The organism is Isoptericola sp. NPDC057653, from assembly GCF_042799955.1.
In the GTDB taxonomy this organism is placed as follows: Bacteria; Actinomycetota; Actinomycetes; order Actinomycetales; family Cellulomonadaceae; genus Isoptericola.
Map to the genome: position 1 here is coordinate 75,909 of NZ_JBHVHP010000004.1, position 54,692 is coordinate 130,600.

The following is a 54,692-nucleotide window of genomic DNA, read 5'->3' on the forward strand; positions in this document are numbered from 1 at the left end:
CGGGCGCCCGGCCCGGGCCCCCGCCTGGGGCCCGGGGCCCCCCCCCCGGCCCGCCCCCCCCCCCCCCCCGCCCGGCCCCCCCCCCCCCCCCCCCCCCCCCCCGGGGGGGGGGGGGGGGGGCCGGCCCCCCCCCCCCCCCCCCCACGACGGGGGCGGCAGGGTCATGCGTCGCGGCGCCTGAGCGTGATCGCCGCGGCCACCAGCAGCACCACGGTGTACCCCGCGAGGACGGCGTAGCCGACCCACGGGTCCAGCAGGACGTCCGTCGGGGCGCCGCGGGAGATGACCCGCTCGCCGGCGACGCTCGGCAGCAGCTTGTTGACCCAGTCGGTCCACGCCGCGTCGGAGGCCTGGACCACGATGTTGAAGATCAGCGGCACCACGAAGAAGATCGCGACGATCGTGAAGATGGCGCCCGCGCTGTGCCGCATGAGGGTGCCGACGGCCAGGGAGAACGCCGCCACGGTGGCGAGGTAGAGCACGCAGCCGGCCAGCGCCCGTACCTGCTCGCCGTCGGACAGGTCCACGCTCATCCCGGCGTCCTCGAGCAGCGGCGCCGTGGAGAAGTACGCGATCGCGAGGGCGACGGTCACCACGACGGCGGTGGTGAGCACGATGACGACCAGCTTGGCCCACAGCACGGGAAGGCGGCGCGGCACGGCCGCGAACGTGGACCGCACGGTGCCCGTGGAGTACTCGCTGGTGACGATGAGCGTGGCCAGCACGCCCACGGCGAGGGCGCCGAACGAGTAGCCGAACGTCACGATCGTCGTGCCGGTGAGCCCGATCGCCTGCAGGCCCGGGTCCTGGGACATCCCCTCCGACATCTCGGGCGTCTGGGCCGCCACGCGCATGATCGCGGCCATCATCAGCGCGAGCCCCACCATGACGACGGCGGTGACCACCACGGTCCACACCGTGGAGCGCAGCGTGCGGAACTTGATCCACTCGCCGCGCAGCACGCGGCCGAACGTGACGCGGTGGACGACGACGGCGGGCGCGGTGTCGCGGGCCGGCGCGGTGGCGGTGCTCATCGGGGCGCTCCGTCCGAGGTCGGGGGACCGCCCGGGGACTCCGTCTGGTACTCGACCGAGTCGGCGGTCAGCTCGAGGTAGGCCTCCTCGAGCGTGGAGGACACCGGCGTCAGCTCGTGCAGCACGACGCCGCCCGCGGCGGCCAGCTCGCCCACCCGGGCGGCGTCGAGGCCGGAGACCTCGAAGGCACCGTCGTCGCCCGGCGCGACGTCGCCGCCCTCGCGCCGCAGCGCGTCGGCGAGGTCGGCGGCCCGCGGGGAGCGGACGCGCACCGTGCGGCGGGACGCGCCGTCGACGAGGTCCTGCACCGGGGTGTCCGCGAGGATGCGGCCCTTGCCGATGACGATCACGTGGTCGGCCGTCAGCGCCACCTCGCTCATGAGGTGGCTGGACAGGAAGACCGTGCGGCCCTCCGACGCCAGGTACCGGGCCAGGTTGCGCACCCACAGCACGCCCTCGGGGTCGAGGCCGTTCACCGGCTCGTCGAGGATCAGGGTGCGCGGGTCGCCGAGCAGCGCGACGGCGATGCCGAGGCGCTGGCCCATGCCGAGCGAGAAACCGCCCACGCGCTTGCGGGCCACCGTCGTGAGGCCGGTGAGCTCGATGACCTCGTCCACCCGCGCCGGGCCGATCCCGTGCGTGGCGGCCAGGGCCAGCAGGTGCTGGCGCGCCGTCCGGCCCGGGTGCGCGGCCTTGGCCTCCAGCAGCGCGCCCACCTCGGCCAGCGGCTCGGCGTGCTGCGCGTACGGGCGGCCGTTGACGGTGACCGTCCCCGCGGTGGGCCGGTCGAGGCCCATGATCATGCGCATCGTGGTGGACTTGCCGGCGCCGTTCGGCCCGAGGAAGCCCGTCACGGTGCCCGGCTGCACGGTGAACGTCACGTCGTCCACCGCGAGCTTGGGTCCGTATCGCTTGGTCAGGCCGTGTGCCTCGATCATGTCGCCCCTGGATCGTCGTCTCGGGTGCCGTCGTCGTGGGTCACGGGTCCTTCCCGAGCCTACGTGCCGGTCACGGCCGCGGCACGGGCAGGGAGCGGGTGATTCGGGCGGGTGCGGCATGATGCGGCCGTGCCTCCCGGACCGCGCCCCAGCCCGCCGTCGGACGACCTCGACCTGGCTCTGCGGGCGGCGCTCTCCGGCGCCGACCTGGGGCTCCGGTACTTCGCGCACGTGCAGGAGCTCGCGCGCGAGCACAAGCTCGACGGGTCCGTCGTGACCGAGGCCGACCTCGCGGTCGAGGAGCAGGTGCGCGGCGTGCTGCTCGCGGCGCGGCCCGACGACGCCTTCCTCGGCGAGGAGACGGGGGAGCTCGGCGGCGGGCGGCGCCGGTGGATCCTCGACGGCATCGACGGGACCCTCGTGGGCGACGACCGGTGGCAGACCCTGATCGCGCTCGAGGAGGACGGGGAGGTGACCGTCGGCGTCGCGATCGTGCCCGCGCAGGGACAGGTCTGGTACGCGGCACGGGGTCGGGGGGCGTACGTCGCGGACGTCGTCGAGGGCGGCGTCACCGGCGCGCGGCCCCTGCGGGTCGGTCCGCCGCCGGCGTCCGACCGCGCGTCCCGGACCGCGGTGCTGCCCCCGGTCGCGATGGTGCCGGAGCGGTTCCGGCCCGAGGTGGACCGGCTGGTCGCGGCGGTCGAGCCCGTGGACTGGCGCGTGCACGGGGCCCTGCTCGTCGCGGCGGGCGAGCTCGACCTCGCGGTCCAGGTGGGCGGCAAGGTGTGGGACTACGCGCCGCTGTCGCTGATCGTCGCCGAGGCGGGCGGCGTCTTCGGGGGCGACCACGGGCAGCCGCACCCCGTGACGGGAACCGGGGTGTTCGGCTGCGACGAGGCGACCGCCGAGGCCGCGCGGGGCGTCCTCGGACAGGGTCGCTGACCCGGGAACGTCTCGGCGACGCCGCGCGTTGCCTACGATGAGTCGCACGGCCAGCGACCCGGCACTGCGCGCGCGACGACCCGTCGTCGGGCACCCGGCAGCCGCGACCAGGAGGAGTTCATGAGCAACCCCGTCTTCTCGAACAGCGACGTCTTCGGCGAGCCCCGCCGCAACGGCGCGCGCCAGGGGGCCCGGCCCGGGGGCACCGCGACGGCCCAGCCGCAGTACGGGCAGGTCGCCTACGGTGCCGGTTCCGCGGGCACGACCGGTGCGCAGGCCGCTGACGCGGCGTCGCTCGAGAACATGTACCAGGCGCCCTCGGCGACGACGGCCGACACCAAGCGTCTCACCTACGACGACGTCGTGATCAAGACGGGCGGGCTGCTCGCGCTGCTCGTCGTCGTCGCGGCAGCCACCTGGACGCTGAACCCGAACCTGTGGCCTGTCGGCATGGTCGTCGGTCTCGTGCTCGGCCTGGTGAACGCGTTCAAGCGCAACCCCAGCCCCGTGCTGATCATGCTGTACACGGTGGCGCAGGGCGTGTTCCTCGGTGGCATCTCGGCCTACTACGAGTCGTTCTACGACGGCGTGGTCGGTCAGGCCGTGCTCGCCACGATCTGCACCTTCGGTGCTGCTCTCCTGCTGTTCCGCTCCGGCAAGGTCCGCGTCACGCCGAAGTTCACGCGCTGGCTCCTCATCGCGATGGTGGGCTACCTGGTCTTCTCGCTCGTCAACGTGGTGCTCGTCTGGACGGGCGTCCTGGATGGCTGGGGCATGCGGGGCGGCACGCTGGGAATCATCATCGGCCTCGTCGCGGTCGGCCTCGCCGCCGCGTCGCTGATCGTCGACTTCGACTCGATCAAGCGCGGCGTGGAGCAGGGTGTCCCGGCCAAGTTCGCGTGGTCCGCAGCGTTCGGCCTGCTGGTCACGCTGATCTGGCTGTACCTGGAGTTCCTGCGCCTGCTGGCGATCTTCCAGAGCGGCGACTGACGCTCGACCCGTCACGGCGACGGCCGGCCACCCCGCGGGGGTGGCCGGCCGTCGCCGTTCGTCGCCGTTCGCCGCCGCCCCGATCAGTCGCGGGCGGCCAGGCGGTGCGCGGCCCAGGCGACGAGGCCCAGGCCGACGGCCATGAGCGCGCCGTGCCCGACGCGCACGGCGGGGGTGCCGAAGAACTGGGGCAGGTAGAGCACCAGGCCGCCGGCGAGGACCACCCCCGACCAGCGCGGGGCCGCGCCGCCGCGCCACAGGGCGACGGCGGCGAGCACGCCGCCCGCGGCGACCAGGGCCAGGCCGAGGCCGAAGAGGGTCATGGCGGCGGGCTGCTCCCGCAGCACGTCGACGTCGGCGAGGAGGGCGGTGTCGCCCGTCCGCAGCGCGGCCTGGGCGAGGGTGCGGATGCCGAAGATCTCGGCGCCGAAGTACAGGGCGCTGAGCCCGGCGCCGGCCCACGCGGTCACGACCGCGGCCGTGGCCGCCCGGGCGCCGGGCCGCCCGCGCAGCAGCGACCGCACCCCGAGGAGCGTCGGCGCGAGCAGCCCGAGCCCGGCGATCCCGCACAGGTGGGCGACCACCCAGCGGTCGGACGCGAAGCCGGCGGCGAGGGCGAGGGTCGGCACGGACTCGTCCGGCCAGGGCCGCAGGGCGGGGAAGAGCAGCAGGAGCGCGCCCGCGGCGACCGCGCCGGCCACGGTCCAGCGCGCCACCGCGGGGGACAGCGCGGCGTCGGGCGGCGTGGACGGAGTGGACGGCGCGGACGGAGTGGACGGCGTGGTGCGGGCGGGGGCCGGGTGCGGTGCGGCGGTCATGGCTGCTCCTTCGGGGCGGCCGACGGCGGCGCGTCGGCGAGGGCGGTGACGCCGGCGACGAGCATGTCGACGACGGCGTCGAAGCTGCGGTCGAGGTCCTCCGGGAGGCGGAACCCGCCGCCCAGCTCGAGGGTGATGAAGCCGTGCACTCCCGCGCGCACGGCGCGCACCGCGTCGATGGTGCGGTCGTCGGGGAGCCCGAAGCCGTGCAGCACCGCCCCGACGAGGGCGACGACGCGGGTCGCCGCGGCGCGGTGCTCGGCGTCCTCGGCGACGTCGGGGTCGGGGTCCGGCGCGAGCTGGGTGGCCGCGTACCGGCCCGGGTGCGCGAGGGCGTAGCCGCGCCAGGCCCGGGCGAGGGAGCGCAGGGCGTCCGGGCCGGCGCGGCCGACGGTCGCGGCGGCGGAGGTCGTGGTCATCTCCTCCAGCGCGACGAGCGCCACGTGCCGGCGCAGCGCGGCCAGGGAGCCGACGTGCTTGTACAGGCTCGGGGTGGCGACCCCGGCGGACGCGGCGACCTTCGCGAGCGTGAGGTCGGCGAGCCCCGTCGGCCCGCCGGCGTCCACCTGCTCGAGCGCGATGCGCACGACGGCGTCGCGGGACAGGCCCGCCCTAGGCACGGGCACCCCGCTCGTCGGCGCCGTCGCGCTCGTCGTCGTGCCGGGCGGCGGGCAGGCCCGCGAGGAACTCGACGACGGCCGGGGTCACGACCTCGGGCGCCTGGTGCTGCGGGTAGTGGCCGACGCCGGGCACGAGGAGCTGGTCGCCGCCGAGCGCGTCACGCATGCGCCCGAGCTCGGCGCCGGCGTCCTTGTAGTCGGGGTCGAGCTCGCCGACGACGACGAGCGACGGCGCCTCGACCGAGGGGACCAGCGGCTCGATGACGGAGTGGTCGAGCGCGACGGCCAGGTCGCGGAAGGAGCGCAGGTGCGCCGGGTCGGACATGCTGCGGCGGATCCCCGCGACGTGCTCCGCGTGCCGGGGGGACTTGCGGCCCTTCGCGAACATCGAGGTGTACAGGGAGGCCCACGCCGCGGCGCCCCACGGGCGGACGAACAGCGCGCGGTACAGCAGGCGGTAGGTCCGGGCCTGGGCGGGCGAGGCGGTCTCGCGCAGGTGGGGGGCGAGGAGCACGAGCCCGCGCACCAGCTCGGGGCGCTGCGCCGCGGCCCAGACGGCGGCGGAGCCGCCCATCGAGCTGCCGACCAGCACCGCGGGCCCGGCGTCGAGGTGCTCGACGAGGGCCACGAGGTCGGTGCCGGTGGCGACGTCCCCGTGCGTGCGGAAGGTGGTGTCGGAGTCGCCGTGGCCGCGCAGGTCGGCGACGACGACACGGTGGCCGGCGGCGACGAGCGCGGGGACGAGGTCGTCGTACGTGGAGCGGAGGTCGCCCATGCCGGGCACCGCGACCACGAGCGGGCCGGTGCCCGCGTCCGTGTAGGCGATGCGCCCCTCGGGGCGGCCGAGGTACCGGAGCGACGCGGTCGGGTTGATGTCCATAGCCGCAAAGCTAATCCCATTAGCCGAACGGCGCAAGAGGTTCGTCGAAAAAAGTTCTGCGCCCGTGTCGATCCCGTCGTTCCCCGTTCGACCTGGGGATGAGAGGGTCGCCAGGAGGGTGGCCGCGATCACGACAGGGAGCACCACGATGGCCAAGTACATGCTGATCATGCGGGCCGACGACGCGTCGCAGCGCGCGTTCGAGGAGTCCGGCCTCAGCTTCGACGACATGCTCGAGCGGATGGGCCGCTACAACGACTCGCTGATCGACGCGGGTGTGCTGGTGGCCGCCGAGGGGCTCGACGCGCCGGAGAAGGGCGTCGTCGTCGACTACTCGGGCGACGAGGTGGTGGTGACCGACGGGCCGTACGGCGAGACCAAGGAGCTGTTCAACGGCTACTGGATCCTCCAGGTCGACACGATCGACGACGCCGTCGCCTGGGCGCGGAAGGCGCCGCTCGCCGGGCCGGGGGTGAAGGCCGAGATCCGCCGCGTCCCGTCGATCGACGAGTTCCCGCAGGACAACGAGTGGGTGCGCCGGGAGCGCGCCTGGCGCGAGCGCACCCACCAGCTCTGAGCCGGCGATCCGCCGACACCCCCCACGACCGAACGGAGTGATGACGATGCCGAAGTACATGCTGATCATGCGCGGGACCGACGAGGGCCAGGCTGCCTACGAGGAGCTCGACTTCACCGAGGTCATCGCGGCGATGGGCCGCTACAACGAGTCGATGATGGACGCGGGTGTGCTCGCCGCCGGCGAGGGCCTGGCCGACGCGTCGGAGGGCGCCGTCGTCGACTTCACCACCGACACGCCCGTCGTGACCGACGGCCCCTACGGCGAGACGAAGGAGCTGTTCAACGGCTTCTGGATCGTCGACGTCGCCTCCAAGGAGGAGGCGATCGAGTGGGCCAAGCGGGCGCCGCTGAGCGGTGCGGGCACCAAGCTCGAGGTGCGCCGCGTGAACGCGGTCGAGGACTTCCCGCAGGACAACGAGTGGATCGAGAAGGAGAAGGGCTGGCGCGAGCAGCAGGCCGAGCAGGCCCAGCAGGGCCGGTGACCTCGCCGGTGACCTCGCCGTCGACCTCGCCGTCGACCGGGGACGGGGGCCGCGCCGACGACGGCGCGGCCTCCCGTCGCGCCGTCGAGGCGGTGTGGCGCATCGAGTCCAGCAGGATCGTCGGCGCGCTCGCCCGGTACACGAACGACTTCGCGCTCGCCGAGGACGTCGCGTCCGAGGCGCTCGCGGAGGCGCTGGTGGCCTGGCCGCGGGACGGCGTGCCGCGAGACCCGACGGCGTGGTTGTTGGCCACCGGCCGCCGTCGCGCCATCGACGCCTTCCGCCGCCGGGCCGGGCGCGACGAGCGGTACGCGGCGCTCGCCCGCGACCTCGGGGAGGGTGGCGTGGTGACCGGCGGGTCCGGCACGGCGGTCGAGGTGGGCGACGACCTCCTGTGGGACCCGGACCGCATCGACGACGACCGGCTCGCTCTGCTGTTCGTCTCCTGCCACCCGGTGCTCGCCAAGGAGGCGCGCGTCGCGCTGACGCTGCGGGTCGTGGGCGGCCTGACCAGCGAGGAGATCGCCCGGGCGTTCCTGCTGCCGGTGCCGACCGTGCAGGCGCGCATCACGCGGGCGAAGAAGACGCTGGCCGCCGCGCGCGTGCCGTTCGAGGTGCCCACCGCCGCGGACCGGCCCGAGCGGCTCGGCTCGGTGCTCAACGTCCTCTACCTCATCTTCTCGGAGGGCTCGACGGCGTCCGCGGGCGACGACTGGATGCGCCCCGACCTGGCCTACGAGGCGGTGCGGCTGGCACGCGTGCTGACGCGCCTCGTCCCCGACGAGCCGGAGGCGCACGGGCTGCTCGCGCTCCTCGAGCTCACCGCGGCGCGGTTCCCCGCCCGGACCGGCCCCGACGGGGAGCCGGTGCTGCTGGAGGACCAGGATCGACGGCGGTGGGACCGGTCGGCGGTCGGCCGAGGGCGGGACGCGCTCGCGCGGGCGGTCGCCGTGGGGCGTGGCCTCGGCCCGTACGGGCTGCAGGCGGCGATCGCCGAGCAGCACGACACGGCCCGCTCCGTGGCGACCACCGACTGGGAGCGGATCGTGCTGCTCTACGAGGCGCTGGGCCGCGTGGCGCCGTCGCCCGTCGTCGAGCTCAACCGGGCGGTCGCGGTCGCGATGGCGTCCGGGCCGGCCGCGGGGCTCGCCATGGTCGACGACCTCGTGGCCCGCGAGGTGCTGTCCGGCTCCTACCTGATGCCGTCGGTGCGCGGGGAGCTGCTGGCGCGGCTGGGCCGCCGCGACGAGGCCCGCGAGGAGCTCGAGCTCGCCGCCCGCCTGTGCGGCAACGCCCGCGAGCGCGGCGTGCTGGAGCGCAAGGCCGCCGGCCTCTGACCGACGACCTGTCAGGTCGGGCTCGACCCCCGGGCCGCCCGGGCAGGTCGGCGGGGGAGGGTGGCGACGGCGACGCCGGCCAGCGCGAGCACGCCGCCCAGCAGGACGACGGGTGCGGGGACCTCGTCGAGCAGCGCCCACGACAGGAGCACCACGAGCGGCGGCACCGCGTAGGTGGAGGCGGCCGCCCGGCCGGCGCTCACGCGGGCGAGCGCGTAGGCCCAGGTGGTGAACGCGATCGCCGTCGGGAAGATCCCGAGGTAGACGACGCCGAGCAGGGACGACGTCGGCGCGGCCGCGGCCTGCGTGACGAGCGCCGGGAGGAACGGCAGCGCCGCGACCGTGCCCGCGAGGCACCCGAGCCAGGTCATGGTGAGCGCGTCGACCTGGGGGAGCAGGCGCTTCTGCAGCGTGGCGGCGCCCGCGTAGAGGACGGCGGAGGCGAGGCCGAGCACGACGCCCGCGACGTCGAAGCGGCCCGACGTCGTCGCGACGGCGATGACGACCACGCCGGTGAACGCGACGGCGATGCCGGCCAGCAGCCGCCGCGGGAAGCCCTCGCGCAGCAGCACCCCCGCCAGCACGGCGACCAGCATCGGCGCGATGTTGACCAGCAGCGCGGTGGTGCCGGCGTCGAGGTGCTGCTCGGCCGCGTTGAGCGTGAGGTTGTAGGCGCCGAACCACGCGACGCCCCACGCCAGCACGAGGACCAGCAGCCGGCCGCGGGGGAGGCGCACGGGGGTGCGGCGGCGCAGGCGCGCGACGCCGAGGATCACGGACAGCGCGGCGGTGCCGACGGCGACCCGGCCGAGCGTGAGCGCCCCGGCGTCGAGGTCGTGGCCGACGGCGCGCACGCCGACGAACGCGGACGCCCACAGCACCACGGTGACGGCCATCGCCGTCGCGGTGAGCGCGCCGAGCGGGGCCGGGCGGGCGGGGGCGGCGACGCGCGTGACGTCGGGGGTCCTCGTGGCCATGCGCCGATCCTGCCCTGCCACGACCCATCAGCACCAGTTCAGATATCTACCGAATACTTCAGTCTCGCTGTAGGGTCACGACATGCTCGACGTCCACCGCCTCCGCGTCTTCCGTTCCGTGGTCGCCAGCGGCTCCGTCGCCGCGGCGGCCGGCAACCTCGGCTACACGCCGTCGGCCGTGAGCCAGCACGTCGCCGCGCTGCAGCGCGAGACCGGCCTGCAGCTGCTCGCGCGCCACGGCCGGGGCGTCCGGCCCACGGCGGCGGGCCAGGCGCTCGCCGCCCAGGCCGACGGCCTGCTCGCCCGGCTGGGGGAGGTGGAGACGTTCGTGGCCGACCTGCGCTCCGGCCGGTCCGGCAGCCTGTCGATCGCGTACTTCGCGTCGGTCGGCTCCGCCTGGCTGCCCGCCGTCGTCAGCACGCTCACCGAGGGCTTCCCGGGCGTGCGGCTCGACCTCGAGCTCACCGAGGAGATCCCGTCCGACCCGTCCCGGCGCGCCGACGTGCAGCTCGCCGTCGCGCAGCCCGACTTCCGGCCCGCCGCGGGCACCACCGCCCACCACCTGCTCGACGACCCCTACGTCGCCGTCGTCCGCGACGACCACCCGCTGGCCGGCCGGGACGAGATCGAGCTGGCCGAGCTGGTCGGCGACCGGTGGATCGACAACGACTTCGCCCGCGGGTGGTGCCGCCGCAACCTGCTCGAGGCGTGCCGCGCGGCCGGGTTCAGCCCCGCCTTCGCCGTCGAGGCGCACGACTACCCGACGGCGCTCGCGTTCGTCGCCGCCGGCATCGGCATCACCGTGCTCCCCGCGCTCGGCTCCGCGAAGCCCGCCGCCGGCACCGTCGCCGTCCCCGTGGTGCGGCCCGTGCCGGTGCGGTCCATCTACGCGCTCGTCCAGGACGCCGTCGCCGACACCCCGCCGGTGCGGGCGGCGCTCGCGGCGCTGCACGACGCCGCCGGGTCGTCGATGGCGTCCGCGTCGTAGGCTGGACGACGCACTGCCGCGCGGGCCCCGCCCCGCGGCTCCCGGACGAAGACGAGGTACCCCTGTGACCACGCTCCCCACCGCCACCGGCGGCTTCGGCGACAAGCCCCAGATCACGTTCCCCGAGGGCGACGCGCCCGCCGGCCTGCAGGTGCAGGTGCTCACCGAGGGCGCCGGCCCGGTGGTCGACGCCGGCCGCACCATCGTCGTGAACTACCTCGGCCAGACCTGGGGCGGCGGGGTGTTCGACAACTCCTACGACCGCGGCCAGACCATCGACTTCCCGATCGGCGTCGGCGCCGTCATCGGCGGCTGGGACAAGGGCCTCGTCGGCCGCAACGTCGGCGACCGCGTCCTGCTGTCCATCCCGGCCGAGCACGGCTACGGCCAGCGCGGCGTGCCGCAGGCCGGCATCCCCGGCGGCGCGACGCTCGTCTTCGTCGTCGACGTCGTCGGCGTGCGCTGACCTCGCACCGCTCCTGACGAGGGGCCGTCACCCGTCCGGGTGGCGGCCCCTCGTCGTGCGGCGACCGCCGCCGGTCAGCCCTCGGCGGGCTCGACCAGCAGGGTCGTGTGCTGGTTCTCCAGGCCCTCGACCATCACGAGCGTGCAGGCCGTGACGCGGCCCCGCCAGGTCGCCGCGACCGGCAGGTCCGGGCGCGGGTCGAGGGGGTAGCGGTTCGGCGTGAAGCTGTTGCCTCCGTTGCCGCCGGCCGACGCGTGGACGTGGTTCATGTAGCGGATCCCGGTGTCGAGGTCGACCACCACGGGGTGCGACGACGGCTCCGCGCCCGCGAATCCCCGCCGCTTCTTCTCCGGCCGGGTGTCCGTGAACTCCGTGATCTCGACGGCGTGCCCGACGGCGATCGGCGCGGGGTAGTTGAGGGTGACGGTGCGCGGCATGGCCTCACCCTAGGGGCCGGGGTGCGGGCGTCAGCGGCGGCGGGACCGGGTGACGGTGAACTTCGGGTTCTGCTCGATGTGCACGGTGGGCCCGACGTCGCGGGTCAGTGCCTGGCGGTAGTGCAGGGCGGTGTTGAAGACGCACCACAGCTCGCCGCCCTGGCGCAGCGCGCGCCCGGCCGCGCGGAACATCCGGTGCGCGGCGTCGGTGCGCACGGCGGCGCGGTCGTGGAACGGCGGGTTGAGCAGGATCAGGTCGAGGCTCGCGGGCTCGAGGTCCTCGCCCGCGTCGTCGCGCAGCACGGCGACGCGCTCGCCGACGCCGTTGGCCGCCGCCGTGGCCCTCGTCGAGGCGACCGCCGCGGCGGAGCGGTCCGTCGCGAGCACCCGCGCCTCGGGGTAGCGGAGCGCGAGGACGGTGGCGAGCAGGCCGGTGCCGCTGCCCAGGTCGAGGGCGTCGTGCACGCGGTCCGCGGCGGGCCACTTCGCCGCCGTCGTGAGCAGGAAGCGGGTGCCCAGGTCGAGCGACGGGCCGGCGAACGTGCCGCCGTGCGAGGCGACGGTGATCCCGTCCGGCGCCGATCCCTCGGCGGAGGCGGCCGTGAGCAGCTCGGCGTCGCGCAGGACGGCGCGGACGGGGAAGCTGGGCTCGGCGTCGCGCGCCTCGGGCCGCACGCCCGACGCGACGAGCACCCGGGACTTCTGGCGCGCGAGGCTGGCGCGGACGTCGGCGAACGACGCGGCCAGCACGTCGTTCATCGAGCGGGACATGTGCTTGACCCGGCCGCCCGCGAGGACGGTGACGTCCTCGGCGGCGTGCCGGGCGATCGCCTCGGCGATCTCGGTGAGCTCCGCGAGCGACGGCGGGAGCTGCAGCAGCACCACGCGGGCGCCGCCCAGCAGGTGCTCGTCGACCCGGTCGCGGAGGTCGATCTCCACGGAGGGCCGGTCCCCGCGCACGAGGTCCAGGACGCCCGCGCCGGCCAGGTTCCGCTCCAGCGCCGCCTCGGCGGTGACGGTGTCCGTGCACGACCGTACGTCCGGGGCGCCCAGGGTCGCGGCGCCGAGGGTCAGCGCGCCGAACCGGTCGCCGAGGACCACCACGTCGCCGGGCCCGGCTTCCGCGAGCAGGGGCGCGGCCTCGTCGAGCAGCAGCCGGTCGGTGGCGTCGACGGCGACGGGGCCGTCGGCGCGGGAGCCGTCGTCGGGCCACGGGGTGAGGGACGCGAGGACGGTGGCGAGCCGCGAGGTCGGGTCGGTGGTGACGGGCGTGTCGTCGGGCGCGGGGGAGTGGTGCACCCGTCCAGTGTCCCCGACCGGACCTCGTCCTGCGGACCGGGCGGCCTGGGCGGCCCGGCGGCGCCCTACCCTGGCGCCATGAGCGAAGCCCCTGACGCGCCGGAGCCGACGTCGACCGCGCGGGTGTCGATCACCTACTGCACGCAGTGCCGGTGGCTGATGCGCGCGGCGTGGGTGGCGCAGGAGCTGCTGCAGACGTTCCGCACCCGCCTCGCGGAGGTGGCCATCGTGCCGGGCACGGGCGGGGTGTTCCGCGTCGAGCTCGAGCCGGGTGACGGTCGTCCCGTGGTGCTGCTGTGGGACCGCGCCGTCGAGGGCGGGTTCCCGGAGATCCCGCCGCTCAAGAAGGCGATCCGCGACGCCGTCGCGCCGGATCTCTCCCTGGGCCACACGGACCGGGTCCAGCCGGGCCGTTGAGCCGATCGGTTCGGCAGCTCGTCGATCGCGTCGGCACGTCCGCCTGCCGACGTGATCGACCGCCTGCCGAACCGAACCGATCGGGAGGGGAGCTCAGCGGGAGCGGCGCTCCGCGCGGGCGGCCTTCTCGGCCTTCTTGGCGGCCTCGGCCGCGACGCGGTCCTCCTCCTCGCGCACCTTCGCCGCGGTCTCGCGCTCGGAGACGAGCCAGGCCGGCGGGTCCTGCCGCAGCTCGTCGATCTGCTCGGTGGTCAGCGGCTCGGTGATGCCGCCGCGCGCGAGACCGGCGATCGAGACGCCGAGCCGCCCCGCGACGACGGGCCGCGGGTGCGGGCCCTGACGGCGCAGGTCGTCGAGCCACTGCGGGGGGTTCTTCTCGAGCTCCTCGAGCTCGGCGCGCGTGATGCCGTGCTCCTGGAACTCGGGCGGCGTGGCGGGCAGGTACACCCCGAGCTTCTTCGCCGCGTTCGTCGGCTTGAGGACCTGCTGGGAGAAGGGGGTTCCGGCCATGGCCCCAGCGTAGTCGCGGCGGACGGCACGGCACGCCCACGTAGCCTGGACCCGTGACCTCCCAGCCGGGCGATGCCCTCGACGACCCCGCGGACGACGCCCCCGGGGAGCAGCCCGACGACGGGCGCCCGACGTTCCGGCTCGGGTACGTGCCGGGCGCGACGCCGGGCCGCTGGGCCGGTACCTGGCGCGACCGGCTCCCCGACGTCCGCCTGGAGCTGGTGCAGGTCGGGGCCGCCGACGCGCCCGCCGCGCTGGCCGAGCGGCGCGTGGACGCCGCCGTCCTGCGCCTGCCGGTGGACGGCGACGTGCTGCACGCCATCCCCCTGTACACGGAGCTGCCCGTCGCGGTCGTGTCGCGCGACCACCTGCTCGCCGCCACCGAGGAGGAGGAGGTCGTGACGGCGGACGACCTCGCCGACGACGTGGTGTGGCTGGCCGCCGACGACGTCCTCTACCCGGGCGACGCCGCGACGCCCGGCCGCAGGCCGGAGCCGTACGACGACGGCGCGGGCGGCGTCGTCGAGCCGGAGCGGCCCGGCACCGCGGCGGACGTGATCGCCCTGGTGGCGACGGGCGTCGGCGTCACCGTCGTGCCGATGTCGCTGGCTCGCCTGCACCGGCGCAAGGACGTCACGTACCGGGTGCTCGACGGCGGCCCCGACGCCCCCGTGGGCCTCGCGTGGCTGGTCGACGGGCTGTCCGACGACGAGCGTGAGCTCGTCGAGGAGATGATCGGCATCGTGCGCGGCCGCACCGTGAACAGCTCGCGGGGGCGGGCCGGTCGCGAGCGCGCGGAGGCGGCCGAGCCGGCCCGCGACGCCGCGGACGCACGGCGTGCGGCCGGGCGGCGCGAGGGGGGTCGCGGCGACTCGCGCGGGGGCGGCCAGCCCGGGGCGCGACGCCCGCGCGGCGGGGGGAAGCCGGGCCGCGGACGTCCGCGTGGAGGCCGCGGGAAGCGCTGACGGCCGCCCGGTCGTCGTGGGCGACTCGTCCGGAAATTTCACCCTTCCCCGGGCAGATCGGACTCGCTAGCATTCCGGCGCGGCCGGAGGCCGCACCACCTGCTGATGCGGTCGATCCCGCCTGCCCCTGGAGTCTTCGTGCGCCTACCCGCCGTCCTCGGAGCATCGCTCCTCTTGCTCGCCTCTCTCGCGGTCGCCGGCCCGGCGTCGGCCTCGCCGCCGGGGCAGTGGCAGGGTCCGGGCGACTCGCGCACCGGCGCGCGCTGGGACGGCGGCTCGGCGGCGTACGACGGCAGGACGTACAGCTGGCCCGAGAGCACCCGCTCCTGGGACGGCGACGTCTGCCCGAACATGGACGAGCCGAAGAAGGACACGACCGGTGACCCGGAGACGGTGAAGCTCGTGGCCCCCGAGGGCAAGCTCATCTCGGCGTACTGCATCAAGTCGGGCTCGGCGAACCAGGGCGAGGGCCCGAAGATCGTCACCCTCGACATGCCGGTCGCCGAGCTGGTCATCGCCTACCCGACCACGAACCGGGGCGGGAAGAACATCTGCCGCGGCATCAGCCACTACGCCGTGGCGTACGTGGACGCGCCGAAGCCCGGGGAGACGACCCCGCCCACGGGCGAGGAGACGACGCCGCCGGAGAACCCTGGCACCCCGGAGGAGCCGGGCACGCCGGAGCAGCCGGAGAACCCGGGCACCCCGGAGGAGCCGGGCACGCCGGAGCAGCCGGAGAACCCCGGTACCCCGGAGGAGCCGGGCACGCCCGAGCAGCCCGGCACGCCGGTCGACGAGACCCCGGCCGAGCCCACGCCGTCGGACGAGCCGTCCACGCTCCCCAAGGCGCCGACCGACGGCTCGACCCCGGGCATGGGCGGCGCGGACTACGAGGACGCGGCGACCGTCGTGGACGAGGTGAGCACGGGCGACGGGACGGTCGGGAGCGCGCAGGAGCAGTCGGCGGCCGTCGCGGCGCCGGACTCGCTGCCCGTCACGGGCGCGCAGGTGCTCGGCTTCGCGATGGCCGCGGTCGCGCTGCTCGGCGCGGGCGCGGGCGCGCTGATCTGGGTCCGCCAGCGCCGCGCGAGCTGACGCCCGCCCGCCGACGACCGCCGGCTCAGCCGGCCGAGACCGCCGCCAGAGCGCGCACGGTGTCCACCGTGTCCGCCTCGGCGGCGGTCTTGTCGTCCCGGTAGCGGACGACGCGCGCGAACCGCAGGGCCATGCCGCCCGGGTAACGGGTGGAGCGCTGGACGCCGTCGAAGGCGATCTCCACCACCTGCTCGGGCCGCACCTGCACGACGTACTCCGACCCGTCGGCGGGAGACGTCGCGAGCTCGGTGAACCGCTCCGTCTGCCAGGCGAGCATCTGGTCGGTCATGCCCTTGAAGGTCTTGCCGAGCATGACGAAGCCGCCGGTGGCGGGGTCGCGGGCGCCGAGGTGGATGTTCGACAGCCAGCCCTTCCGGCGGCCGGAGCCCCACTCGACGGCGAGCACGACGAGGTCGAGGGTGTGCCGCGGCTTGACCTTGACCCAGCCGGCGCCGCGGCGCCCCGCCGCGTAGGGGGCGCCGAGGTCCTTGAGGACGAGGCCCTCCTGGCCGGCGGCGACGGTGTCGGCGAAGAACCGTTCGACCTCGCCGACGTCGGCGGACACCAGGCGCGGCACCACCACCTCGGGCGGCAGGACCCGGTCGAGGACGGCGAGCCGTTCGGCGGCGGGCGCGTCGATGAGGTCGGTGCCGTCGTGGTGCAGCACGTCGAAGAAGCGCACGCTGAGCGGCACGGCGGCGCTGCCGGCCTCGGCGTCGTGGCTGCCGGTGCGGGCCGCGGTCTCCTGGAACGGGCGCGGCCGGCCGGCGTCGTCGAGGGCGATGGCCTCGCCGTCGAGCACCACGGTCCGCACGTCGAGCGACCGCGCCACGGCCACGACCTCGGGCAGGCGCTCCGTGACGTCGTCGAGCGACCGGGTGAACACGACGACGTCGTCCCCGCGGCGGTGCACCTGCACGCGGATGCCGTCGAGCTTGGTGTCGGCGGCGACGGCGGCGCCCTCGAAGCGTTCCAGGGCGGCGGCGACGTCGGGCGCGGACGCCGCGAGCATCGGCCGCACCGGGCGGCCGGGCTCGAGGCGGAACGCCTGCAGGGCGGGGGCGCCGCCGTCGAGCGCGGCGCGGGCGATCGGCCCGGTGAGGGCGCTGAACATCGCGGCGCGCCGCACGTCCGGCAGCGGGACGTCGGCCGCGGCCGCGATCGCGTCGAGCAGCAGCGAGTCGAGCGCGCCCTGGCGCAGCTCGCCGACCACCAGGCGGCGGACGAAGTCCTGCTCGGCCTCGGTCGCGCGGCCGAACAGGTCGTCGACCGCGGCCCGGCGGGCGGCCTGCGAGCCGGCACCCGCCAGGTGCTCGAGGTGGTCGAGGGCGGCGTCGACGTCGAGGGGGCCGAGCGACGGCTCGGCCGCCGGCGACGGCAGGGAGGCCAGCGAACGCCAGCCCAGGCCGGTGCGGCGCTGCCGGGGTCGCCCCGAGAGGAACGCCGCGACGACCTCGACCTCGTCGCCCGCGTCGGCCGCGCGCAGCGCGTCCGCGAGGAGCTCGCGCTTGCGCAGCCGCGATCGCGTCGCGGCGACGGCGGAGTGCGTGGCGACCAGGTCGGCGAGCAGCACCCGACGATCGTCGCACCCGCATCCGACGCTGTCGCGGCGCCGGCGTCGCCGCGCAGCCCTGGGCGGCACCGCGTGCGCCGCCGCGCGCCGGCTGCGAGCGTGGGGCGATGCGGGCCGACGGGGACGAGGACCAGGGCGAGCTGGGCACGGTCGCGGTGCTCTCGGACGTGCACGGCGTGCTGCCCGTGCTGGAGGCGGTGCTTGCCGAGCCGGACGTGCGGGCGGCGGACGCCGTCGTCGTCACCGGCGACCACGCCGCCGGCCCGCAGCCCGCGGAGGTGCTCGACCGGCTGCGCGCCCTGGGCGACCGGGCCGTGCTGGTGCGGGGCAACGCCGACCGCGAGCTCGTGGCGCACGCCCGCGACGGGAGCGGGCCGGTGCCCGACGCCGTCACCCCGTGGGCGGCGGCGCAGCTGCGGCCCGCCGACGTCGACCTCCTGGCCGGGCTGCCGCACCCCGTCGAGCTGCGCGTGCGCGGGTTCGGCCGGGTGGTCGCGTGCCACGGGACGCCGCGGGACGACGAGGAGGTGGTGCTCGTCGACTCGTCGCTCGAGCGCTGGGCCGACGTGCTGGGCGGGCTCGACGGCGACGTCACCACCGTGCTGTGCGGGCACACGCACATGCCGTTCGTGCGGCTCGTGGACCGGCGGCTGGTGGTGAACCCGGGCAGCGTCGGGATGCCGTACGGCCGCGCGGGCGGGTCGTGGGCGCTGCTGCGCGACGGCCAGGTCGAGCTGCGGCACACGCAGGTGGACGTCGACGCAGCGGTGGAGGCCGTGGTCGCCGGGTCGGCCTTCCCCGGTGCCCGCGCGTGGGCGGACGAGTACCTGCGGTCGGCGGCGAGCGACGCCGACGCGCTGGCCGCGTTCGGCCCGCGGGACGGGCGCGCGGCCCGCCCCGCGGGGGAGGCTCAGAGCTCCTCGTAGACCGCCGGGTCCTGGTCGTTGGTGCGGCCGTCGGGGCGGCCGAGGCCGGTGATCCGGTCCATCTCGTCGGCGGTGAGCTCGAAGGAGAACAGGTCGAGGTTGTCGGCCTGGCGCTCCGGGCTCGACGCCTTGGGGATCGGCACGACGCCGAGCTGCACGTGCCAGCGCAGGATCGCGCGGGCGGGGGAGACGCCGTGCGCGGCCGCCACGGCGGTGACGACGGGGTCGTTCAGCAGCGCGTTCGCCCGCCCGATGGGGCTCCACGCCTCGGTGACGACGCCGCGCGCGGCGTCGGCGGCGCGCTGCTCGGCCTGCGGGAAGTACGGGTGCAGCTCGACCTGGTTCACGACCGGGGTCACGCCGGTGGCCTCGATGACGGCGTCGAGGTGCTCGGGCAGGAAGTTCGACACCCCGACGTGCCGGACCAGACCGCGCTCGCGGCAGTCGACGAGCGCCTGGTACGCCTCGACGTACTTCCCGACCCGCGGGTTGGGCCAGTGGATGAGGTACAGGTCGAGGTGGTCGAGGCCGGTGCGCAGCACGGACTCCTCGACGGTGGCGACGGCCTCGTCGTAGGCGTGCCGGCGGCCGGGCAGCTTGGAGGTGACGAGCAGCTCGTCGCGCGGGACGGACGCGGCGCGCACGGCGCGGCCCACGGCGCCCTCGTTCTCGTAGCTGAACGCGGAGTCGATCAGGCGGTAGCCCGCGTCGATCGCGCGGGCGATCGTGTCGGCGCCGGCCGAGCCCTTGAGCTTGTAGGTGCCGAAGCCGACTGCCGGGATCGTGGTGCCGTCGGCGGCCGTGCGGGTGGGGACCTCGGGCGGGGTGGGGTGGTCGCTCATGCCCCTATTCCACACCCGTCGCCCGGCGCGGCCCCTAGGGTGGCGGCGTGATCACGGTGCCGTCCTCGTTCCGCGCGATGCCGCGCTGGTGGCACGACGACGCCGGTCGCGACTGGCTGGACGACCTGCCCTCGCGGGTGGCCGCGCGGTGCGCGGCTTGGGGCCTCGCCGTCGACGGGGAGCCGGCGCACGGCTCGAACGCGCTGGTCGTGCCGGTGCGCCGGGGCGACGAGCGGCTGGCCCTGCGGCTCACACCGACGGGGGACGACGTCGCGGCGGAGGTGCGGGCGCTGCGGGTGTGGGCGGGCCGAGGCACGGTGCTGCTCGTCGACGCCGACGAGGAGGAGGGCGCGACGCTCCTGGAGCGGCTGGACGGCGGCCGGTCGCTGGCGGACGTGCCCCTGGACGCCGCGATCGAGGTGCTCGCGGGGCTCACGCGGACTCTCGCTGTGCCCGCCCCCGACGACGCGCCGTCGACGGCGGGGATCGCCGCAGGACTGACGGAGTCGTTCCCGCGGGAGTGGTCGGCGCTGGGCGAGCCGCTGCCGGCGCCGCAGCTCGACGTCGCGCTCGGCCTCGCCGGGGAGCGTGCCGCCGCGCCGGCGTCGGACCTCGCCGTCGACGGCGACCTGCACCACGAGCAGGTGCTGGCGGGCACGCGCGCGCCCTGGCTCGTCGTCGACCCCGTCCTCTGGCGCGGGGACCCGGAGGCCGACCTCGGCCGCGTGCTGTGGACGCGCCTCGACGAGCTGCCCACCGAGGCGGCAGTCGTCGCCGCCTTCGACGCGTTCGTCCGCGCCGCCGGGGTGCCGCGCGACCGGGCGCGCGCCTGGGTGGTGCTCCGCGCGACGTCCTACCTGCTGTGGGGGCTGGCGCGCGGGCTCACCGAGGACCCGGTGCGCTGCCGCCGCCTGCTCGACGTGTTCGCCTGACCGGCCGGGGACGCGGACGGCCCGCCCCCGGTGCGGGGGCGGGCCGTGCGGGCTGCCTGCGTCAGGCGGCGTCGGGGTAGGGGACGCCGGTGGTCGCGTGGCAGCGGTAGCCGTGCGGGTTCTTCGCGTCGGACAGGTACTCCTGGTGGTAGTCCTCCGCGTAATAGAACGGGCCGGCCTCGACGGCCGGGCGCAGCTCGGTGGTGATCGGGTCGTAGCCCTTGGCGGCGAGGACGGCGGAGTAGATCTCGGCGGTCTCGCGGACGGCCTTCTCCTGCTCCGGGGTGGTCCAGTAGACCGCCGAGCGGTACTGGGTGCCGACGTCGTTGCCCTGCCGGAAGCCCTGCGTCGGGTCGTGCCGCTCCCAGAAGATCTTGAGCAGCTCGGCCTCGGAAACCTTCGTCGGGTCGTAGGCGACGAGCGCGGTCTCGGCGTGCCCGGTGCGCGCCGTGCACACCTCCTCGTACGTCGGGTTGGGCGTGGTGCCGCCCATGTACCCGACGGCCGTGCTCACCACGCCGGGCACCTGCCAGTAGATCTCCTCGGCGCCCCAGAAACAGCCCATCGCCAGGTACAGCACGCGCGTGCCCTCGGGCCACGGGCCGACGATCGAGGTGCCGAGCACCGTGTGCGGGCGGGCGGCGGGCAGCACGGGCGACTCGCGCCCGGGCAGCGCGTCCTCCGGCGCCACCATCGTGCTCTTGCCGGAGCGGCCGAGCAGCTGGTCGAAGATCGAGTTCATCGCGTTACCTCCATTGACCTTCATTGCCCTTCAGGGTCGGGACGCAGAGGTCCCGGTAGGCGCAACGACGTCCGGGGGGCGAGTGTTCCCTCCGGCGCCGGCCGTGGGGGCGAGCCCGGCGACGAGCGCGTCGAGGCCGGCGGCGAACTCGCGGTCCGCCCCGATCGCGGCCACCTGCGCGCCCAGGCGGGCCAACCGGTCGGCGCCGGCCGGGAGGTCCTGGCCGGGCACGATCGCCGTGCGGTCGGGAGTGGCCTGCTCCTCGAGGGTCGCGCCGATGGTGTACCGGGAGACGGCGATGTACGCGAGGACGGCGTCGACGCCGGCGAAGCCGTGCCGCTCGAGCAGCTCCACCTGGGCGAGCGCGTTGGCGGGGTTGGGGGCGCGGGGCCCGGTCGACGCGACGAGCCGCGCGCCGTCGCGGACGGCGAGCATCGCCCGCCGCAGGCTGTGCGCGTTGCGGGCGAGGAAGGCCCGCCAGTCCTCGTCCGGTTCCGGGAGGCGCTCCGTGTGCCACCGGTCGAGCACCTCCGCGGCGGCGGCCGCGAGGACCTCCGCCTTGTTGCGGAAGTGGTGGTAGAGCGCGGGCTGCCGCACCCCGAGGCGGGCGGCCACCGCGTGCAGCGAGAGGCCGTCGAGGCCGCGCTCGTCGAGCACCTCGAGCGTCGCGGCGACGATGGCGCGGCGGTCGAGCAGGGGCGGTCGTGGGGGCACGGCGTCACCGTACCGCCCACCGGCGGGGCGGGCCCGGCAAACTTATCGGTGATAAGTTACGGGCTGACCACCGACACGAAGGAGAGGCCATGACGGACGACGGCTGGAGCGGCACGGTCCGCAAGAAGTCGCGCGGGCTGCTCGACGGGTCCAACCTCTACCGCCGCCTCGAGCTGGAGCTCGACGACGGCACGTCCACCACCGTCCGCGTGGGCAAGGACCTGTGGCGGCAGGTGGAGGTGGGCGACCGCCTGGTCAAGGACGCCGACGGCGACCCCCGCCCCGCCTGACGGGACGCGCGCGGCCGGGGGCGGCGAGCCGGGGCGGCCGCGACCCCCGGGGGCGGCAGGATGGGCGACGCCCGACCCGTCCCCGAGGAGACGAAGCGATGACCACGGACCGGCCCGCGGACCTGCCCGACCAGCTCCTGCTGCCAGACCCGGCCGGGTGGCGCGCGTGGCTCGACGAGCACGAGGGCTCCTGCCCCGACGGCGTGTGGCTGGTGCTCGCGAAGAAGGGCCGCCCGTCGCCCACGACGCTCACCCACGCCACCGCGCTGGAGGAGGCGCTGTGCAGCGGCTGGATCGACGCGCAGATGCGCAGCCTGGGCGCCGACTCGATGCTGCAGCGGTTCTGCCCGCGGCGGCCGCGCAGCCGGTGGTCGGTCCGCAACCAGGAGATCGTCGCCCGCCTCGCCGAGGAGGGGCGGATGCGTCCGCGCGGCCGGGCGGAGATCGACGCGGCGAAGGCGGACGGACGCTGGGAGGCTGCCTACCACGGCTCCGCGCGCGCCGAGGTGCCGGACGACCTCGGTGCGGCGATCGCGGCCAGCCCTGCGGCGGCGGCGATGTTCGAGGTGCTCACGGCGCAGAACCGGTACGCGATCCTGCACCGCCTGGGCGCCCTCAGGACGGCGGAGGCGCGCGAGCGCAACGTCGCGAAGTACGTCGCGATGCTCGAGCGCGGCGAGACCCTCTACCCGCAGAAGCGCCGCCCGAAGGCCTGACCTGTGGACGCGCTGTGAAGATCGAGGCCCGGGCCGGGGCCGTGCGGGGGCGCCCTCGCGCGACGGGCCCGCGCGCCACCTAGGGTTTGCCCGTGAGCTCGGAACGCACCTCCCCCTCCGGCGCGGACGCCGTCCCGCTGAGCATCCGTGCCGCGGCCTCGTGGTCGTGGCGCATCCTCCTGATCGCCGCCGCGGTCGCCGCCTTCCTGTGGCTGCTGGCGACGCTGAAGACGATCGTCGTGCCGGTCGCCATCGCCCTGCTCCTGACGATCCTGCTCGCCCCGGTGCGCCGGGCCCTCGAGCGGTGGGGGCTTCGCAGGGGGCTCGCGACGGCGATCTCGATCGTCGGCCTGATCGTGCTGGTCGGGGCCCTGATCACGCTGGCGGGGACGTCGATCGTCGGGGGGTTCCAGGATCTGGCCGACCAGGCGGTCGCCGGGTTCAAGCAGTTCACGACGTGGCTCGCCGAGGGCCCGCTGCAGCTCGACTCGAAGCAGCTGTCCGAGTACGGCCAGCAGCTGCAGAGCTCGATCGTCGAGAGCTCCGGCCTGGTCTCGGGCGCGCTCGGCGCCGCGACCACCGTGGGGCACGTCCTCGTGGGCGCGCTGATCGCCCTGTTCTGCACGATCTTCTTCCTGCTCGACGGGCGCACCATCTGGACGTGGCTGGTCAACCTGCTGCCGATGCGGGCCCGCGAGCCCGTGCACCAGGCCGGCCGCCGCGGCCTGGTCACCCTGTCCGCGTACGTGCGCACCCAGATCCTCGTGGCGTTCGTCGACGCCGTCGGCATCGGCATCGGGTCGGCGTTCTTCGTCCCGGCCCTCGCCCTGCCGATCGGCATCCTGGTCTTCATCGGCTCGTTCGTGCCGATCATCGGCGCGATCGTCACCGGCGCCATCGCCACCGCCGTGGTCCTGGTCGCCAACGGGTGGATCGCGGCGCTCATCATGCTCGGCATCGTGCTGCTGGTGCAGCAGGCCGAGAGCCACATCCTGCAGCCCTTCCTCATGGGCCACGCGGTGTCCCTGCACCCGGTGGCCGTGGTGCTCGTGGTGGCGGCCGGGAGCCTGGCCGCCGGCATCGTCGGCGCCCTGTTCGCCGTCCCGCTCGCGGCCGTGCTCAACACCGTGCTGCTCTACCTGCACGGGCACGACAAGTTCCCCGAGCTGGGCCACGAGGACCATGTGCCGTTGTTGCGTCGACGACCTCAGCTCCCCGGTACCCTGCTCTGGTCGGGACGGGGGTCGTCGCAGGAGGCGGCGGCCACGGGCGGCGCGTCGGACAGCACCATCGACCTGCCCGACGCTCCTGCCTCGCCCGCCTCCGACGCGGGCCCGGCAGGAGAGAACAGGTAAGTGGCAGCACACCCCCCGATCGACCGTGTGACCCTCGACGACGTCCGCACCGCCGCGGCGCTGCTCGACGGCGTCATCACCCGCACGCCGGTGCAGGCGTTCCGCGCGATGAGCGAGGCCGCGGGCGCGCCCGTCGTCCTCAAGTGCGAGAACCTGCAGCGGGCCGGCTCGTTCAAGATCCGCGGCGCGTACACGCGCCTGAGCCGGATGTCGGACGAGGAGAAGGCGCGCGGCGTCGTCGCGGCCAGCGCCGGCAACCACGCGCAGGGCGTCGCGCTCGCGGCCCAGATGCTCGGCATCCACGCCATCGTCTACATGCCCGTCGACGCGTCGGTGCCCAAGCTCGCCGCCACGCGCGGCTACGGCGCCGAGGTGCGCCAGGTCGGCGAGAGCGTCGACGAGGCGCTGGTAGCGGCGCGCGCGGAGGCGGCCCGGTCCGGCCGCACCCTCATCCACCCGTTCGACCACCTGGACGTCGTGACGGGCCAGGGCACGGTGGCCCTCGAGATCCTCGAGCAGGTGCCCGACGTCGGCACGGTCGTCGTGCCGCTGGGCGGCGGCGGCCTCGTGGCCGGTATCGCGACGGTGCTCGCGGAGGCCGCCCCGCACGTGAAGGTCGTGGGCGTGCAGGCCGAGACGGCCGCCGCCTACCCGGAGTCGCTCGCCGCGGGCCGCCCGGTGCCGCTGTCCCTCGGGGCGACGATGGCGGACGGCATCGCCATCGGCACGCCGGGCGACGTGCCCTTCGAGGTGCTGCAGCGCCTCGGCGTGGAGGTGCGCACCGTCTCCGAGGAGGAGATGTCGCGCGCGCTGCTGCTCGTGGCCGAGCGGGGCAAGCTGATCGTCGAGCCGTCCGGCGCCGCGGGCGTGGCGGCCGTCCTCGCCGCCGAGCCGGGCTCCCTGCCCGGCACCATCGTCCCCGTCCTCACGGGCGGCAACATCGACCCGCTGCTGCTGCTGCGCGTCGTCCAGCACGGCCTCGTGGCGGCCGGCCGGTACCTGCAGCTGCGCGTGTGCATCGACGACAGGCCGGGCTCCCTCGCGGGCCTGCTGGACGTCATCGCCGCCGCGGGCGCCAGCATCGTGCAGGTGGAGCACACCCGCACCGACACGTCGCTCACCGTGTCGCAGGTGCTCGTGAACGTGCAGCTCGAGACCAAGGGCCACGAGCACTGCGCCGCCGTCGTGGACCGGCTGCGCGCCGCGGGGTTCGAGGTCGCCTGAGCGTTGCGCGTGGACGCCCCGGGCCCGCTCAGCGCAGGGCGCGGCGGTAGTCGCCCGGAGCGCACCCGCAGATCTGGCGGAACGTGTCGTAGAAGCTGCTCTGCGACGTGAACCCTGCCGCGTGCCCGACCTCCACCGTCGTGGCGTCCGTCGTGATGAGCAGGCGCTGCGCCTCCGCCACCCGGCACCGCGCGATGTACGTGCCGAGGGTGGTGCCCACGACCCGCTTGAACAGCGTCATCGCGTGGCTCGGGCTCAGGTGCACGGCGCGTGCCACGTCGGAGGGCGAGATCGCGGAGCGGTAGTGCTCCGCGACGAACTGGGCCATCGCGGCGGCCCGGGCCGCCGGGCCGGAGTCCCCGGCGCCGTCCTGCGCGTCCGGCCCGCCGCCGGGGTGCGTCGCGGCGGCGTCGGAGCCCAGCAGGCGCCGGACGAACGCCTGGACCTCGAGCATCACGACGGTGGTGTCGCCGCCGGCCGTGACGTCCCGGCGCCAGGTGGCGAACATCGCGTCGACGTCGCGGGCGAGGTCCGCGGCCGGCACGACGACGGGCCGGGCCCGCAGCAGCACGGCGACGTGCTCGGTCGGCAGCGCCCAGCCCAGCACCTCCGTGAGGGGGACGTGCACCCACGACACCGCCGTCGGCACCTGCCCCGGGTCCACGAGCTGGTGCGGGGTGCCGCCCCAGAAGAGGGCGACCTCGCCGGCCCCGACCCGCAGCGTCGAGCCGCCGAAGAGGTACTCGAGCCGGCCCGAGTGGACGAGGTTGAGCTCCAGGTCGTCGTGCCGGTGCGGGTGCTCCATCACCGGCGGGGCGCCGTGCCGCACCCAGAGCGCGGCCTCCTCGAGGCGGACGTCGTCGGCGCGGAGTGTCACGGGGCGAGCCTAGGTCGATCGAAGGATCCCGGAAAACGGGGCGACCGATCCGGAGGATCGACCGCCATCCTCGGGCCTAGCGTCGCTGCATGGCTCATTCCCCGAAGATCACCATCGTCGGTGCCGGCGGCTTCGTCTTCCCGTTCCGCCTCATCGGAGACCTGCTCAGCTTCCCCGCCCTGCGCGACGCGACGCTGTGTCTCATGGACCTCGACGCGGGCCGTCTGGACCGCGTGGCGAGCGCCGCCCGCGAGCTCGTGGACCACCACGGCCTGGCGACCGACGTGCGGCAGACCACCGACCGCCGCGAGGCGCTCGACGGCGCGGACTTCGTCATCATCACGTTCCAGGTGGGCGGCGTGGAGTCCTACCGGCACGACGTCGAGATCCCGCGCCGCTACGGCGTCGACCAGACGGTGGGCGACACCGTGGGCCCCGGCGGGGTGTTCCGCTTCCTGCGCTCGGTGCGCGCCTACCAGGACATCGCGGCCGACGCGCTCGAGCTGTGCCCGGACGCCCTGTTCATCAACTACGCCAACCCGATGGCGATGGCGACGGGGTACCTCAACGCGCTCGGCCTGCGCACCGTGGGCCTGTGCCACAGCGTCCAGGGCACCACCCGGATGCTCGCCCGCACCCTGGGCGTCCCGTACGACGAGGTGTCCTACCGGTGCGCCGGCATCAACCACCAGGCGTGGGTGCTCGACTTCCGCCGCGGGGACGAGGACCTCTACCCGCGGCTGCGGGAGGTCATGGCCGACCGGCACCGCCGCGGCCGCGCCGCCGCCGACCTGCTGACCGACGACGGCGACCACTCCGACGAGGCGCTCGCCGCGAGCACCTACGAGGGCGGCAACGAGCAGGTCCGCACCACGCTGATGAACCACTTCGGCTACTTCGAGACGGAGTCCAGCCACCACGCGTCGGAGTACGTGCCGTGGTTCCGCAAGGACGCCGAGACGACCCTCGAGTACATCCCGGAGCGCTGGGACTACTACGAGATCTGCTCCGCGCACGACGAGCAGGGCGACGTGGACGACCAGCTCGAGCGGCTCAAGGCCGACCTCAGCCCGTCGGTCGAGTACGGGGCGTCGATCGTCAACGCCGTCGTGACCGGGGTGCCCGCCGTCGTCTACGGCAACGTGCCGAACGCGGGCCGGGTGATCACGAACCTGCCCGACGACGCCTGCGTCGAGGTGGCGTGCCTGGTGGACGCGAACGGGGTGCAGCCCACGTCCTTCGGCGAGCTGCCGCCGCAGCTCGCGGCGATCAACCGCACCAACGTCAACGTCCAGACGCTGGCCGTGCGCGCCGCGCTCACCGGCGACGTCGAGCACGTGCACCACGCCGTCGCGATGGACCCGCTGACGTCGGCGCACTGCACGCTGGAGCAGATCCGGGCCATGACGGGCGAGCTGCTGGAGGCGCACGCCGCGCTGCTCCCGGCCGCCCTGCGGCCCGCGGCGTCGCCGCCGGCGGGCGCGGTGGACCGGGACCCCGCCCTCGCGCTCTAGGCGCGCACGGTGCCCCGGGCGACGACGCCCGGGGCACCGCCGGCGGGGCCGCGCACCGCGCCGTCCCGACGTCTCGACGACCCTCGACGAAGAGGAGACGACATGCCGACCCCCGTGCGCGGGCTGTCGCGCCGGAGCTTCCTGGCGGTGGCCGGGATCAGCGTGGCGGGTGCGCTCGCCGCCTGCTCCGGCGCCCCCACCGGCACCAAGCACCTGCGCCTGTCCTCGTGGAACATCCCCCTGGACCTGGCGTCGTACCAGGCGATCGCCGACGAGTTCGTGGCGGCGCACCCCGGCACCAGCGTCGCGGTGGAGGTCACCACCGGCCAGTTCCACCAGTGGTTCATCACGCGCCTGGCGGCCGACCTCGCGCCCGACATCATCCGCATCACCCCGCAGCAGATCGGCCGGTACGCCGCCAACGGCAGCCTGGTCGACCTCACGGGCGTCGTGCCGGCGGAGTACGAGGACGACTACTCGACGCCGTTCTGGGCGATCGGCGCCAAGGCCGACGGCCTGTTCGGCGTCTTCCAGCACACGGACAACTTCATCACCTACTACGACAAGCGGGTGATCGAGCAGATCGGCGTGGACGTGCCGCAGACCCTCGACGAGGCGTGGCACTGGGACGAGTTCCTCGAGATCGCGCGCGAGGCGCAGCGGATCACCGGCCGCTACGGCTTCGGCTACGGCTGGAGCGGCCCCGAGACCGCCTACCGCTGGATGCCCGTCGTCTACCAGAACGGCGGCGCCTTCCTCGGGGAGGACGGCGCGACGCCGAGCATGGACACCGACGCCGCCGTCGGCGCCCTCGACTTCGGCCGGCGCTGGTACGCCGACGGCCTGATGTCGCCGGCGAACATGAGCAAGTCGGGCGGCGGCGCCGTCGGGCGCGACCTCTTCGCCACCGGCCAGGCGGGCCTGCTGCTCGACAACCCGGAGGCGATCGCGGCCCTCGACGAGGCGCGCCCCGACGAGTGGGGCACCACCTACATGATCCGCAACGGCGGCGAGGCGTCCGACCTCGGCGGCAACGCGCTGGCGGTGACGAGGTCCAGCAAGCACCCCGAGCTGGCCGCCGAGCTCGTCGCCTTCGTCACCAGCCGCACCAACGTCGCCGAGTTCTGCCGGCGCGGCAACTGGCTGCCCGCCCGGTCCTCGCTGGACGCGGCCGACATCGGCTACGAGCGGCACTCCGACACCATGCAGCAGTTCATCGACCAGGCCACGACCATCCCGCTGTCGATGGTGCGGGCCCAGTCCGGCCCGTACTTCAGCTCGCTCAACTCGGTGTTCGCGGACTACCTCGACCTGTGCTTCCTCGGCGAGCTCAGCCCCGCCGAGTGCGGCGCCCAGATGACGGAGGCGATGCGCAGTGTCACCACACGGTGAGACCCTCACGGCCGCCGGGCAGGCGGCAACCCGCCCAGCGACCGCCGGCCCGGCGCCGGACGACCCCGCGCCGGCCGACCCCGCGCGGGCGGGGTCGAGGACGGACGGGACCAGGTCCCGCCGTCGACGTCGCTGGGCGCCGTACCTGTTCGTCGGCCCGGCCGGGCTGCTGTTCCTCGCGTTCTCGCTGGTGCCCGTCGTCATCGCGGTCGCGCTGTCCTTCCAGGACACGGCCACGCTCGGCGACGGCGCCTGGGTGGGCGCGGACAACTACGCGACGATGCTCGGCGACCCGCTGCTGCGCACGGCGCTGCTCAACACCCTGGTCTTCACGGTCGGCACGGTGCCCACGGCCATGGCGATCGGGCTCGCGCTCGCCGTCGCGCTCAACCGGCCGCTGCCGGGCCGCGGCCTGCTGCGCGCCCTGTTCTTCGTGCCGATGGTCGCGGCCGGCGTCGTGGTCGGCGTGATCATGTCCTGGATCTTCAACCCCGACTACGGCGTGGCCAACAACGCGCTCCGTGCGGTCGGGCTCGACGGGCTGCCGTGGCTGACGTCGCCGCGCACCGCGATGGTCACGCTCGTCCTCGTGGTGGTGTGGACCCGCATCGGGTTCTGCATGATCATCTACCTCGGCGCGCTGCAGTCCGTCCCGTCGGAGCTGCGCGAGGCCGCCGCCATCGACGGCGCGAGCCGCTGGCAGCGGTTCCGGCGGCTCACCGTGCCCCTGCTCGCCCCCACCACGTCGATCCTGCTCATCCTCAACGTGGTGTTCTCGCTGCAGGCCTTCGACGTCATCTACGTGATGACCGGCGGCGGCCCCGGCTTCTCCACGACCGTCCTCATCCAGTACGTGTTCCGGTCGGCGTTCGCCGACGCCCGCATGGGCTATGCGGCGGCGCTCGGCCTCCTGCTCGTGCTGATCCTGCTGGTGTTCACGCTGCTGCGGCAGCGGGCGACGACGAAGGCCGAGGAGCTCCTGTGACCGTCGACGTGCACCCCACCCCCCTCCCCGCCGCCCCCGTGCGCGCCGGCCGGTCGACCCGGGAGCGCCGCTCGCTGCGCCGCCGCTGGCTGCTCACCGCGGGCCTCACCGCCGTCGCGATCCTCGTCGTCTTCCCGCTGTACTGGATGGTGGTCTCGGCCCTCACCCCGGGCGGCCAGTCGCAGAGCAGCGCGTTCTACCTCTGGCCCGACGCGCCGACGACGGCGAACTTCACCGAGGTCTTCGCGCAGCAGCCGGTCTGGCGCTGGCTGGGCAACTCGTTCCTCGTCGCGACCGTGGGCACCGCGCTGTCCGTGTGCGTGTCCCTCGGGGCCGGGTACGCGCTGGCGAAGTACCGCTTCCGCGGCCGCGGGCTGCTCTACGCCCTGTTCCTCGTGACGATCATGATCCCCATCCAGGTGACCCTGGTGCCCGCGTTCCTCGTCGTCGCGCGGCTCGGTCTCGTCGACTCCCCGTGGGCGGTGATCCTGCCGACGCTGTTCGACGTCGTCGGCATCTTCATCGCGCGCCAGTTCATGCTGGGCGTCCCCGACGCCCTCATCGAGGCGGCACGGCTCGACGGCGCCGGGGAGCTGCGGACCTTCTTCCGGGTGGTGCTGCCCACCTGCGGGCCGCTCGTGGGCGTGCTCGTCATCCTCGGCTTCATGAACCGGTGGAACGACTTCCTGTGGCCGTTGGTCGTGCTGCAGGGCAACGAGAGCCTCACCGTCCCGGTCGGCCTGTCGACCCTGACGAACAACCCGGCGTTCAGCTCGCCCTGGGGCGCCGTGATGGCCGTCGCCACCGTCGCCGTCGTGCCGCTGCTCGTCGTGTTCCTCGTCTTCCAGCGCACCTTCGTCCAGGGCATCGCGAGCACGGGCATCAAGTAGGGCGGAAGAATCTCGCGAAAGGTGTCTGTCCGGGCCCGCCCCGTTCGTCGTCCTGGTGACGCGGCCGACCGGCCGCGGGACGAGGAGGCGGAAGATGCGGTTCCTGGACACGATCCTGAGGGTGGATCCTGAGGCGCGTCGGTTCCGGTCGGACGCCCGGCGCACACGGTGGGTCGTCGGAGACGGCCTGCGGACCGTGGACGTCGCGTTCTACGGGCCGATGGTGTACTTCCACGGCCACGACGAGGAGGTCTGATGCGGTATCTCATGCTGGTGCTGTCCACGCCGGAGGACGCCGAGCTGCGTCCCGAGGACGCCGCGGGCGCCCCGCCCATCGAAGGGTGGGTGGAGAAGTACTACGGGAGCGGCACGGCGGTGCTCGGCGACCGGCTGCGCCCGCCCGCGGACGCGGTCGGGGTGCGGGTGCGCGCCGGGCGCACGCTGGTCACCGACGGCCCGTTCTCGGAGACCAAGGAGGCGATCGGGGGCTTCGACGTCATCGACGCGCCCGACCTGGACACGGCGATCGGCATCGCGTCCGAGCACCCCATGGCCCACGGCGGCGCCATCGAGCTGCGGCCGTTCTGGCCGCTGGACCTCGAGGGCGACGGCGCGACGGACGGGGGCGCGTGATGCGTTACCTGATGCTGGTCGTCGAGCCCGACGTGCCCGACCGGGGCCCCACCCCCGACATCGAGGACTGGGTGCGCCGGCACGACGCCGACGGCTCCCGGGTGCTGGGGGAGCGGCTGCGCCCCGCCGCCGACGTGCGGCGCGTGCGGGTGCGCGACGGACGCCCGGCGGTCACGGACGGACCGTTCACGGAGACGAAGGAGGTGATCGGCGGGTTCGACGTGATCGAGGCCCCCGATCTCGACACGGCCCTCGTCATCGCCGCCGAGCATCCCGGGTCCTGGGGCGGTGGCACCGTCGAGGTGCACCCGTTCTGGCCCACGGAGGGCGCGCCCGCGTGACCGCGTCCGCCGCCGTCGAGGACGCGTTCCGCAGCGAGTGGGGGCGCGTCCTCGGCGCGGTGGCGCGGGCCACCGGCGACCTGGACCTCGCCGAGGAGTCCGCGCAGGAGGCGTTCGCGTCGGCGTTGCGCACCTGGTCGCGCGACGGCGTGCCGGACCGGCCGGGGGCGTGGCTCACGACGACGGCGCGGCGGCACGCGCTGGACGTGCTGCGCCGTCGCGGGGTGGAGCGGGACCGGACGGCCGCGGCGGCGCGCCTCGAGGAGCGTCGTGTCGCGACGCCCGGCACGCCCGCCGGGCCGGGGGCCGGGACGGCGGCGGACGCCGTGCACGAGGAGGTCGAGCGGGGCCTGGACGACGAGCCGTGGGCCGTCGACGACCCCGACGGCGACCTGCTGCGGCTGCTGTTCACGTGCTGCCACCCGGCGCTGCCGGCCGAGGGGCGCGTGGCCCTCACGCTGCGCTCGCTCACCGGCATGACGACGGCGCAGGTGGCGCGGGCCTTCCTGGTCCCCGAGGCGACGATGTCGCAGCGGCTGGTGCGCACCAAGCGGCGGATCCGCGCGACGGGGATCGCGTTCCGCGTGCCGCCGTCCGGACAGCTCGCCGAGCGGACGTCCGCCGTCCTGGCCGTGCTCTACGTCCTGTTCACCGAGGGGTACGACGCCTGGGCGGAGCCCGCCGAGGACGTCGAGGGCTGCGCCGAGCGGCGGGCGCTCGCGGGCGACGCGGTGCGCCTGGCGCGGCTCGCCGCCCGCCTCCTGCCGGACGAGCCCGAGGCCCGCGGCCTGCTCGCCCTCCTGCTGCTGCAGCACGCGCGCCGCGACGCGCGCACCGGGCGCGACGGCGTCGCGCGCACCCTCGCGGAGCAGGACCGCTCCCGCTGGCGCCGCGACGAGATCGACGAGGGGCTGGCCGTGCTCGACGACGCGCTGGCGGCGGGCCGTCCCGGTCCGTACCAGGTGCAGGCGGCCGTCGCGGCGCTGCACTGCCGGGCGGCGACGGCGGGGGAGACCGACTGGGGCGAGGTGCTCGCCCTCTACGACGTGCTGCTGGGCATGGTCCCGACGCCCGTCGTCGCGCTGAACCGGGTGGTCGCGGTGGCGGAGGTCAGCGGCCCGGCGGCCGCGCTCGCCGCGCTGGCCGAGCTCGACGAGGCCCCCGAGCTCGAGGGGTACCACCTGCGGCCGGCGCTGCGGGCCGACCTGCTCGTCCGCGCGGGCCGCCCGGCCGAGGCGGTGCGCGAGCTGCGCCGCGCCCTCGACCAGGTCGACCGGGAGGGCGACCGCCGCCTGTTGCGCGGGCGTCTCGCCGCCCTCGGGGGCAGCCCCGCCCCCTGACCCCGGCGAGGGGGCGCAGGGAGCGGGTCGTGACCTCAGAGGGCGGCGGCGGTCTCCGGCTCGGTGACCAGCGGGTAGACGCCGTCCTCGTCGTGCACCTCGCGGCCGGTGACCGGCGGGTTGAACACGCACACGCACGTGATGTCGGTGCGGGGGCGCACCTTGTGCTTGTCGTGGTCGTTCAGCAGGTACAGCGAGCCCGGCTTCAGCTGGTGCACCTCGCCGGTGCCGAGGTCCTCGATCTCGCCCTCGCCCGAGGTGATGAACACGGCCTCGATGTGGTTGGCGTACCAGAAGAAGCTCTCGGTGCCGGCGTACAGGGTGGTCTCGTGCACCGAGAAGCCGACGCCCTCCTTCGCCAGGACGATCCGCTTGGAGCGCCAGTTCTCGCTCTTGACGTCGGCGTCGGTGTCGGTGATCTCGTCGAGCGTGCGCACGAGCATGGGTGGTACCTCCAGGTGGTTCGGGTGGGGTGGGGCAGGCGGGGCGTCAGCCCAGGACGGTGGCGACGGACTCGCTGATGATCTTGAGCCCGCGCTGCAGCTCGTCGTAGGTGATCGTCAGCGGCGGCAGCAGCTTCACGACCTCGCCGTCGGGGCCGGAGGTCTCCATGAGCAGGCCGAGGGCGAACGCCTCGTCGCAGATGCGGGTGGCGGTCTCGCCGTCGGGCGTCTGCAGGCCGCGCGCCAGGCCGCGGCCCTTCGCGACGAGGACGTCGTCGCCGTACCGGGCGACGAGGGAGTTGAAGTGCGCCTCGACGAGCGCGCCCTTGTCGATCGTGGAGCGCTCCAGCTCGTCGTCCGACCAGTAGAGGCGGATCGCCTCGGTGGCGGTCGCGAACGCGGGCGCGAAGCCGCGGAACGTGCCGTTGTGCTCGCCCGGCTCCCAGATGTCCAGGTCCGGGCGCACGAGCGTGAGGGCCATGGGCAGGCCGTAGCCCGAGATCGACTTCGACAGGCAGATGATGTCGGGCACGATGCCGGCCTCCTCGAAGGAGAAGAACTTGCCGGTGCGGCCGCAGCCCATCTGGATGTCGTCGAGGATCAGCAGGATGCCGTGGCGCTTGCAGAGGTCGGCCAGGCCGCGCAGCCACTCGGCGCGCGCGGCGTTGATGCCGCCCTCGCCCTGCACCGTCTCGACGATGACGGCGGCGGGCGCGTTGAGGCCCGAGCCGCTGTCCTCGAGCAGCCGCTCCAGGTACACGAAGTCCGGCACGTCGCCGTCGAAGTAGTCGTCGTACGGCATCGGCGTGGCGTGCACCAGGGGCACGCCCGCGCCGCCGCGCTTCATGGAGTTGCCCGTCACCGACAGGGCGCCCAGCGTCATGCCGTGGAACGCGTTCGTGAAGTTGATGACCGACTCGCGACCCGTCACCTTCCGCGCCAGCTTCAGCGCCGCCTCGACCGCGTTGGCACCGCCGGGCCCGGGGAAGACGACCTTGTGGTCCAGCCCGCGCGGCCGCAGGATCGACTCGCTGAACGTCTCGAGGAACTCCCGGCGCGCCGAGGTGAACATGTCGAGCGTGTGCACCATGCGGTCGTCGGTGAGGTAGTCGACCAGCACCTGCTTCAGCCGCGGGTTGTTGTGCCCGTAGTTGAGGGTGCCCGCTCCGGCGAAGAAGTCGAGGTACTCGGTGCCGTCCTCGGCGTGCACCGTCGCTCCCACGGCCCGGTCGAACACGACGGGCCAGGAGCGCGAGTAGCTGCGGACCTCCGACTCGAGGGCCGTGAAGCCCGTCGGGTCGTCGGCGGACGCCTCGGTGGTGGGGACGGTCGGGGTTGTCACGAAGGACACTCCTTGAGGTGGTGCGCGCCGGTGCGAATCGGGTCGTGGTGGGGCTGCGTCGTCACCTGCGCGCCGAACCGGCGCAGCCCGGGGTCTGGCCGCCGGCCATGAGGGCCGGCGACCGGGTCAGTGGGAGGGTCCGAAGCCCTCGATCACGAGCAGCGGCTCGCCCTCGTGCCCGTCGGGGAAGTCGGCCGCCTCGTAGCCGGTGGTCTCACGCAGCGTGGCGCCGCGCTCGGCGGCCCAGCGCGCGAAGACGCGGCGCGACGACGCGTTGTCGGCCGTCACGGTGGTGTGGATCCGCGCGATCCCGGGCCCGCCGTCGCCGGCCGCCTCGTCGACGGCGGCGTCGAGCAGGCGCCCCGCCACGCGCCGGCCGCGCGCCCGCGGGTCCACGGCGACCTGCCACACGAAGAGGGTGGCGGGGTCGGCGGGCAGCCGGTACGCGGCGAGGAAGCCGGCCGGCTCGTCGCCGTCGAGGAACGCCAGGCGGCAGGTCGCGGCGAAATGGTCCGCGAGCAGCAGGTAGGCGTAGGAGGAGTTGAGGTCGAGCGAGCCCGAGTCGCGGGCCAGCCGCCACATCGCGGCGCCGTCCGCCGTCGTCGGCGGTCGCACCGTCAGCCCCGCGAGCGGGGCCGTGGGCCGGGGCGACGCCGCGCGGTCAGGTGCGGCGTCGGTCGAGCTGTCGTCGGTCGGGTGGTTGGTCGTTGCGGTGTCCGTCGTGTCCATACCGCTGTCGACCATAGACGCATCGCGGGGGAAAGTTCACCTCGACCATGACTCTTCCTCGACCGACGGACCGGTCGGCGAGGGGCGTTGATCGTTGGGAGGCCAGCGAAAGGTCCCGATCACCATCGACGGATCATCGACGGTTCTTCGAGGGGTCATTTGTCTCGGATCGTGAGACGTCGACGGTGTCCGGAGACGACCGTGGGCGTGCCCGTCAGCACGGGCACGCCCACGGCATGCGTCTGGTCCGGGCGAGCCCGGGGCGAGGTCAGCCCGCGAAGGGCGTGGCCTTGAGGATCTCGACGGGGATCTCCCGGCCGTTCGGCGCGGTGTAGGCCGCCTTCTCGCCGATCTTGTGGCCGTCGATCGCGGCGCCGAGCGGCGACGTCGGCGAGTACACGTCGAGGTCGGTCGTGCCGGCGATCTCGCGGGAGCCCAGCAGGAACGTCATCTCGTCCCCGGCCACCAGTGCCGTGACGACCATGCCGGCCTCGACGACACCGTCGTCCGCCGGGGTGCCGATCTGGACGTGGCGCAGCTTCTCGGTGAGCTCGCGGATGCGGGCCTCGTTCTTCGCCTGCTCCTCACGGGCGGCGTGGTAGCCGCCGTTCTCCTTGAGGTCGCCCTCGTCGCGGGCGGCGGCGATGCGCTCGGCGATCTCGGTGCGGGCGGGGCCGGAGAGGTTCTCCAGCTCGGCCTGCAGCCGGTCGTGAGCCTCCTGGGTGAGCCAGGTGACGGTGCTCTCGGTCACGAGGGCTCTCCTTTCGTGGTGCTCGTCGGCCTGTTTCGGCCGTGCGCGGGCGACCGACGAGCGTCGGCACGCGCGTCGGCTGGGCAGGACTGTGCGTGTGAATCCCTCAGGATAGCCCGGGGAGGCGCCAGAACCCAGGCCTCCGCCGTGGGCGAACAGGGCGACGGCGCCTGCCGTGCGCCCTGACGGGCCCGTCAGGAGCGGTCGGACACGTCGCACGACTCGACCACGGCGCTCGTGGCCTCCTCGGACGTGCGGAGGGTCACGGTGTAGGTGGACGTGAGCTGCTCGCTGGGCCCGACGGGCACCTCCAGCGTGCCCACCTGGGCGTAGCTCGGCGCCAGCGCCTCGACCTCGCAGGTCGCCGTCGTGCCCGCCGGCATGTGCACCTGGAAGGTGACGTCCACCTGCTCGGCGTCGCGCACGTCGAAGCTCACGACGTTGACGTTCACCGGGTCCCGGCGGTTCTGCTCGACCGTGAACCAGGCCGCCACCCCGACCGCGGCGGCGAGCGCGGCGGCGATCGCCACCTTCGCGCCGGTCCCCAGGCCGCGGCGCTCGGGGCGCGTGCCGTACCGGTCGGCGGGGGGCGTGGGGCTGACGGGCTCGCTCATGGTGCACCATTGTCCCTGAAGCCCGCTGCCGACCCGTCACCCCGGGAGGGACCTTGTCCTCCGCCACCCCCGCGCCGCCCACCGGGCGGCCCGAGCCCCTGCGTCTGATGGCGGTGCACGCGCACCCGGACGACGAGTCGAGCAAGGGCGCCGCCACCACCGCGCGGTACGCCGCCGAAGGGGTGGAGGTGCTGGTCGTCACCTGCACCGGGGGCGAGCGGGGCGACGTGCTCAACCCCAGCTTCGAGGTGCCCGCGGGCCACGAGTTCGAGACGGTCGAGGGCCGCCGCGCCGTCCGCCGCCTCGAGATGGCGGCCGCGGCCGAGGCGCTCGGCGTGCGGCAGACGTGGCTCGGCTTCGTCGACTCGGGCCTGCCGGAGGGCGACCCGCTGCCCCCGCTGCCCGAGGGCTCCTTCGGCCTCGTGCCCCTCGAGGACGCGGCGGCGCCGCTGGTCGAGCTGGTGCGCGAGTTCCGGCCGCACGTCGTGACGACCTACGACCCGTCGGGCGGCTACCCGCACCCCGACCACATCAAGTGCCACGAGGTCGCGTTCGAGGCGTACCACGCGGCGGGCGACGGCTCGCGGTACGTCGTGGAGGGCGGCGCGGAGCCGTGGGCGCCGAGCAAGCTCTACTACAACCACGGGTTCTCGATGGCGCGCATGCGCGCCGTCCACGAGGCCATGCAGGGCGCGGGCCTGGAGTCGCCGTTCGGCGACTGGATCGAGTCGCGCGCGGCACGGGAGATCCCGGAGCGCACGGCGACCACGAGCATCCCGGTGGCCGACTACTTCGCCCAGCGGGACGCCGCGCTGGTGGCCCACGCCTCCCAGATCGACCCCGCCGGGTTCTTCTTCGCGGTGCCGCGCGACCTCGAGGCCGACGTCTGGCCCACCGAGGAGTACGAGCTCGCCGACTCGCGCGTCCCGACGACGCTGCCCGAGGACGACCTGTTCGCCGGCGTGCGGGGGGAGGCCCGGTGAACACCCTCCTCATGCTGGTGGCCACCGCGCCGAGCCCGTCGCCCAGCCCCACGCAGGGCCCGAACGAGCTGCAGGTGACGCCCGGCCTCGCCGGCTTCGTGGCGACCTTCGCGGTCGCCGTCGCCTGCGTGCTGCTGTTCCTCTCGCTGACCCGGCACCTGCGTCGCGCCCAGCGCAACGCCGAGGAGCAGGGCCTGCCGATCGAGGAGCCCAAGCGCGTCGGCTTCGACCGGGCGGACCGGCCCGGTCCGTCCGCCGGCGCGACCGACGCCCCCGACGACGGCTCGCCCGGCGCGGGCCCCGAGGGCGAGGCGGACGGCCAGGCGGGCCGATGAGCAGGCCGGTGCGCGTCACGGTCGCCCAGCTCGCGATCACCGCGGACCACGAGGCGAACCGGGAGGCGGTCGCCGAGGCGTTCCTCGCGGCCGGCCGGGTGGGCGCGGACCTGCTGGTGCTGCCCGAGTACTCCTCGGGGTACGACCCGCACGGCGTCGGGCCCGAGCACGCCGAGCCCCTCGACGGCCCGTTCGTGACGGCGCTGCGGCAGCACGCCGCGCGCTACCGCATCGCGGTCGTGGCGGGCACGACGCTGCCCGCGTACGGCGCGGTCGGCGCCGCGACCGGGCAGGTGCCGGCCGTGAGCGGGGCGTTCCCCGCCGTCACCGGCGGCTTCCCGGCCGTGACCGGGTCGTTCCCCGCCGCGACGGGATCCTTCCCGGCGGTCACCGGGTCGCTGCCGGCGATCACCGGGACCACGCCGGTGGCGGGCTCGCCTGCGACGGGGGTCCCGCCGCGGGCGTCCAACACCGTCGTCGCCGTCGACGCGACCGGCGCCCTGGTCGGCGCGTACCGCAAGGTGCACCTGTACGACGCGTTCGGCTCGCGCGAGTCCGACCGGCTCGAGCCGGGTCCGGCCGACGTGCCGCCGCTGGTGATCCGGCTGGGCGACCTGACGTTCGGCGTCGTGACCTGCTACGACCTGCGGTTCCCGGAGTCGGCCCGCCGGCTCGTGGACGCGGGCGCGGACGTCATCGTCGTGCCGGCGGCGTGGGTCGACGGCCCCCTCAAGGCGGACCACTGGCGCACGCTGCTGCGCGCGCGGGCGATCGAGAACACGGCCGTGGTGATCGGCGTCGGGATGGCGGGGGCGGGCCTGGTGGGCAGGTCCCTGCTGGCCGGGCCGGACGGCGTCGTCGGGCTGGAGCTCGACGAGACGCCGCAGGTGCGCACCGTCGACCTCGACCCGGAGCCGCTGGCGCAGGTGCGCCGGCAGAACCCGTCCCTGGCGAACCGCCGCTACCTGGTGGTGCCGAAGGGCTGACGCCCGTCGTGGGTCAGAGCGCCGCCAGGTAGATGGCGACGGTGTGGCACGTGAACCCGACCACGGTGAGCGCGTGGAAGATCTCGTGGAACCCGAACCAGCGCGGGGACGGGTCGGGGAACTTGGTGCCGTAGACGACGGCTCCGAGGATGTAGGCGATGCCGCCGGAGGCGACCAGCCACGCGACGCCCGCCCCTCCCGCGGCCGCGAACTGCGGGATGTACCCGACGGCCACGCAGCCGAGCGCCACGTACACGGGGACGTACAGCCAGCGGGGCGCGCCCATCCACAGCACGCGCGCGACGAGGCCGAGGATCGCGCCGCTCCACACGACGGCGAGCAGCACCGTGGCGGTGCTGCGCGGGAGCAGCATCACGGCCAGCGGCGTGTACGTGCCGGCGATGATGAGGAAGATGTTGGCGTGGTCCAGCCGCCGCAGCACGGCCGCGGTGCGGGGCGACCACGTGCCGCGGTGGTAGACGGCGCTGGTGCCGAACAGCATCACCGCGGTGACGCCGAAGATCGCGCAGGCCACCTTGTCGGCCGTCGTGTCGGCCAGCACGACCAGCACGATCGCGGCCGCCAGGGCCAGCGGGGCCGTCACCGCGTGGATCCAGCCGCGCAGGAAGGGCTTGAGCTTCGCCGCCCCGGTCGCGGCGGCCTCGGCGACCGTCTGGACCGCCTCGCCGACGGCGTCCTTCGCGCCCTCGACGACGCCCTTGGCCTCGGGCACGTCGGGGCGGTCGGCCCGGCGGCCGTCCGGCTGGGCGGCAGCTGCCACGGTGTTCTCCTCGCTCACGACCAACCTACGCATCCGTAGGTTACGCCAGCGTAGGCGACGCGGCGGGGCCGGTCGACCACACGCTGTGAAGATCGTGCGTGGGGGTTGCGGGTCGTCCCCGCCCGTCCCGCAGGCGCGGGACCTGCAGGTCTGGGGGAGCGGTACCGTTGTCCCGCTCTTCGTCCGTCCCGCCCGCCGGGTGCCTGCGCGTCTCGTGCGCCGGCGCGGCCCGATCCTCCGAGGTTCTCGCGTGCGCATGCCCCACCTGCTCTACGGCCTGTACGAGCGGCGCCTGGCCGCCTCGCTGCCGACGGCGCAGACGCCCCGGCACGTGGGCGTCATCCTCGACGGGAACCGCCGGTGGGCACGCTCGTTCGGGGAGACGGCGGCCACGGGGCACCGGCGCGGCGCCGACAAGATCACGGAGTTCCTGGGCTGGGCGGAGGAGCTCGGCGTCGAGGTCGTCACGCTGTGGATGCTGTCCACCGACAACCTGGCCCGCCCCGCGGGCGAGCTCACCGACCTGCTCGACATCATCCGTGACGCCGTCCAGGACCTCGCGGAGTCGCGGCGGTGGCGGCTGCGCGTCATGGGTCGCCTCGACCTGCTCCCCGCGGAGCTCGCGGACGCCGTCCGTGCCGCCGCGGACGGGACCGCGGACGTGCAGGGGCTGCAGGTCAACGTCGCGATCGGCTACGGCGGCCGGCACGAGATCGCCGACGCCGTCCGGTCCTACCTCACGCAGGAGGCGGCGCACGGGGCCACGCTCCAGGAGCTCGCCGAGCGGATCGACGTCGACGACATCGCCGCCCACCTGTACACGAAGGGTCAGCCGGACCCGGAGCTCGTGATCCGCACGTCGGGCGAGCTGCGCGTGGGCGGCTTCCTCATGTGGCAGAGCGCGCACTCCGAGCTCTACTTCTGCGAGGCGTACTGGCCCGACTTCCGCCGCGTCGACTTCCTGCGCGCGCTGCGCGACTTCTCCCGCCGGGAACGGCGCCTCGGGCGCTGACCGGCCCGTCTCGACGGGCCCCGACGGCGGCCCGTGCGGCACACTGCCACCGTGACCCCGCCCGAGCCGACGACGCCGTCCGCACCCCCGACCGACCCCGAGCGCCACCCCGAGCCGCGCGCCTCGGACGTGCGCCTCGCGGCCGAGGCGTGGGAGTCCCTGTTCCGTGCGCAGGTCGCGCTGATGCGCCGGTTCCAGGCCGACGACATCTGGCGCGACCTCACGATGCGCGAGTACGACGTGCTGTTCACCCTCTCGCGCGCGCCCGGCGGCGAGCTGCGGCTGCGCGACCTCAACGAGGGCATGCTGCTGGCGCAGTCGTCGCTGTCGCGGATGGTCGAGCGGCTCGAGTCGCGCGGCCTCGTCGAGCGGTCGGTGCCCGAGGACGACGCGCGCGGCACCCTCGTGCGCCTCACGGCGGAGGGGGCGCGCCGGCAGCGCGAGACGGGGCTGGCGCACGTGCGCACCATCGCGGAGTACGTGGGGCAGGCGCTCGAGCCGGCCGAGCTCGAGCAGCTCCGCGACGTGACGGACCGCCTCCGGCTCGCGCAGCCGGGCATCCCGCCGCGCACGTCCTGAGGGCCCGGCGCCCGCCCTCCCGCCCCGGTCGCCGGGTGCGCGGAGCCGGGCGACGACGTGGCCGCGGGGTCCGGGGCGGAAGATGACAGGGCGTGCCATCAACGTCACGTCGCTCCGGGGGCCTTCGCGGCGGGTCCGGGTGCGGCCCGGTGCGAGGATGGCAGTCATGCCGATGACGACCCCCCGGTCGGCCGATGCCGGACCGTACGACGCCCTCCTCCTGTACTCCTTCGGTGGCCCGAACCAGCCGGAGGACGTGGTGCCCTTCCTCCGCAACGTGACCGCCGGCAAGGGGATCCCCGACGAGCGGCTCGAGGAGGTCGGCGAGCACTACTACGGCTTCGGCGGCAAGAGCCCCATCAACGAGCAGAACCTCGCGCTGAAGGCGGCGCTCGAGGCCGAGCTCGCGGAGCGCGGGATCGACATGCCGGTCGTGTGGGGCAACCGCAACTGGGCGCCGTACACCACCGACGCGATCGACGAGCTGGAGCGCCGGGGCGCGAAGCGCGCGGTCGCGCTCGTGACGTCCGCGTACTCCTCGTACTCCGGCTGCCGCCAGTACCGCGAGGACCTCGCCGTGACGCTCGACAAGCGCGGGCAGCTCGGCTCCGAGGGCTCCACGGGCGTGCAGTTCGACAAGGTCCGCTCGTACTTCAACCACCCCGGCTTCGTGGCGGCCAACGCCGAGGCCGTGCTCGAGGGCTTCGAGGCGCTCGCGGCCAAGGGCGGCGACCCGGCCGCGGCGAAGCTCGTCTTCGTCACGCACTCCATCCCCGACACGATGGAGGCGGCCTCGCGCGTCTCGCACGCCACCTACTCGGCGCAGCACCTCGACGTCGCCGCCGTGATCGCGGCGGTCGTGTCCGAGGTGCGCGGCCACGCCGTCGAGTGGGAGCTGGCGTACTGCTCGCGCTCCGGCCCGCCGTCGCAGCCGTGGCTCGAGCCCGACGTCAACGACCTGCTCACCGAGCGCGCGGGCCAGGGCCTCAAGGACGTCGTCCTGTCCCCGATCGGCTTCGTCTCCGACCACATGGAGGTGGCGTACGACCTCGACACCGAGGCGATGGCCACGGCCACGGAGCTGGGCATGACCGCGGTGCGCGCCGGCACGGTCGGCACGCGGCCCGCCTTCGTGTCCGGTCTGGTCGACCTGATCCTGGAGCGCGCGGCCCTGGCCCGCGGCGAGGACGTCGAGGAGGAGACGGTGGGCAGCCTGCCCGCGTTCCGCTCGGTGTGCGCCCCCGGCTGCTGCCTGCGCCGGGACGGCGAGCCGAGCGGCGTGCCCGCGCTGTGCGGCGAGAACCTGCAGTCCTGACCTGCTGACCCGAGAGGACGTCATGAGCGAGCACATCCACGGCGACACCGGCGAGACCGTCGACGCCGCCGCGATCAACGAGTCGATCCGGTACGCGATGATCGCGGTCTTCTCCACCGCCGAGCCGCTGCCGGCCGGCGACGCCGAGCGCGCCGCCGTCGCCGCGGAGGCCGAGGCGGCGCTGTGGGACGGGCAGCCCGACGACGCCCGCGACCCGGCCCGCGCCGAGGGCGACGTCGTGGTCCGCGGCGTGTACGACGTCGCCGGCCTGCGCGCCGACGCCGACCTCATGGTGTGGGTGCACGGCCCGTCGGTCGAGTCCGTGCAGGGCGCCTACCAGCGGCTGCGCGCGTCGCGCCTCGGGTCGGCCCTCGCGCCGGAGTGGTCCGTGGTGGCGCTGCACCGCGCCGCCGAGTTCAACAAGGGCCACGTGCCCGCGTTCCTCGCCGGCGAGCGCCCCCGCGACTACATCTCCGTGTACCCGTTCGTGCGCTCCTACGAGTGGTACCTGCTGCCCGACGCCGAGCGCCGCACGATGCTGCGCGACCACGGCATGGCCGCGGCGGGCTACAAGGACGTGCGCGCCAACACGATGAGCACGTTCGCGCTGAGCGACTACGAGTGGCTGCTGGCCTTCGAGGCCGACGAGCTGCACCGGATCGTCGACCTCATGCGCGACCTGCGGAACACCGAGGCCCGCCGCCACGTGCGCGAGGAGGTGCCGTTCTTCACCGGCCCCCGCGTCACCGTGGCCGACTGGGTGGAGAAGCAGCCCCGCGCCTGACGCTCACGCCCGAGCGAGGGTGGCGACGACGACGGTGCCGCCGGTGGCGTCGTCGGCGTCCGGGTCGTCGTCGGTGACGACGGCCGCGCGCAGGCCGTGCGCGGTGACCAGGGCCGTCGCGCCGTCGACCTGGTCGGTGCCCACCTCGAAGAGCAGCGACCCGCCGGGCGCGAGCCAGCCCGGCGCGGCCGCCACCACGCGGCGCAGGACGTCGAGCCCGTCGGACCCGCCGTCGAGCGCGACGGCGGGCTCGTGGTCGCGCGCCTCGGGCGGCATGGTCGCGATCGCGGCGGTCGGCACGTAGGGCGCGTTGCACAGCAGCAGGTCGACGCGGCCGCGCAGGATCGTGGGCACGGCGGCGAGCAGGTCCCCCTCGTGCACCGCGGCCCCGAGCGGCTCCAGGTTGCGCCGGGCGTGCGTGACGGCGGCGGGCTCCACGTCGCTCGCGTGCAGCACCGGCGCGGCCCCCGCGGCCCGCAGGCCGAGCAGCACGGAGCCGCCGACGGCGCCGCACCCGCAGCACAGGTCCAGCACCGTGGCCGGGGCGGGCAGCGCGAGCGCCGCCGCGACCATCAGCTCCGTGCGGCGGCGGGGCACGAACACCCCGGGCCCCACCGACCAGCGACGCCCCGCGAAGGACACCCACCCCAGCAGGTGCTCCAGCGGCTCGCCGGCCACGCGCCGCGCGACCAGCTCCTCGAGCCGTGCCGCGTCGGCGGCGGACCCCAGCAGCAGCGCCGCCTCGTCCTCGGCGAACACGCACCCCGCGGCGCGGAGCCGCGCGGTCACGACCGGGGCGCGCGGGTCCGGGGGGTCGGTCGGGACGGGGGCACCGGTGCGGGTCACCCGGCACACCCTAGTTCCGCGCCGCGGGCCGGCGACTCTCCCGCGAGGCTGCCAGCCGGTTCCCAGGGCGCGGGCCTACGGTCGACCCGTCTGGTTCAGCCTTCAACTACCGGGAGCCCCCGTGCCCGCACCTGCCGCCCCCACGCCCACGCCCCGTCGCCGGGCCACCCGGATCGTCGTGGGCGCGCTCGTCGCCGTCCTGCTCCTCGCGGCCCTCGGCTTCGCGGCGATCCGCCTCTACGCCGGCCAGCAGACGGGCGGCGACGTCGCGGAGCCCACCGTGGCGGGCGCGGCCACGGCCGTGACGGCCGACCCCGCCGACCTCGACGGCGCCTACGCCGTCGGCGACGGGTCGGAGGCCGGCTACCGCGTGGACGAGGTCCTCGCGGGCAAGGACGTCACCGTCGTCGGCCGCACCTCCGAGGTCACGGGCTCCGCGACGATCGCGGGCGGCGAGCTCACCGAGGCCACGATCGACGTCGACATGGCGAGCATCGAGACCGACGAGTCGCAGCGTGACGCCCGGTTCCAGGACATCCTCGGCACCGCCGAGTTCCCGACGGCGACCTTCGAGCTCTCCGAGCCGGTCGACGTGAGCGCGGTGGCCGACGGCGAGACGGTCACGGTGGACGCCGCCGGGACGATGACCATCCAGGGCGTGCCGCAGGACGTCACCGCGACGCTGCAGGTGCGCCTCACCGAGGACGGCGCCGCCGTGAGCACGCAGGTCCCGGTCACCTTCGCGGACTACGGCGTCACGGCTCCGGACCTCGGCTTCGTGACGGTGGAGGACGACGGCTTCGTGGAGGCGGAGCTCGCCCTCACCCGCTGACACGCGCGGGGTCGGGGCCGACGGAGGCCGGCGCGGGTCGGCTCAGCGCGCCGCCGCCGGCGCGGCGGCGGCGCGGGCCTCGCGGGCCAGGTCGACGCCCGCCGCGGCGAGCGCGGCGCGGGCGTCGTCGACGGTGGCCGGGTCGACGGCCAGCGCGACGACCCGCTCGACGTCGAGGACCTCGCCCTTGGCGTCCCGCCCGACGAGCTCGGCGGGCGCGCTCCACGACCCCTGCCACGCGGCGGCGCCGGACCGGACGGCGGCCTCCTGGACGCCGAGCGCCAGCAGGCTGCGCAGCGCGGCACCGAGGGAGTCCGGCTGCTCCAGGGCCTCCCGCGACACGACGGCACGGACCAGGTCGTCGCCGTGGCCGCCCTCCACGAGGTCGAGCAGGGTGCCCAGGCCGGCGGACGGCCGGTGGGCCACCCGGGCGGCAGCCGCATAGACCGCGTCGGCGTCGGCGCGGTCGGAGGCGGCCATGAACGCCGGCACGAGCCGGTCCCAGCCGAGCCGCTCCCGGTCGCCGAAGTCGACCACGCGGCCGGCGAGCTCGGCCGCGGCGCGCTCGAACCCGGGGACGAGGGCGGTGGCCGGGCGGTCGTCGTCGGACGTCGCGTCGTCGGGCAGGCGATCCATGGCGGCGACGCGCTGGGCGATCGGAGGGTGGGAGTCCCACCGCGACCGCCCGCCCGGCGCCTCCTGCCCGCGCAGCCGCGCGAGGTCGTCGGCGCGCGCGGCGAGGAGGAGCGCGAAGCCACCGAAGAAGCCCTCGGCCGTCGTGGCATACCCGCGCGACCAGGCGGGGGCGAGGTAGCGCTCCTGGTAGAACGACCAGGCAGCGTCGACGACGGGCAGCTCGCGCAGCGCGTCCTGGGCGGTCCGGCGCCCCGCGACCCGGACGGAGAGGCGGTCGGCCTCGAGCTCCTGCGCGCGGCTCACCGCCGCCGACGCCACCAGGTACGCCTTCGCGTACTGGCGCAGCAGCCATCCGACGAGGTTGCCCTCGAGGTGGGCGACGGTCTCGCCGACCACGGCCCGCCCGCGGTACGCGATCGGCGACAGCCGCGTGTGCGCGTTCGAGTAGTGCCCGATCTCGTGACCGAGCACCGAGCGGAGCCGGCCCACGGTGAGCCCCTGCACCAGCGGGACCCCGAGGACGAGGGTCCGCCGACCGCCGACGAGCCCCAGGAGGCGTGACTCCTCGCTCACGGCCGCGTTGACCACGGGGGCGAGCACGATCGTGTCGGGCGCGCGGGTTCCCGCGACGTCGGCGAGCTCGCGCACCAGGTCCCACAGCTCGGGGGCGTCCTCGGGTGCGAGGGCGACGTCGTCCGCGTCGGTCGAGCGGAGTGCGCGCTGCGAGCGCGCGACGCGCACCAGCGCCATGACGATCCCGACGGCGACCACGACCGTGAGGAAGCCGAACTTGACCGCCGCGGCGCCCGAGTGGTGCTGGAAGGCCAGCACGGCGACCGCGCCGCAGCCGACCAGGAGGGCGATCGCCAGGACGTAGAAGCCGACGAGCATGAGGACGGAGAGCAGGGCGCGGAACGCCGTGGGCATGGGGACTCCCGAGGGGTCGGTGCGGACGACGTCGTCCGCGTGTCGAGCACGGACGATAGCGACCCCGCGTCGTCCCGCACCAGAGGGCCCGTGACGGCCCTCCGGCGCGGGCGGCCCCGTCAGGGGTACAGGCCGCGGATCCGGTGCGCCTCGGCGGTGCGCTGCACGCCGATGACGAGCGCGGCGTCGCGCAGCGACAGGCCCTCCCGCGTGGCCAGGGTGGACACGTCGCCGAAGGCGGACGTCATGCGGTGCTCGAGGCGGTCGGCGATCTCCGGCTCGGACCACCAGTAGGTCTGGTTGGCCTGCACCCACTCGAAGTAGGAGACGACGACGCCGCCGGCGTTGGCGAGCACGTCCGGCACCACGGTGACGCCCTGGGCGGCCAGGACGCGGTCCCCGTCGGTGGTGGTGGGGCCGTTGGCGCCCTCCACCACCCAGCGGGCCCGCACGGTCGCGGCGGTGGTGCCGTCGAGCACGCCCTCCACCGCGGCGGGGACGAGCACGTCGACGTCGAGGGCGAGCAGCTCGTCGTTGGACAGCGGGTCGCCGCCGTCGAACCCGACCACCGAGCCGGTGGCGGCGACGTGCGAGTACAGGCGGTCCATCGCGAGGCCCGCGTCGTTGCGGACGCCGCCGTACTGGTCGCTGACGGCGACGACGGTCGCGCCGCGCGAGGCGAAGATCGCGGCGGCGTGCGAGCCGACCTTGCCGAAGCCCTGCACGGCGACGGTCACGTCGCTCAGGGGCACGCCGGCCTCGCGGAGGGCGGCGGCGGTGACGTGCACGATGCCGGCGCTGGTGGCGGTGCCGCGCCCGCGGGAGCCGCCCAGCGCCAGGGGCTTGCCGGTGACGACCGCGGGGATCGTGTACCCGCGGTTCACCGAGTAGGTGTCCATGACCCACGCCATGGTGTGCTCGTCGGTGCCCATGTCGGGCGCCATGATGTCGGTGTCCGGGCCGATCATCGGCATGATCTCGGACGTGTACCGCCGGGTGACGCGCTCCAGCTCGGCCGTCGAGTAGTCGCGCGGGTCGATGGCGACGCCGCCCTTGGCGCCGCCGTACGGCAGGTCGACGATGGCGCACTTCCACGTCATCCACATGGCGAGCGCGCGGACCTCGTCGATGTCGACGCCGGGGGCGTAGCGCAGGCCGCCCTTGCCGGGACCGCGGGTGATGTTGTGCTGCACGCGGAAGCCGTGGAACAGGACGGTCTCGCCGTCGTCGCGCCGCAGGGGCACGGCCACGTGGATCTCGCGGCGCGGGGTGGCGAGCATCTGGTGCTGGCCCTCGTCGTAGCCGAGGACGGACACGGCGCTGGCGAGCTGGCTGTGCGCGGTGTCCAGCGGGGAGCTCGCGCGCGGGGCGGGCTCGATGGTGCTCGCGGGGGCCGCCGGGGCGGCGGGGGTGTCGGGCAGGGGTGTCGAGGTCATCGACGTCGTCGTCGTCACGGGTCCTCCAGGACACGGTGCCGGTGGCCCCGGGTCGGGGGCCGGCAGGGGTGGCGCGGCCCGGGATGGTGGGCCTCGGCGCCCACCGTAGTCCCTCCCGCGGGGGCCTCTGCGGGCGAAACCCGAGGGGTTGCGGAGCCGTTCCCGAGCGTTGACCCGGCCATGGTCCTGGTTGACGCGAGCACGACCGGAACGGCGTCGAGCCCGCCGGGACGAAGGGTCCGGCGGGCTCGACGGCAGCGGTGCGCTCAGCGCGCGAGGCGCCACGCGGCGGGCAGGAGGGCCGCGGCGAGGGCCGCCTTGAGGGCGTCGCCCGGCAGGAAGACGACGGCGCCGGTGAGCAGCGCGGCGCCCACGGGCATCCCGGTGCTGACGGCGAGCCACGGCACGCCCACCGCGTAGACGGTGAGGGTGCCGAGGGCGTAGGCGCCCGCGGTGGTGAGCACGCGGCGGTCGGCGCCGCGGCGGGCGAGCGCCCCCACGACGAGGCCGGCGAGGACGAAGCCGACGAGGTAGCCGCCGGTCGCGCCGGCGACGGACTCCCAGCCCGACGTCGCGCCGGCGAACACGGGCAGGCCCGCGACGCCCGCGGTGAGGTAGACGGCCTGGGCGGTCGCGCCCCGGACGGGGCCGAGGGCGGCGGCGCCCAGGAGGACGGCGAAGGTCTGGCCGGTGAGCGGCACGGGCAGCCCGGGCACGGGGATCACCACCTGGGCGGCGAGGGCGGTGAGGGCGGCCGCCGCGACGACGAGCACGACGTCGCGGGCGAGGGCCCCGGGCAGCAGGTCCGCGAGGACGCGGCGCGGGCGGGCGGGGGCGAGGGGGAGTGCGGCTGCGGTCATACCGACGACGCTAGGGCGTGCCCGGGGGCGGGGTCATGACCGTGGTGCGCCAAGACTGGGGGGCGCTCGTTTGTGCAGGTCGTACACACGCGGGCCGGTCGCGGGCGTGCCGGGCCCCGGACTTTGTGGGTTTCGTGCACGCCGATCGGCGGCGCGCCCGGCCCGCCTCCCCGGGACCCGTCCGCCCGGATCGGTAGCCTCCGGCACCATGGCTGACAAAGACGTCGCACGCACCTCCGACCCCGACCTCGACCTGGACCCCGGGCTCGCCGGCGCCGAACGGCCGCGCTGGCGGCTGGTGGGCCCCGGCCTCGTGGTCGCCGCCACCGGGATCGGCGCCGGCGACCTCGTGGCGACGCTGGTCGCCGGCAGCCGCTTCGGCTACACGCTGCTGTGGGCGGCCGTGCTGGGCGTCCTCATCAAGATCGTGCTGGTCGAGGGGGCCGGCCGCTGGTCGCTCTCGACGGGCCGCACCATCTTCGACGGCTGGAAGTCGCTCGGCGCGTGGGCGAGCGTCTACTTCGGCGTCTACATCGTGGTGTGGGGCTTCAGCTACGGGGCCGCGGCGATGTCCAGCTCCGCCCTGCCCCTCGTGGCGCTCTTCCCGCAGGTGGACCTCGTCTGGTTCGCGATCGGGATGGGCCTGATCGGCGCCGCGATCGTGTGGCTCGGGAGGTACTCGATGTTCGAGTACGTCATCGCGGTGCTCGTCGGCGTCATGTTCGTGACGATCGTGGGCTCCGCGGTGCTCACGCTGCCGAACCTGGGCGAGATCGTCGGCGGCCTGGTGCCCCGCATCCCCGAGGGCTCGCTGCTGTACACGCTCAGCCTCGCGGGGGGCGTCGGCGGCACCATCACGCTCGCGGCCTACGGGTACTGGCTCAAGGAGAAGGGCTGGAGCACCCCGCGGTGGATGAAGGTCATGCGGATCGACAACGCGATGGCCTACGTGATCTCCGGCGTGTTCGTCATCTCGATGCTCGTGGTGGGCGCCGAGCTGCTCTACTCCTCCGGCATCACGCTCGCGGACGGCGAGGGCGGCCTGGTGGACCTCGCCGACGTGCTCGCCGAGCGGTACGGGTCGTTCATGGCGCCGCTGTTCCTCGTGGGGTTCTGGGCGTCGTCGTTCTCGTCGGTGCTGGGCGTGTGGAACGGCGTGTCCCTGATGTTCGCCGACTTCGTCGCGACCGCCCGGGGCCTGTCCGAGGACGACCCGCGCCGCAAGGCCGGCGGCACGTACTACAAGGCCTACATCCTGTGGCTCACGTTCCCGCCGATGCTGCTGCTCCTGCTGGACCAGCCCATCGCGCTCGTCGTCGCCTACGGCGCGCTCGGCTCCCTGTTCATGCCGTTCCTCGCCATCACGCTGCTGTTCCTCATGAACTCCTCGCGCGTGCCGCAGCGGTGGCGCAACCGCCCGCTGACCAACGTGGCGCTCGTCGCCATCGCGGGCATGTTCGTGGTGCTCGGCGTCCAGCAGCTGGTGCAGGCGCTCGCGCCCGTCCTGGGCTGACCTCGGCGGGCTCAGCCCGCGGCGCGGGCGCGGCGCCGGAACGACGACGGCGTCTCGCCCGTGAGGCGCGCGAACGTGCGCGTGAACGACGGCTGGTCGTAGAAGCCGGACGCGGCGGCCACCTCGGCCAGCGGCGTCGTCGTCGAGGTGAGCAGGTGCGCGGCGCGGTCCACGCGCGTGCGCAGCACGAGCTGGCGCGGCGAGAGCCCGAACACCTTGCGCACCCGCCGGTCCAGGACGGCCGGCGTGCTGCCCGCCATCGCGGCCAGGTCGGCCACGGACAACGGCGCGCCGGGGGAGGAGTCGAGGTGCTTCTCGACGGCGGAGACCAGGCGGGCCATGGCGTCCATGGTCGCGTCGTCGGCGTCGCCCGAGCGCAGGTCCTGCGACACCGAGACCAGCCCGACGACGCGGCCGCCGGCGTCCCGCACGGGCAGCTTCGCGGTGAGGAACCAGCCCGGGGTGCCGCCCACGCGGCGGATCAGCTCGAGCTCGTTGCGCAGGGGCCGGCCGGTGCGCAGCACCTCCGCGTCCTGGGCCTCGTAGCGCTCGGCCAGCTCGGGGACGAACAGGTCGACCGCCCGCCGGCCCAGCACCTGCCGGCGCGAGCGCTCGTTGGTGCGGCGCACGAAGACCTGGTTGACGGCGAGGTAGCGCCCGTCGGCGTCCTTGGCGCAGAACATGACGTCCGACAGCTCGTCCATCAGGTCCACCATCACGGGGGACAGGGCGGCCATGAGGGCGGCCGTGCCGGGCACGTCCGCGGCCGGCGGTGCGGGGTCGCCGGGGACGTCGCCCGCCGGGCCGGTCGTGTTGTCGGAATCTGCCCCCATCGCGTGCCCGATCGTACAAGACGGCCACCTGCCCGAGGGCGCACCCTGGGGGCATGAGTACCTCCGTTCCGGCGCACGGCGGCGCCACCCCCTCCGCCGTGCGCAGCGCCGACACCGACGCGGGCGCCGAAGCCCTGGTCGAGGACGCCGTCGCCCTCGCCCACCACTGGATCGCCGTCGCGTCCGGCTCCTCCGGCGCTGCCGGCTCCACCACCCGTGGGGACCGCAGGACCCGCGCCACCGCCGAGCGGCTCGGCTCGCTCGTCTCCGACCCGGCCGGGCTCGAGCTCGCCGTCGGGTTCGTCGACGACGTCGCGCGCCCGCAGGACATCGGCGTCGCCGCCACCGCGCTCGCCCGCCTCGGCCGGGACGCCGGCTCCGCCACCTTCCTCGGCCCCGTCGACCGCACCCTGTTCAAGGTCGGTGCCGCCGTCGCCCCCGTGCTGCCGTCGGTCGTCGTGCCCGCCGCGCGCGTCCGGCTGCGCCAGCTCGTCGGCCACCTCGTGGCCGACGCCGGCAAGGGCCTCACCGCGCACCTCGCCCGCACCCGGGCCGAGGGCTACACCCTCAACGTCAACCTCCTGGGCGAAGCCGTGCTCGGCGACGACGAGGCCGCCGCCCGCCTGCAGCGCACCATCGACCTGGTGCGCCGGCCCGACGTCGACTACGTCTCCGTCAAGGTGTCGTCCGTCGCGGCGCAGCTCGTCACCTGGGACCTGGACGGCTCGCGCGAGCGCGTCGTCGAGCACCTGCTGCCCCTGTACCGCGCGGCCCGCGACCACGGCGTGTTCCTCAACCTCGACATGGAGGAGTACAAGGACCTGGCGCTCACCACCGCGGTCTTCACGCAGGTGCTCGACCGCGAGGAGTTCCGCGACCTCGAGGCCGGCATCGTGCTCCAGGCCTATCTGCCCGACGCGATGGGCGCGATCGACGGGCTCACCGAGTTCGCGCAGCGGCGCGTGGCCGCCGGCGGCGCCCGCATCAAGGTGCGCCTCGTCAAGGGCGCCAACCTGGCGATGGAGCAGGTCGAGGCCGAGCTGCACGACTGGGCGCAGGCGCCCTACCCGACCAAGCCGGACGTGGACGCCAACTACGTGCGCATCCTCGACCACCACCTGCGCGCCGACCGCACCGCCGCCGTCCGGCTGGGCGTCGCGTCGCACAACCTCTTCCACGTGGCGCTCGCCGTGCTGCTCGCCCGCGGCCGCGGCGTCACCGAGGGCCTCGACATCGAGATGCTCCAGGGCATGGCGCCGATCGAGGCGCGCCTCGTGCGCGACGAGGTCGCCAAGGACGGCGGGCACGTCGTCCTGTACACCCCGGTGGTGCGCGACGAGGACTTCGACGTCGCGATCTCCTACCTGGTGCGCCGCCTCGAGGAGAACGCCGCCGAGCAGAACTTCCTGCACGCCGCCTTCGCCCCGGCCGCCGGCCACGACGGCGTCCAGGCCACCGCCATGGAGCGCCAGGAGCTGGCGTTCCGCGCGTCCGTGACGCACGGCGTGCACTACCAGGCCGTGGACGTCGCACCGCGCCGCCGCGACCGGTTCGCCGGCGGGGCCGCCGCGCTCACCGCGACCGGCTGCCCGTCGGCGGAGCCGTTCCGCAACGCCGTCGACACCGACCCCGCCGTCGGCGCCCACCGCACCTGGGCCCGCGCCGTCGTCGGCCCGGACTCGGGCTTCGTGCCCGTGCAGGCCGCCGAGGTCACCACGACCGGCGAGATCGACGACGCCGTCGCGCGCGCCGTCGTCGCCCGCGAGGCGTGGGCGGCCGTCGCCCCCGCCGACCGCGCCCGCGTCCTGCGCGCCGCGGCCCGCCGGCTGGAGGCGCGCCGCACCGACCTCGTCACCGCGATGGTGCACGAGCCCGGCAAGACCGTCGCCGAGGCCGACCCCGAGGTCAGCGAGGCCATCGACTTCGCGAGCTACTACGCCGCGTCCGCGGAGGCCCTCGAGCAGGTGCCCGGCGCCACGTTCACGCCCGACGGCGTCACCCTCGTGACCCCGCCGTGGAACTTCCCCGTCGCCATCCCCGCGGGCGGCGTCCTGGCGGCGCTCGCGGCCGGCTCGGCGGTGCTCGCCAAGCCCGCCCCGACGACGCCCCGCTGCTACGAGCTCGTCATCGAGGCCGTGCACGCCGCGTTCGACGAGGTCGCGCCGGAGATCGGGCTCGACCCGCGGCTCGCGCGCGACGTCGTGCAGTTCCTGCGCGTGCCGGACGGCGACCTCGGCCAGCACCTCGTGACCCACCCCGACGTGGCGCGCGTCATCCTCACCGGCTCCATCGAGACCGCCGAGATGTTCGCGTCCTGGCGGCCCGAGCGCCCGGTGCTCGCGGAGACGTCCGGCAAGAACGCGCTGGTCGTGACGCCGTCCGCGGACCTCGACCTCGCCGTCGCGGACCTCGTCAAGAGCGCCTTCGGGCACGCGGGCCAGAAGTGCTCGGCCGCGTCGCTCGTCATCCTCGTCGGCTCCGTGGGCGACCCGAGCGCCGAGACCGGCAAGCGGTTCCGCCGCCAGCTCGTGGACGCCGTGCAGTCGCTCTCGGTCGGCACCGCCACCGAGCTGTCCACCGTCATGGGCCCGCTCACCGAGCCCGCGCAGGGCAAGCTGCTTCGCGCGCTCACGACGCTGGAGCCGGGCGAGTCCTGGCTGGTGCGCCCGCGCCGCCTCGACGACGCGGCGGCGGCCGCCGGCCTCGAGGCGGACCGCCTCTGGTCGCCGGGCCTGCGCGACGGCGTCGCGCCCGGGTCGTTCTTCCACCTCACCGAGGTGTTCGGCCCCGTGCTCGGCATCATGACCGCCAAGGACCTCGACGAGGCGATCCGCCTGCAGAACCAGGTGGACTTCGGCCTCACCGCCGGCATCCACTCCCTCGACGACGACGAGATCGCGACCTGGCTCGACCGCGTCGAAGCCGGCAACGTCTACGTCAACCGCCACATCACCGGCGCCATCGTGCAGCGCCAGTCGTTCGGCGGCTGGAAGGCGTCGGCGGTCGGCCCGGGCGCCAAGGCGGGCGGCCCGAACTACGTGGCCGAGCTCGGCTCCTGGGCGGACGCCGAGGGCGTGCCCTCGCGCACCACCGAC

General features: G+C 75.0%; 59 protein-coding genes (1 of these 59 only partly in view). 34 read left to right on the plus strand and 25 right to left on the minus strand.

From position 1 onward, the window contains the following. Positions 1-161 precede the first annotated feature (161 nt). Positions 162-1,034 (minus strand): ABC transporter permease subunit, encoded by an 873-nt coding sequence (locus ACFU9A_RS19940; protein ID WP_430577047.1) that lies wholly within the window; start codon positions 1,032-1,034, stop codon positions 162-164. Beyond that, positions 1,031-1,972 (minus strand): ABC transporter ATP-binding protein, encoded by a 942-nt coding sequence (locus tag ACFU9A_RS19945; RefSeq protein ID WP_430577048.1) that lies wholly within the window; start codon positions 1,970-1,972, stop codon positions 1,031-1,033. The genes ACFU9A_RS19940 and ACFU9A_RS19945 overlap by 4 nt, the downstream gene beginning before the upstream one ends. Positions 1,973-2,101: 129 nt before the next feature. Here ACFU9A_RS19945 and ACFU9A_RS19950 point away from each other — a divergent pair, with 129 nt between their 5' ends. Both ACFU9A_RS19950 and ACFU9A_RS19955 read left to right on the plus strand, forming a co-directional pair. Further along, a complete protein-coding gene (locus ACFU9A_RS19950; protein ID WP_430577049.1) occupies positions 2,102-2,914 on the plus strand; it encodes an inositol monophosphatase family protein in 813 nt (270 codons plus the stop codon). A 120-nt stretch (positions 2,915-3,034) separates the two neighbouring features. After that, complete coding sequence (locus ACFU9A_RS19955; RefSeq protein ID WP_430577050.1) at positions 3,035-3,904, plus strand: Bax inhibitor-1/YccA family protein; 870 nt, start codon at positions 3,035-3,037, stop codon at positions 3,902-3,904. 83 nt (positions 3,905-3,987) lie between these two features. Here the strand turns inward: ACFU9A_RS19955 and ACFU9A_RS19960 are convergent, their stop codons facing one another. From ACFU9A_RS19960 to ACFU9A_RS19970, 3 genes are read right to left on the minus strand one after another with little or no spacing between them, the layout of a single operon-like run. Then, positions 3,988-4,722: a hypothetical protein gene (locus ACFU9A_RS19960; RefSeq protein WP_430577051.1), complete on the minus strand. Its 735-nt coding sequence runs from the start codon at positions 4,720-4,722 to the stop codon at positions 3,988-3,990. After that, entirely contained in the window at positions 4,719-5,348 is a 630-nt protein-coding gene (locus tag ACFU9A_RS19965; protein WP_430577052.1) for a TetR/AcrR family transcriptional regulator, read from the minus strand. Before ACFU9A_RS19965 ends, ACFU9A_RS19960 begins: the two co-directional genes overlap by 4 nt. Beyond that, positions 5,335-6,222, minus strand: coding sequence for an alpha/beta fold hydrolase (locus tag ACFU9A_RS19970; RefSeq protein WP_430577053.1), 888 nt, complete (start codon positions 6,220-6,222; stop codon positions 5,335-5,337). Before ACFU9A_RS19970 ends, ACFU9A_RS19965 begins: the two co-directional genes overlap by 14 nt. 148 nt (positions 6,223-6,370) lie before the next feature. Between ACFU9A_RS19970 and ACFU9A_RS19975 the strand changes: the two genes are divergently transcribed. The 3 genes from ACFU9A_RS19975 (at position 6,371) to ACFU9A_RS19985 (ending at position 8,620) form a co-directional block, all read left to right on the plus strand. Further along, the gene (locus ACFU9A_RS19975; protein WP_430577054.1) at positions 6,371-6,799 is read left to right on the plus strand and encodes a YciI family protein; all 429 of its coding nucleotides are present in this window, start codon (positions 6,371-6,373) and stop codon (positions 6,797-6,799) included. Positions 6,800-6,845: 46 nt separating this feature from the next. Then, on the plus strand, positions 6,846-7,283 hold the full coding sequence (locus tag ACFU9A_RS19980) for a YciI family protein (protein ID WP_430577055.1): 438 nt from the start codon (positions 6,846-6,848) through the stop codon (positions 7,281-7,283). Positions 7,284-7,375: 92 nt separating this feature from the next. After that, the gene (locus ACFU9A_RS19985; protein WP_430577379.1) at positions 7,376-8,620 is read left to right on the plus strand and encodes an RNA polymerase sigma factor; all 1,245 of its coding nucleotides are present in this window, start codon (positions 7,376-7,378) and stop codon (positions 8,618-8,620) included. Between the two features lie 11 nt (positions 8,621-8,631). Here ACFU9A_RS19985 and ACFU9A_RS19990 read toward each other — a convergent pair whose 3' ends face one another. Beyond that, positions 8,632-9,597: a DMT family transporter gene (locus tag ACFU9A_RS19990; protein ID WP_430577056.1), complete on the minus strand. Its 966-nt coding sequence runs from the start codon at positions 9,595-9,597 to the stop codon at positions 8,632-8,634. Between the two features lie 82 nt (positions 9,598-9,679). Between ACFU9A_RS19990 and ACFU9A_RS19995 the strand changes: the two genes are divergently transcribed. Together ACFU9A_RS19995 and ACFU9A_RS20000 are read left to right on the plus strand one after the other, a co-directional pair. Beyond that, the gene (locus tag ACFU9A_RS19995; protein ID WP_430577057.1) at positions 9,680-10,585 is read left to right on the plus strand and encodes a LysR family transcriptional regulator; all 906 of its coding nucleotides are present in this window, start codon (positions 9,680-9,682) and stop codon (positions 10,583-10,585) included. A gap of 64 nt (positions 10,586-10,649) precedes the next feature. Then, a complete protein-coding gene (locus tag ACFU9A_RS20000) occupies positions 10,650-11,051 on the plus strand; it encodes an FKBP-type peptidyl-prolyl cis-trans isomerase (RefSeq protein ID WP_430577058.1) in 402 nt (133 codons plus the stop codon). Positions 11,052-11,125: 74 nt separating this feature from the next. On the opposite strand, the gene ACFU9A_RS20005 is transcribed toward ACFU9A_RS20000, so the two are convergent. Then, entirely contained in the window at positions 11,126-11,488 is a 363-nt protein-coding gene (locus ACFU9A_RS20005) for a hypothetical protein (protein ID WP_430577059.1), read from the minus strand. Positions 11,489-11,518: 30 nt separating this feature from the next. Next, the gene (locus tag ACFU9A_RS20010; protein ID WP_430577060.1) at positions 11,519-12,787 is read right to left on the minus strand and encodes a class I SAM-dependent methyltransferase; all 1,269 of its coding nucleotides are present in this window, start codon (positions 12,785-12,787) and stop codon (positions 11,519-11,521) included. Positions 12,788-12,865: 78 nt separating this feature from the next. Between ACFU9A_RS20010 and ACFU9A_RS20015 the strand changes: the two genes are divergently transcribed. Further along, complete coding sequence (locus tag ACFU9A_RS20015) at positions 12,866-13,204, plus strand: SelT/SelW/SelH family protein (RefSeq protein ID WP_430577061.1); 339 nt, start codon at positions 12,866-12,868, stop codon at positions 13,202-13,204. 93 nt (positions 13,205-13,297) lie between these two features. On the opposite strand, the gene ACFU9A_RS20020 is transcribed toward ACFU9A_RS20015, so the two are convergent. Further along, entirely contained in the window at positions 13,298-13,714 is a 417-nt protein-coding gene (locus ACFU9A_RS20020) for a DUF5997 family protein (RefSeq protein WP_430577062.1), read from the minus strand. Between the two features lie 53 nt (positions 13,715-13,767). On the opposite strand from ACFU9A_RS20020, the gene ACFU9A_RS20025 reads away from it, so the two are divergent. After that, positions 13,768-14,679: a LysR substrate-binding domain-containing protein gene (locus tag ACFU9A_RS20025; RefSeq protein ID WP_430577063.1), complete on the plus strand. Its 912-nt coding sequence runs from the start codon at positions 13,768-13,770 to the stop codon at positions 14,677-14,679. A gap of 174 nt (positions 14,680-14,853) precedes the next feature. Further along, a complete protein-coding gene (locus ACFU9A_RS20030) occupies positions 14,854-15,774 on the plus strand; it encodes a hypothetical protein (RefSeq protein ID WP_430577064.1) in 921 nt (306 codons plus the stop codon). 25 nt (positions 15,775-15,799) lie between these two features. Here the strand turns inward: ACFU9A_RS20030 and ACFU9A_RS20035 are convergent, their stop codons facing one another. Then, the gene (locus tag ACFU9A_RS20035) at positions 15,800-17,347 is read right to left on the minus strand and encodes an ATP-dependent DNA ligase (RefSeq protein ID WP_430577065.1); all 1,548 of its coding nucleotides are present in this window, start codon (positions 17,345-17,347) and stop codon (positions 15,800-15,802) included. Between the two features lie 107 nt (positions 17,348-17,454). On the opposite strand from ACFU9A_RS20035, the gene ACFU9A_RS20040 reads away from it, so the two are divergent. Further along, a complete protein-coding gene (locus tag ACFU9A_RS20040) occupies positions 17,455-18,273 on the plus strand; it encodes a metallophosphoesterase family protein (protein ID WP_430577066.1) in 819 nt (272 codons plus the stop codon). Here the strand turns inward: ACFU9A_RS20040 and ACFU9A_RS20045 are convergent. Beyond that, positions 18,258-19,115 (minus strand): aldo/keto reductase, encoded by an 858-nt coding sequence (locus ACFU9A_RS20045; RefSeq protein WP_430577067.1) that lies wholly within the window; start codon positions 19,113-19,115, stop codon positions 18,258-18,260. The two genes, ACFU9A_RS20040 and ACFU9A_RS20045, sit on opposite strands and share 16 nt — an antisense overlap. 47 nt (positions 19,116-19,162) lie before the next feature. On the opposite strand from ACFU9A_RS20045, the gene ACFU9A_RS20050 reads away from it, so the two are divergent. Then, entirely contained in the window at positions 19,163-20,047 is an 885-nt protein-coding gene (locus ACFU9A_RS20050) for an aminoglycoside phosphotransferase family protein (RefSeq protein ID WP_430577068.1), read from the plus strand. A gap of 61 nt (positions 20,048-20,108) precedes the next feature. Here the strand turns inward: ACFU9A_RS20050 and msrA are convergent, their stop codons facing one another. Beyond that, positions 20,109-20,789, minus strand: a complete 681-nt coding sequence (msrA, locus tag ACFU9A_RS20055; protein WP_430577069.1) for a peptide-methionine (S)-S-oxide reductase MsrA — start codon at positions 20,787-20,789, stop codon at positions 20,109-20,111. Between the two features lie 30 nt (positions 20,790-20,819). After that, positions 20,820-21,503: a TetR/AcrR family transcriptional regulator C-terminal domain-containing protein gene (locus ACFU9A_RS20060; RefSeq protein ID WP_430577070.1), complete on the minus strand. Its 684-nt coding sequence runs from the start codon at positions 21,501-21,503 to the stop codon at positions 20,820-20,822. An 89-nt stretch (positions 21,504-21,592) separates the two neighbouring features. On the opposite strand from ACFU9A_RS20060, the gene ACFU9A_RS20065 reads away from it, so the two are divergent. The 4 genes from ACFU9A_RS20065 to ilvA all read left to right on the plus strand — a co-directional run bounded on the left by ACFU9A_RS20065 (position 21,593) and on the right by ilvA (position 25,088). Next, positions 21,593-21,793: a hypothetical protein gene (locus ACFU9A_RS20065; protein WP_430577071.1), complete on the plus strand. Its 201-nt coding sequence runs from the start codon at positions 21,593-21,595 to the stop codon at positions 21,791-21,793. A gap of 98 nt (positions 21,794-21,891) precedes the next feature. Beyond that, entirely contained in the window at positions 21,892-22,509 is a 618-nt protein-coding gene (locus tag ACFU9A_RS20070; RefSeq protein ID WP_430577072.1) for a YdeI family protein, read from the plus strand. 92 nt (positions 22,510-22,601) lie between these two features. Then, positions 22,602-23,864 (plus strand): AI-2E family transporter, encoded by a 1,263-nt coding sequence (locus ACFU9A_RS20075; protein ID WP_430577073.1) that lies wholly within the window; start codon positions 22,602-22,604, stop codon positions 23,862-23,864. Further along, on the plus strand, positions 23,865-25,088 hold the full coding sequence (ilvA, locus tag ACFU9A_RS20080) for a threonine ammonia-lyase (RefSeq protein WP_430577074.1): 1,224 nt from the start codon (positions 23,865-23,867) through the stop codon (positions 25,086-25,088). Positions 25,089-25,116: 28 nt separating this feature from the next. On the opposite strand, the gene ACFU9A_RS20085 is transcribed toward ilvA, so the two are convergent. Further along, the gene (locus ACFU9A_RS20085; RefSeq protein ID WP_430577075.1) at positions 25,117-25,965 is read right to left on the minus strand and encodes a helix-turn-helix domain-containing protein; all 849 of its coding nucleotides are present in this window, start codon (positions 25,963-25,965) and stop codon (positions 25,117-25,119) included. Between the two features lie 89 nt (positions 25,966-26,054). Between ACFU9A_RS20085 and melA the strand changes: the two genes are divergently transcribed. The 8 genes from melA (at position 26,055) to ACFU9A_RS20125 (ending at position 33,060) form a co-directional block, all read left to right on the plus strand. Next, the gene (gene melA, locus ACFU9A_RS20090; RefSeq protein WP_430577076.1) at positions 26,055-27,479 is read left to right on the plus strand and encodes an alpha-galactosidase; all 1,425 of its coding nucleotides are present in this window, start codon (positions 26,055-26,057) and stop codon (positions 27,477-27,479) included. Positions 27,480-27,581: 102 nt separating this feature from the next. Next, a complete protein-coding gene (locus ACFU9A_RS20095) occupies positions 27,582-28,871 on the plus strand; it encodes an ABC transporter substrate-binding protein (RefSeq protein ID WP_430577077.1) in 1,290 nt (429 codons plus the stop codon). Next, complete coding sequence (locus ACFU9A_RS20100; protein ID WP_430577078.1) at positions 28,855-29,856, plus strand: carbohydrate ABC transporter permease; 1,002 nt, start codon at positions 28,855-28,857, stop codon at positions 29,854-29,856. The genes ACFU9A_RS20095 and ACFU9A_RS20100 overlap by 17 nt, the downstream gene beginning before the upstream one ends. Beyond that, positions 29,853-30,746: a carbohydrate ABC transporter permease gene (locus ACFU9A_RS20105; protein ID WP_430577079.1), complete on the plus strand. Its 894-nt coding sequence runs from the start codon at positions 29,853-29,855 to the stop codon at positions 30,744-30,746. The genes ACFU9A_RS20100 and ACFU9A_RS20105 overlap by 4 nt, the downstream gene beginning before the upstream one ends. A gap of 94 nt (positions 30,747-30,840) precedes the next feature. Further along, positions 30,841-31,002, plus strand: a complete 162-nt coding sequence (locus ACFU9A_RS20110) for a hypothetical protein (RefSeq protein WP_430577080.1) — start codon at positions 30,841-30,843, stop codon at positions 31,000-31,002. Next, complete coding sequence (locus ACFU9A_RS20115; protein ID WP_430577081.1) at positions 31,002-31,379, plus strand: YciI family protein; 378 nt, start codon at positions 31,002-31,004, stop codon at positions 31,377-31,379. Before ACFU9A_RS20110 ends, ACFU9A_RS20115 begins: the two co-directional genes overlap by 1 nt. Further along, complete coding sequence (locus ACFU9A_RS20120; protein WP_430577380.1) at positions 31,379-31,720, plus strand: YciI family protein; 342 nt, start codon at positions 31,379-31,381, stop codon at positions 31,718-31,720. The genes ACFU9A_RS20115 and ACFU9A_RS20120 overlap by 1 nt, the downstream gene beginning before the upstream one ends. After that, complete coding sequence (locus tag ACFU9A_RS20125; RefSeq protein WP_430577082.1) at positions 31,717-33,060, plus strand: RNA polymerase sigma factor; 1,344 nt, start codon at positions 31,717-31,719, stop codon at positions 33,058-33,060. Before ACFU9A_RS20120 ends, ACFU9A_RS20125 begins: the two co-directional genes overlap by 4 nt. Positions 33,061-33,095: 35 nt before the next feature. Here the strand turns inward: ACFU9A_RS20125 and ACFU9A_RS20130 are convergent, their stop codons facing one another. The 5 genes from ACFU9A_RS20130 to ACFU9A_RS20150 all read right to left on the minus strand — a co-directional run bounded on the left by ACFU9A_RS20130 (position 33,096) and on the right by ACFU9A_RS20150 (position 36,939). After that, positions 33,096-33,503 (minus strand): ectoine synthase, encoded by a 408-nt coding sequence (locus ACFU9A_RS20130; RefSeq protein WP_430577083.1) that lies wholly within the window; start codon positions 33,501-33,503, stop codon positions 33,096-33,098. A gap of 46 nt (positions 33,504-33,549) precedes the next feature. After that, the gene (gene ectB / locus ACFU9A_RS20135; protein WP_430577084.1) at positions 33,550-34,845 is read right to left on the minus strand and encodes a diaminobutyrate--2-oxoglutarate transaminase; all 1,296 of its coding nucleotides are present in this window, start codon (positions 34,843-34,845) and stop codon (positions 33,550-33,552) included. A 126-nt stretch (positions 34,846-34,971) separates the two neighbouring features. Continuing rightward, positions 34,972-35,574: a diaminobutyrate acetyltransferase gene (ectA, locus tag ACFU9A_RS20140; RefSeq protein ID WP_430577085.1), complete on the minus strand. Its 603-nt coding sequence runs from the start codon at positions 35,572-35,574 to the stop codon at positions 34,972-34,974. Between the two features lie 268 nt (positions 35,575-35,842). Then, positions 35,843-36,325 (minus strand): transcription elongation factor GreA, encoded by a 483-nt coding sequence (gene greA / locus ACFU9A_RS20145; protein WP_430577086.1) that lies wholly within the window; start codon positions 36,323-36,325, stop codon positions 35,843-35,845. Between the two features lie 194 nt (positions 36,326-36,519). Continuing rightward, positions 36,520-36,939 (minus strand): DUF4307 domain-containing protein, encoded by a 420-nt coding sequence (locus ACFU9A_RS20150; RefSeq protein WP_430577087.1) that lies wholly within the window; start codon positions 36,937-36,939, stop codon positions 36,520-36,522. 107 nt (positions 36,940-37,046) lie between these two features. On the opposite strand from ACFU9A_RS20150, the gene mca reads away from it, so the two are divergent. From mca to ACFU9A_RS20165, 3 genes are read left to right on the plus strand one after another with little or no spacing between them, the layout of a single operon-like run. Then, on the plus strand, positions 37,047-37,922 hold the full coding sequence (mca, locus tag ACFU9A_RS20155; protein WP_430577381.1) for a mycothiol conjugate amidase Mca: 876 nt from the start codon (positions 37,047-37,049) through the stop codon (positions 37,920-37,922). Continuing rightward, positions 37,919-38,257, plus strand: a complete 339-nt coding sequence (locus tag ACFU9A_RS20160; protein ID WP_430577088.1) for a hypothetical protein — start codon at positions 37,919-37,921, stop codon at positions 38,255-38,257. Before mca ends, ACFU9A_RS20160 begins: the two co-directional genes overlap by 4 nt. After that, complete coding sequence (locus tag ACFU9A_RS20165; RefSeq protein WP_430577089.1) at positions 38,254-39,243, plus strand: carbon-nitrogen hydrolase family protein; 990 nt, start codon at positions 38,254-38,256, stop codon at positions 39,241-39,243. Before ACFU9A_RS20160 ends, ACFU9A_RS20165 begins: the two co-directional genes overlap by 4 nt. Before the next feature lie 13 nt (positions 39,244-39,256). Here ACFU9A_RS20165 and ACFU9A_RS20170 read toward each other — a convergent pair whose 3' ends face one another. Continuing rightward, positions 39,257-40,024, minus strand: coding sequence for a hemolysin III family protein (locus ACFU9A_RS20170; protein ID WP_430577090.1), 768 nt, complete (start codon positions 40,022-40,024; stop codon positions 39,257-39,259). 250 nt (positions 40,025-40,274) lie between these two features. Between ACFU9A_RS20170 and ACFU9A_RS20175 the strand changes: the two genes are divergently transcribed. From ACFU9A_RS20175 to hemQ, 4 genes are all read left to right on the plus strand, one after another. Next, a complete protein-coding gene (locus ACFU9A_RS20175) occupies positions 40,275-41,036 on the plus strand; it encodes an isoprenyl transferase (protein WP_430577091.1) in 762 nt (253 codons plus the stop codon). A 129-nt stretch (positions 41,037-41,165) separates the two neighbouring features. After that, positions 41,166-41,615, plus strand: coding sequence for a MarR family winged helix-turn-helix transcriptional regulator (locus ACFU9A_RS20180; RefSeq protein WP_430577382.1), 450 nt, complete (start codon positions 41,166-41,168; stop codon positions 41,613-41,615). A 166-nt stretch (positions 41,616-41,781) separates the two neighbouring features. Next, a complete protein-coding gene (locus ACFU9A_RS20185; RefSeq protein WP_430577092.1) occupies positions 41,782-42,930 on the plus strand; it encodes a ferrochelatase in 1,149 nt (382 codons plus the stop codon). A gap of 22 nt (positions 42,931-42,952) precedes the next feature. Beyond that, positions 42,953-43,714, plus strand: coding sequence for a hydrogen peroxide-dependent heme synthase (gene hemQ / locus ACFU9A_RS20190; RefSeq protein ID WP_430577093.1), 762 nt, complete (start codon positions 42,953-42,955; stop codon positions 43,712-43,714). A 3-nt stretch (positions 43,715-43,717) separates the two neighbouring features. Here the strand turns inward: hemQ and ACFU9A_RS20195 are convergent, their stop codons facing one another. Further along, positions 43,718-44,560: a putative protein N(5)-glutamine methyltransferase gene (locus ACFU9A_RS20195; RefSeq protein WP_430577094.1), complete on the minus strand. Its 843-nt coding sequence runs from the start codon at positions 44,558-44,560 to the stop codon at positions 43,718-43,720. A 121-nt stretch (positions 44,561-44,681) separates the two neighbouring features. Here ACFU9A_RS20195 and ACFU9A_RS20200 point away from each other — a divergent pair, with 121 nt between their 5' ends. Further along, positions 44,682-45,392 carry a YceI family protein gene (locus tag ACFU9A_RS20200; RefSeq protein WP_430577095.1) on the plus strand — a complete coding sequence of 237 codons (711 nt, stop codon included), beginning with the start codon at positions 44,682-44,684 and terminating at the stop codon, positions 45,390-45,392. A gap of 42 nt (positions 45,393-45,434) precedes the next feature. Here ACFU9A_RS20200 and ACFU9A_RS20205 read toward each other — a convergent pair whose 3' ends face one another. From ACFU9A_RS20205 to ACFU9A_RS20215, 3 genes are all read right to left on the minus strand, one after another. After that, a complete protein-coding gene (locus ACFU9A_RS20205; RefSeq protein ID WP_430577096.1) occupies positions 45,435-46,955 on the minus strand; it encodes a M48 family metallopeptidase in 1,521 nt (506 codons plus the stop codon). A gap of 119 nt (positions 46,956-47,074) precedes the next feature. Beyond that, the gene (locus ACFU9A_RS20210) at positions 47,075-48,391 is read right to left on the minus strand and encodes a Glu/Leu/Phe/Val dehydrogenase (RefSeq protein ID WP_430577097.1); all 1,317 of its coding nucleotides are present in this window, start codon (positions 48,389-48,391) and stop codon (positions 47,075-47,077) included. A gap of 266 nt (positions 48,392-48,657) precedes the next feature. Beyond that, entirely contained in the window at positions 48,658-49,251 is a 594-nt protein-coding gene (locus ACFU9A_RS20215) for a biotin transporter BioY (RefSeq protein ID WP_430577098.1), read from the minus strand. A gap of 208 nt (positions 49,252-49,459) precedes the next feature. On the opposite strand from ACFU9A_RS20215, the gene ACFU9A_RS20220 reads away from it, so the two are divergent. Then, a complete protein-coding gene (locus ACFU9A_RS20220) occupies positions 49,460-50,764 on the plus strand; it encodes an Nramp family divalent metal transporter (protein ID WP_430577099.1) in 1,305 nt (434 codons plus the stop codon). 11 nt (positions 50,765-50,775) lie between these two features. Here ACFU9A_RS20220 and ACFU9A_RS20225 read toward each other — a convergent pair whose 3' ends face one another. Then, positions 50,776-51,597, minus strand: coding sequence for a helix-turn-helix domain-containing protein (locus tag ACFU9A_RS20225; protein ID WP_430577100.1), 822 nt, complete (start codon positions 51,595-51,597; stop codon positions 50,776-50,778). A gap of 53 nt (positions 51,598-51,650) precedes the next feature. Between ACFU9A_RS20225 and ACFU9A_RS20230 the strand changes: the two genes are divergently transcribed. After that, positions 51,651-54,692 carry the 5' portion of a proline dehydrogenase family protein gene (locus ACFU9A_RS20230; protein WP_430577101.1) on the plus strand. 492 nt of this gene lie beyond the right edge of the window, so only the first 3,042 of its 3,534 coding nucleotides appear in the window; its start codon is at positions 51,651-51,653; its stop codon lies beyond the right edge, outside the window.

Coding starts and splice junctions, on each gene's coding strand:
- ACFU9A_RS20005 (WP_430577059.1), bottom strand. CDS start 11,488: ATGCCGCGCACCGTCACCCTCAACTACCCCGCGCCGATCGCCGTCGGG.
- ACFU9A_RS20045 (WP_430577067.1), bottom strand. CDS start 19,115: ATGAGCGACCACCCCACCCCGCCCGAGGTCCCCACCCGCACGGCCGCC.
- ACFU9A_RS20215 (WP_430577098.1), bottom strand. CDS start 49,251: ATGACCGCAGCCGCACTCCCCCTCGCCCCCGCCCGCCCGCGCCGCGTC.
- mca (WP_430577381.1), top strand. CDS start 37,047: ATGGCGGTGCACGCGCACCCGGACGACGAGTCGAGCAAGGGCGCCGCC.
- ACFU9A_RS20150 (WP_430577087.1), bottom strand. CDS start 36,939: ATGAGCGAGCCCGTCAGCCCCACGCCCCCCGCCGACCGGTACGGCACG.
- ACFU9A_RS20065 (WP_430577071.1), top strand. CDS start 21,593: ATGACGGACGACGGCTGGAGCGGCACGGTCCGCAAGAAGTCGCGCGGG.
- ACFU9A_RS20130 (WP_430577083.1), bottom strand. CDS start 33,503: ATGCTCGTGCGCACGCTCGACGAGATCACCGACACCGACGCCGACGTC.
- ACFU9A_RS20015 (WP_430577061.1), top strand. CDS start 12,866: ATGAGCGAAGCCCCTGACGCGCCGGAGCCGACGTCGACCGCGCGGGTG.
- msrA (WP_430577069.1), bottom strand. CDS start 20,789: ATGAACTCGATCTTCGACCAGCTGCTCGGCCGCTCCGGCAAGAGCACG.
- ACFU9A_RS20210 (WP_430577097.1), bottom strand. CDS start 48,391: ATGACCTCGACACCCCTGCCCGACACCCCCGCCGCCCCGGCGGCCCCC.
- ACFU9A_RS20040 (WP_430577066.1), top strand. CDS start 17,455: ATGCGGGCCGACGGGGACGAGGACCAGGGCGAGCTGGGCACGGTCGCG.
- ACFU9A_RS20070 (WP_430577072.1), top strand. CDS start 21,892: ATGACCACGGACCGGCCCGCGGACCTGCCCGACCAGCTCCTGCTGCCA.
- hemQ (WP_430577093.1), top strand. CDS start 42,953: ATGAGCGAGCACATCCACGGCGACACCGGCGAGACCGTCGACGCCGCC.
- ACFU9A_RS20115 (WP_430577081.1), top strand. CDS start 31,002: ATGCGGTATCTCATGCTGGTGCTGTCCACGCCGGAGGACGCCGAGCTG.
- ACFU9A_RS20205 (WP_430577096.1), bottom strand. CDS start 46,955: ATGCCCACGGCGTTCCGCGCCCTGCTCTCCGTCCTCATGCTCGTCGGC.
- melA (WP_430577076.1), top strand. CDS start 26,055: ATGGCTCATTCCCCGAAGATCACCATCGTCGGTGCCGGCGGCTTCGTC.
- ACFU9A_RS20185 (WP_430577092.1), top strand. CDS start 41,782: ATGCCGATGACGACCCCCCGGTCGGCCGATGCCGGACCGTACGACGCC.
- ACFU9A_RS20165 (WP_430577089.1), top strand. CDS start 38,254: ATGAGCAGGCCGGTGCGCGTCACGGTCGCCCAGCTCGCGATCACCGCG.
- ACFU9A_RS19995 (WP_430577057.1), top strand. CDS start 9,680: ATGCTCGACGTCCACCGCCTCCGCGTCTTCCGTTCCGTGGTCGCCAGC.
- ACFU9A_RS20020 (WP_430577062.1), bottom strand. CDS start 13,714: ATGGCCGGAACCCCCTTCTCCCAGCAGGTCCTCAAGCCGACGAACGCG.
- ACFU9A_RS19980 (WP_430577055.1), top strand. CDS start 6,846: ATGCCGAAGTACATGCTGATCATGCGCGGGACCGACGAGGGCCAGGCT.
- ACFU9A_RS19945 (WP_430577048.1), bottom strand. CDS start 1,972: ATGATCGAGGCACACGGCCTGACCAAGCGATACGGACCCAAGCTCGCG.
- ACFU9A_RS19970 (WP_430577053.1), bottom strand. CDS start 6,222: ATGGACATCAACCCGACCGCGTCGCTCCGGTACCTCGGCCGCCCCGAG.
- ectA (WP_430577085.1), bottom strand. CDS start 35,574: ATGGACACGACGGACACCGCAACGACCAACCACCCGACCGACGACAGC.
- ACFU9A_RS19955 (WP_430577050.1), top strand. CDS start 3,035: ATGAGCAACCCCGTCTTCTCGAACAGCGACGTCTTCGGCGAGCCCCGC.
- ACFU9A_RS20110 (WP_430577080.1), top strand. CDS start 30,841: ATGCGGTTCCTGGACACGATCCTGAGGGTGGATCCTGAGGCGCGTCGG.
- ACFU9A_RS19960 (WP_430577051.1), bottom strand. CDS start 4,722: ATGACCGCCGCACCGCACCCGGCCCCCGCCCGCACCACGCCGTCCACT.
- ACFU9A_RS20225 (WP_430577100.1), bottom strand. CDS start 51,597: ATGGGGGCAGATTCCGACAACACGACCGGCCCGGCGGGCGACGTCCCC.
- ACFU9A_RS20095 (WP_430577077.1), top strand. CDS start 27,582: ATGCCGACCCCCGTGCGCGGGCTGTCGCGCCGGAGCTTCCTGGCGGTG.
- ACFU9A_RS20220 (WP_430577099.1), top strand. CDS start 49,460: ATGGCTGACAAAGACGTCGCACGCACCTCCGACCCCGACCTCGACCTG.
- ACFU9A_RS19975 (WP_430577054.1), top strand. CDS start 6,371: ATGGCCAAGTACATGCTGATCATGCGGGCCGACGACGCGTCGCAGCGC.
- ACFU9A_RS19940 (WP_430577047.1), bottom strand. CDS start 1,034: ATGAGCACCGCCACCGCGCCGGCCCGCGACACCGCGCCCGCCGTCGTC.
- ACFU9A_RS20120 (WP_430577380.1), top strand. CDS start 31,379: ATGCGTTACCTGATGCTGGTCGTCGAGCCCGACGTGCCCGACCGGGGC.
- ACFU9A_RS19990 (WP_430577056.1), bottom strand. CDS start 9,597: ATGGCCACGAGGACCCCCGACGTCACGCGCGTCGCCGCCCCCGCCCGC.